General features: G+C 67.2%; 43 protein-coding genes and 1 pseudogene (1 of these 44 cut by a window edge). 16 read left to right on the forward strand and 28 right to left on the reverse strand.

Features of this window, described 5'->3' with window-relative positions:
- Both FEK34_RS26430 and FEK34_RS26435 read right to left on the reverse strand, forming a co-directional pair.
- A protein-coding gene (locus tag FEK34_RS26430) for an ABC transporter permease (RefSeq protein ID WP_138452124.1) crosses the window boundary here: on the reverse strand, positions 1 to 656 show its 5' portion. Its footprint begins 172 nt before the window's first position; the window shows 656 of its 828 coding nt (coding positions 1–656); its start codon is at positions 654 to 656; its stop codon lies beyond the left edge, outside the window.
- 87 nt (positions 657 to 743) lie between these two features.
- On the reverse strand, positions 744 to 1,676 hold the full coding sequence (locus tag FEK34_RS26435; RefSeq protein ID WP_432760990.1) for a LysR family transcriptional regulator: 933 nt from the start codon (positions 1,674 to 1,676) through the stop codon (positions 744 to 746).
- A 146-nt stretch (positions 1,677 to 1,822) separates the two neighbouring features.
- Between FEK34_RS26435 and mmsB the strand changes: the two genes are divergently transcribed.
- Entirely contained in the window at positions 1,823 to 2,716 is an 894-nt protein-coding gene (mmsB, locus tag FEK34_RS26440) for a 3-hydroxyisobutyrate dehydrogenase (protein ID WP_138452126.1), read from the forward strand.
- 26 nt (positions 2,717 to 2,742) lie between these two features.
- Complete coding sequence (locus FEK34_RS26445; protein WP_138452128.1) at positions 2,743 to 4,227, forward strand: CoA-acylating methylmalonate-semialdehyde dehydrogenase; 1,485 nt, start codon at positions 2,743 to 2,745, stop codon at positions 4,225 to 4,227.
- A gap of 83 nt (positions 4,228 to 4,310) precedes the next feature.
- Here FEK34_RS26445 and FEK34_RS26450 read toward each other — a convergent pair whose 3' ends face one another.
- From FEK34_RS26450 to FEK34_RS26500, 11 genes and pseudogenes are all read right to left on the reverse strand, one after another.
- Positions 4,311 to 4,808: an allene oxide cyclase barrel-like domain-containing protein gene (locus tag FEK34_RS26450; protein ID WP_138452130.1), complete on the reverse strand. Its 498-nt coding sequence runs from the start codon at positions 4,806 to 4,808 to the stop codon at positions 4,311 to 4,313.
- Positions 4,809 to 4,843: 35 nt separating this feature from the next.
- Positions 4,844 to 5,446: a DoxX family protein gene (locus tag FEK34_RS26455; RefSeq protein WP_138452132.1), complete on the reverse strand. Its 603-nt coding sequence runs from the start codon at positions 5,444 to 5,446 to the stop codon at positions 4,844 to 4,846.
- A gap of 6 nt (positions 5,447 to 5,452) precedes the next feature.
- Positions 5,453 to 6,364: an RNA polymerase sigma-70 factor gene (locus tag FEK34_RS26460; RefSeq protein WP_138452134.1), complete on the reverse strand. Its 912-nt coding sequence runs from the start codon at positions 6,362 to 6,364 to the stop codon at positions 5,453 to 5,455.
- A pseudogene (locus tag FEK34_RS26465) lies at positions 6,361 to 7,543 on the reverse strand (NAD(P)/FAD-dependent oxidoreductase). Before FEK34_RS26465 ends, FEK34_RS26460 begins: the two are co-directional and overlap by 4 nt.
- 606 nt (positions 7,544 to 8,149) lie before the next feature.
- Entirely contained in the window at positions 8,150 to 9,895 is a 1,746-nt protein-coding gene (locus FEK34_RS26470; RefSeq protein WP_138452136.1) for a UvrD-helicase domain-containing protein, read from the reverse strand.
- Entirely contained in the window at positions 9,892 to 11,769 is a 1,878-nt protein-coding gene (locus tag FEK34_RS26475; RefSeq protein WP_138452138.1) for an ATP-dependent nuclease, read from the reverse strand. Before FEK34_RS26475 ends, FEK34_RS26470 begins: the two co-directional genes overlap by 4 nt.
- A gap of 98 nt (positions 11,770 to 11,867) precedes the next feature.
- Positions 11,868 to 13,049: a helix-turn-helix domain-containing protein gene (locus FEK34_RS26480; RefSeq protein ID WP_138452140.1), complete on the reverse strand. Its 1,182-nt coding sequence runs from the start codon at positions 13,047 to 13,049 to the stop codon at positions 11,868 to 11,870.
- A complete protein-coding gene (locus FEK34_RS26485; RefSeq protein ID WP_138452142.1) occupies positions 13,036 to 13,893 on the reverse strand; it encodes a hypothetical protein in 858 nt (285 codons plus the stop codon). Before FEK34_RS26485 ends, FEK34_RS26480 begins: the two co-directional genes overlap by 14 nt.
- A 220-nt stretch (positions 13,894 to 14,113) precedes the next feature.
- On the reverse strand, positions 14,114 to 14,710 hold the full coding sequence (locus FEK34_RS26490) for a hypothetical protein (RefSeq protein ID WP_138452144.1): 597 nt from the start codon (positions 14,708 to 14,710) through the stop codon (positions 14,114 to 14,116).
- 896 nt (positions 14,711 to 15,606) lie between these two features.
- A complete protein-coding gene (locus FEK34_RS26495) occupies positions 15,607 to 16,587 on the reverse strand; it encodes a helix-turn-helix transcriptional regulator (protein ID WP_138452146.1) in 981 nt (326 codons plus the stop codon).
- 458 nt (positions 16,588 to 17,045) lie between these two features.
- Entirely contained in the window at positions 17,046 to 17,927 is an 882-nt protein-coding gene (locus tag FEK34_RS26500; RefSeq protein ID WP_171048412.1) for a helix-turn-helix domain-containing protein, read from the reverse strand.
- A 672-nt stretch (positions 17,928 to 18,599) separates the two neighbouring features.
- On the opposite strand from FEK34_RS26500, the gene FEK34_RS26505 reads away from it, so the two are divergent.
- The 12 genes from FEK34_RS26505 (at position 18,600) to FEK34_RS26560 (ending at position 33,794) form a co-directional block, all read left to right on the forward strand.
- On the forward strand, positions 18,600 to 19,433 hold the full coding sequence (locus tag FEK34_RS26505; protein ID WP_138452149.1) for a hypothetical protein: 834 nt from the start codon (positions 18,600 to 18,602) through the stop codon (positions 19,431 to 19,433).
- Positions 19,430 to 20,656 carry a cutinase family protein gene (locus FEK34_RS26510; RefSeq protein ID WP_138452151.1) on the forward strand — a complete coding sequence of 409 codons (1,227 nt, stop codon included), beginning with the start codon at positions 19,430 to 19,432 and terminating at the stop codon, positions 20,654 to 20,656. The genes FEK34_RS26505 and FEK34_RS26510 overlap by 4 nt, the downstream gene beginning before the upstream one ends.
- The gene (locus FEK34_RS26515) at positions 20,653 to 21,795 is read left to right on the forward strand and encodes a lipase family protein (protein WP_138452153.1); all 1,143 of its coding nucleotides are present in this window, start codon (positions 20,653 to 20,655) and stop codon (positions 21,793 to 21,795) included. Before FEK34_RS26510 ends, FEK34_RS26515 begins: the two co-directional genes overlap by 4 nt.
- A gap of 167 nt (positions 21,796 to 21,962) precedes the next feature.
- A complete protein-coding gene (locus FEK34_RS26520; RefSeq protein WP_138452155.1) occupies positions 21,963 to 22,679 on the forward strand; it encodes a hypothetical protein in 717 nt (238 codons plus the stop codon).
- Between the two features lie 294 nt (positions 22,680 to 22,973).
- The gene (locus FEK34_RS26525) at positions 22,974 to 24,083 is read left to right on the forward strand and encodes a hypothetical protein (protein WP_138452157.1); all 1,110 of its coding nucleotides are present in this window, start codon (positions 22,974 to 22,976) and stop codon (positions 24,081 to 24,083) included.
- Positions 24,080 to 24,934 carry an MBL fold metallo-hydrolase gene (locus FEK34_RS26530; protein WP_138452159.1) on the forward strand — a complete coding sequence of 285 codons (855 nt, stop codon included), beginning with the start codon at positions 24,080 to 24,082 and terminating at the stop codon, positions 24,932 to 24,934. Before FEK34_RS26525 ends, FEK34_RS26530 begins: the two co-directional genes overlap by 4 nt.
- 80 nt (positions 24,935 to 25,014) lie before the next feature.
- Positions 25,015 to 26,196 carry an acyl-CoA dehydrogenase family protein gene (locus tag FEK34_RS26535; protein WP_138452161.1) on the forward strand — a complete coding sequence of 394 codons (1,182 nt, stop codon included), beginning with the start codon at positions 25,015 to 25,017 and terminating at the stop codon, positions 26,194 to 26,196.
- Positions 26,197 to 26,307: 111 nt separating this feature from the next.
- The gene (locus FEK34_RS26540; protein ID WP_138452163.1) at positions 26,308 to 27,105 is read left to right on the forward strand and encodes a hypothetical protein; all 798 of its coding nucleotides are present in this window, start codon (positions 26,308 to 26,310) and stop codon (positions 27,103 to 27,105) included.
- Between the two features lie 148 nt (positions 27,106 to 27,253).
- Positions 27,254 to 29,032 carry an AfsR/SARP family transcriptional regulator gene (locus tag FEK34_RS26545; RefSeq protein WP_171048413.1) on the forward strand — a complete coding sequence of 593 codons (1,779 nt, stop codon included), beginning with the start codon at positions 27,254 to 27,256 and terminating at the stop codon, positions 29,030 to 29,032.
- Between the two features lie 827 nt (positions 29,033 to 29,859).
- The gene (locus FEK34_RS31215; RefSeq protein ID WP_138452166.1) at positions 29,860 to 31,020 is read left to right on the forward strand and encodes an AAA family ATPase; all 1,161 of its coding nucleotides are present in this window, start codon (positions 29,860 to 29,862) and stop codon (positions 31,018 to 31,020) included.
- Positions 31,021 to 31,050: 30 nt separating this feature from the next.
- Positions 31,051 to 32,805 (forward strand): vWA domain-containing protein, encoded by a 1,755-nt coding sequence (locus FEK34_RS26555; protein WP_138452168.1) that lies wholly within the window; start codon positions 31,051 to 31,053, stop codon positions 32,803 to 32,805.
- Between the two features lie 530 nt (positions 32,806 to 33,335).
- Positions 33,336 to 33,794: a DUF4314 domain-containing protein gene (locus FEK34_RS26560; RefSeq protein WP_138452170.1), complete on the forward strand. Its 459-nt coding sequence runs from the start codon at positions 33,336 to 33,338 to the stop codon at positions 33,792 to 33,794.
- 638 nt (positions 33,795 to 34,432) lie between these two features.
- Here FEK34_RS26560 and FEK34_RS26565 read toward each other — a convergent pair.
- From FEK34_RS26565 to FEK34_RS26635, 15 genes are all read right to left on the reverse strand, one after another.
- Positions 34,433 to 35,854 (reverse strand): cutinase family protein, encoded by a 1,422-nt coding sequence (locus FEK34_RS26565; protein ID WP_138452172.1) that lies wholly within the window; start codon positions 35,852 to 35,854, stop codon positions 34,433 to 34,435.
- A gap of 378 nt (positions 35,855 to 36,232) precedes the next feature.
- Positions 36,233 to 37,510 (reverse strand): MFS transporter, encoded by a 1,278-nt coding sequence (locus FEK34_RS26570; protein ID WP_138452174.1) that lies wholly within the window; start codon positions 37,508 to 37,510, stop codon positions 36,233 to 36,235.
- Complete coding sequence (locus FEK34_RS26575; RefSeq protein ID WP_138452176.1) at positions 37,507 to 38,133, reverse strand: shikimate kinase; 627 nt, start codon at positions 38,131 to 38,133, stop codon at positions 37,507 to 37,509. Before FEK34_RS26575 ends, FEK34_RS26570 begins: the two co-directional genes overlap by 4 nt.
- Positions 38,130 to 39,551: an MBL fold metallo-hydrolase gene (locus tag FEK34_RS26580; protein WP_171048414.1), complete on the reverse strand. Its 1,422-nt coding sequence runs from the start codon at positions 39,549 to 39,551 to the stop codon at positions 38,130 to 38,132. Before FEK34_RS26580 ends, FEK34_RS26575 begins: the two co-directional genes overlap by 4 nt.
- A 2-nt stretch (positions 39,552 to 39,553) precedes the next feature.
- A complete protein-coding gene (locus FEK34_RS26585; RefSeq protein WP_138452180.1) occupies positions 39,554 to 41,032 on the reverse strand; it encodes an MBL fold metallo-hydrolase in 1,479 nt (492 codons plus the stop codon).
- Between the two features lie 388 nt (positions 41,033 to 41,420).
- Positions 41,421 to 42,509 carry an IS630 family transposase gene (locus tag FEK34_RS26590; protein WP_138452182.1) on the reverse strand — a complete coding sequence of 363 codons (1,089 nt, stop codon included), beginning with the start codon at positions 42,507 to 42,509 and terminating at the stop codon, positions 41,421 to 41,423.
- A 705-nt stretch (positions 42,510 to 43,214) separates the two neighbouring features.
- A complete protein-coding gene (locus FEK34_RS26595; protein WP_138452184.1) occupies positions 43,215 to 43,514 on the reverse strand; it encodes a hypothetical protein in 300 nt (99 codons plus the stop codon).
- 176 nt (positions 43,515 to 43,690) lie between these two features.
- Positions 43,691 to 44,329, reverse strand: coding sequence for a hypothetical protein (locus tag FEK34_RS26600; protein ID WP_138452186.1), 639 nt, complete (start codon positions 44,327 to 44,329; stop codon positions 43,691 to 43,693).
- Between the two features lie 450 nt (positions 44,330 to 44,779).
- On the reverse strand, positions 44,780 to 45,796 hold the full coding sequence (locus FEK34_RS26605) for a C40 family peptidase (protein ID WP_138452188.1): 1,017 nt from the start codon (positions 45,794 to 45,796) through the stop codon (positions 44,780 to 44,782).
- A complete protein-coding gene (locus tag FEK34_RS26610) occupies positions 45,796 to 46,797 on the reverse strand; it encodes a replication-relaxation family protein (protein ID WP_138452191.1) in 1,002 nt (333 codons plus the stop codon). The genes FEK34_RS26605 and FEK34_RS26610 overlap by 1 nt, the downstream gene beginning before the upstream one ends.
- A gap of 34 nt (positions 46,798 to 46,831) precedes the next feature.
- Positions 46,832 to 49,324, reverse strand: a complete 2,493-nt coding sequence (locus FEK34_RS26615; protein WP_138452193.1) for a type IV secretory system conjugative DNA transfer family protein — start codon at positions 49,322 to 49,324, stop codon at positions 46,832 to 46,834.
- Positions 49,321 to 52,332: a PrgI family protein gene (locus FEK34_RS26620; RefSeq protein ID WP_138452195.1), complete on the reverse strand. Its 3,012-nt coding sequence runs from the start codon at positions 52,330 to 52,332 to the stop codon at positions 49,321 to 49,323. The genes FEK34_RS26615 and FEK34_RS26620 overlap by 4 nt, the downstream gene beginning before the upstream one ends.
- The gene (locus tag FEK34_RS26625) at positions 52,329 to 53,846 is read right to left on the reverse strand and encodes a hypothetical protein (protein WP_138452196.1); all 1,518 of its coding nucleotides are present in this window, start codon (positions 53,844 to 53,846) and stop codon (positions 52,329 to 52,331) included. The genes FEK34_RS26620 and FEK34_RS26625 overlap by 4 nt, the downstream gene beginning before the upstream one ends.
- A gap of 362 nt (positions 53,847 to 54,208) precedes the next feature.
- Entirely contained in the window at positions 54,209 to 54,550 is a 342-nt protein-coding gene (locus tag FEK34_RS26630) for a pilin (RefSeq protein WP_138452197.1), read from the reverse strand.
- Positions 54,551 to 54,588: 38 nt separating this feature from the next.
- A complete protein-coding gene (locus FEK34_RS26635; RefSeq protein WP_138452198.1) occupies positions 54,589 to 55,518 on the reverse strand; it encodes a hypothetical protein in 930 nt (309 codons plus the stop codon).
- Positions 55,519 to 55,941: 423 nt separating this feature from the next.
- On the opposite strand from FEK34_RS26635, the gene FEK34_RS26640 reads away from it, so the two are divergent.
- Together FEK34_RS26640 and FEK34_RS26645 are read left to right on the forward strand one after the other, a co-directional pair.
- Positions 55,942 to 56,634 (forward strand): hypothetical protein, encoded by a 693-nt coding sequence (locus FEK34_RS26640; protein ID WP_138452199.1) that lies wholly within the window; start codon positions 55,942 to 55,944, stop codon positions 56,632 to 56,634.
- Between the two features lie 55 nt (positions 56,635 to 56,689).
- Positions 56,690 to 57,667: a TRM11 family SAM-dependent methyltransferase gene (locus FEK34_RS26645; protein ID WP_138452200.1), complete on the forward strand. Its 978-nt coding sequence runs from the start codon at positions 56,690 to 56,692 to the stop codon at positions 57,665 to 57,667.
- The last annotated feature ends 4 nt before the right edge of the window (positions 57,668 to 57,671 follow it).

Below are 57,671 nucleotides of genomic sequence, written 5' to 3' on the forward strand. Positions count from 1 at the left end.
GTCGCGTTCGCGACGGTGCGCAGCCAGTCGGGAAACGTGTGGATCGGTACGGCCAGGCCGGCCAGGAACACCGCGCAGGTGCGGTACAGGATTTCGATTCCGCGCGTCTCCACCACCCAGAAACCGGTGGTGGCCACGGCGAACAAGCACAGGAACGACACCGCTACGGCCAGCACCACACTGATGGCTCCCAGGACATAGGGGCCGAACGTGGTGGGCATCGTCACTCCGAAGGTCAGCGCCCCGACCAGGACGCTCGGCACCCCGCGCGGTACCAGGGTGCAGGCGGCGCGACCCAGATCCGCTGCCAGATAACCGAGTTGCACGTCCACCGGGCGCAGGAAATCGATCGCGATATCGCCGTCGCGAATGCGATCACGCAATTCCGAACTCGGGCCCATGAATTGAACCGCGCCGAGCAGACCTTGCGATATCCACACGTAGGCGGCGATGCTCGCGGCGTCGTACTCGCCGAAACTGCCCGCCGCCCCGACCGCGGCCACCATCACCGCCGCGCGGACGAACCCGAAGACACAGTTGGTGAACAGGCCCGCGAACATGGCCAGTTTGTACTGCCATTGCCGCCGGAAACCGGCCACCGCCAGATACCAGTACACCGCAGATGACCTGCGCAGATCCAGCGCACTAGTGAGCACAGCGAACCCCCTCCCGATGCCGAGGCACAAGCGTATAACTCTACCTGCCGGGCGGGTTCGACGGAAGGAAACGGTAGGCCGGAGCGCTCAGCTGGGGAGTCCGTGCAACTCCGCCGACCGTGATTCGACCTCGCTGCGCAACGCGGCGAGCACCGCGCGAACTGCGTTGCTACGCAACGACTCCTCCCGCGCGACCGACCAATACGAAATCTCAGGATTGAATTCCTCCCGCAGCAGCCGGCGCAGCTGGGGTCGTTCGTCGGCCAGATATACCGGGAGGATGCCGATTCCTGCCCCCGCGACCGTGGCTTCGACATGGGCGAACACGCTGGTCGAACGCAAACTGGTGGCGGGCTGTGGCAGGAGTTTGGCGGCCAGATCCAATTCGTCGACCTGCAAAGCGGATTCGATGTAGTAGATCAGGCGGTGGTCGGCGAGATCGGCCAGTGCGGTCGGGCTGCCGTGGCGGGACAGATAGGTGTCACTGGCGTACAGGCCGAGGTAGTAGTTGGTCAGGAAACGGGCGATGGCGCGATGGACGTCGGGGCGGCCCGCCACGATCTCCAGATCCACGCCCGACCGGTTCTGGCGCACCCGCCGGGTGGCGCTGATCAACTCCACCGACAGTCGCGGATGATTTTCTTGCAGCCGCGCCAGGGCAGGCACGGCGAAGCGGACCGCGAAACCGTCCGAGGCCGCGATCCGCACCAGACCGCTCACCCCGTCGCGGGCGGCCTGTGCCGGCGTGGCCAACTGTTGCAAGGATCGCTCGATCTCCTCGGCCACGACCAGGGCGCCGCGACCCAACTCCGTGAGTTCCCACCCGCCCGATCCGCGCACGAGTACCCGTCCGCCCATGGCCTTCTCGAGTGCGGCGATGCGCCGCGACGCCGTGGTCGAGTTCACCCCGAGCGCATCGGCGGCCGCGGAGAATTTGCCGAGCCGCGCGACGGCCAGCATGACCAGCAGATCATCCGGGTTGGGCTGGCCCGCGGCCATGTTTCGTCGCTCTGCGGTCATACAGCGATCTCACCACGGCGACTGCAAATTTGCAGCACCTTGCTGCAAAAGTGGGTTGCGAACTGCATTGATATCCATGCGCCGGGTCCCATAGCGTGGCGTGCATCACTCATCTCATGCCAATCGACATCAGGATGGAGCTCGACATGGCAACTATCGCGTGGATCGGCCTCGGGCATATGGGCCACCCCATGACGGCGAATCTGGTGGCCAAGGGGCACACCGTCCACGGCTACGACCTGAACGCCGACGCGCTCTCCGCCGCGGCCGCGAAGGGCGTGAAGCCGTGTGCGTCGATCGCCGAGGCAGTGCGCGGCGTCGACGCCGTCTTCACCATGCTGCCCAAGGGTGAGAACGTCCGCGCGGTGTACGAGGGGCCCGACGGGGTGCTCGCCCGAGCGGATTCGTCGGCGCTGCTGGTCGACAGCTCCACCATCGACATCGACACCGCGGCCGCCCTGCACGAGATGGCGCGTGAGCGAGGCTTCCGCTTCGTCGACGCTCCCGTTTCCGGCGGTATCAGCGGCGCCGCCGCCGCAACGCTCACCTTCATGCTCGGCGGCGAACCCGACGCCGTGGACGCCGCCGCCGAACTCGTCGAACCGATGAGCCGCAACATCATTCGCACCGGCGGTGCCACCTCCGGTCAGGCCGCCAAGATCTGCAACAACATGATGCTGCTGATCAACCTCGCCGGCTGTGCCGAAGGTGCGGTGCTGGCCCAGCGGCTCGGGCTCGACCCGCAGGTGTTCTGGAATGTGGCCTCGGTGTCGTCGGCCGATTCGTGGGCGCTGCGCACCTGGTATCCGGTACCCGGGATCGTCGAAACCTCCGCAGCCAACAACGGTTTCGATCCGACCTTCGCCGCGAGCCTGGCCAACAAGGACATCGGCCTGGCGCTGCGCGCCGGCGAATCCACCGGCACCCCGCTGCCGACGGCGAGCATCGTGGCCGGCCAGCTCCAAGACCTCGTCGACAGCGGTCTCGGCGACCGCGATTGCACGCTGATCATCAAGCACATCGACGACACCATCGCCTGATCGTCCAACTCCGAAAGACACAGACCATGAACCGCATTCCGCACTACCTCAACGGCAAACGCATCGACACCGGCCTACGGACCGGCCCGGTCTTCGACCCCGCCACCGGTGCGCAGACCGCCGAGGTCGTCTTCGCCTCCGCGCCGGATGTCGCCGACGCCGTCCAGATCGCCAAGAACGCCCTGCCGGGTTGGCGCGCCACCAGCCTCATCAAGCGCTCCGATGTGTTCTTCCGGCTGCGCCATCTGATCGGCGAACGGCGCGAGGAACTGGCGAAGATCATCTCCGCCGAACACGGCAAGACCGTCGCCGACGCGGCGGGCGAGATCGCCCGTGGCGTGGAGAACGTCGAATTCGTCGCCGGGCTCACCCATCTGCTCAAGGGCGACTACTCCGAACAGGTTGCCGGCGGGGTCGACGTCCATCAGGTGAAGCAGCCGGTCGGCGTGGTCGCCTGCATCACCCCGTTCAACTTCCCCGCGATGGTGCCGCTGTGGATGGTGTCCTCGGCCATCGCCTGCGGCAATACCGTCATTCTCAAGCCGAGCGAGAAGGACCCGTCGGCGGCGGTGTTCATCGCCGAACTGTTCAGCGAGGCAGGGCTGCCGGACGGTGTGCTGAATGTGGTGCACGGCGACAAGGAGGCCGTCGACGCGCTCATCGACGACAGCGACGTCGCCGCGGTGAGTTTCGTCGGCTCCACGCCCATCGCCGAGACCATCTACCGCCGCGCCTCCGACAAGGGCAAGCGGGTGCAGGCCCTCGGCGGGGCGAAGAACCACATGGTGGTCATGCCCGACGCCGACCTCGACGCCGCCGCCGATGCGGCGGTCTCGGCCGCCTACGGATCCGCCGGTGAGCGGTGCATGGCGGTGTCGGTGCTGGTCGCGGTCGGCGAGGTCGCGGACCCGCTGATCGACAAGATCACCCACCGGGTGCGGGCACTGCGGATCGGGCCGGGTTCGGATCCGGCCTCGGAGATGGGTCCGCTGATCACCCGCGAAGCCAGGGACCGGGTCGCCGCTTATGTGGCAGGCGCGGCCGCCGAAGGCGCGAAGGTCGTGGTCGACGGCCGTCAGCAGGTATTCGACTCCGACGGATTCTTCATCGGCGTCAGCCTGATCGACGAGGTGCGCCCCGGGATGAAGGTCTACGACGACGAGATCTTCGGCCCGGTCCTCGCCGTCGTGCGGGTCGGCAACTATCAGGAAGCCGTCGACCTGGTCAACGCCAACTACTACGGCAACGGCGTCGCCATCTTCACCCGCGACGGCAAGTCCGCCCGCCAGTTCGAATTCGACGTCGAGGTCGGCATGGTCGGCGTCAACGTCCCGATCCCGGTCCCCATCGGCGCCTACTCCTTCGGCGGCTGGAAGAAGTCGCTGTTCGGCGACACCCACATCTACGGCCCGGAAAGCATCCACTTCTACACCCGCAGCAAGGTCGTCACCACGCGCTGGCCGGAACCCTCGGAAAGTCAGGTCAATCTGGGGTTCCCCACCAACTCCTGAATCCGACTGCCTGCCCGCCGGAATGAAGCGGCGGGCAGGCAGTCGGCCGGACACGTTGGTCCGTCAGGTGATTCACCGTCGGCTCACCGGATGACCTCGGCACGCACTCGTTCGTTCGGAGTGGCGATGTCCCAGAAGCGAACTGTGCCTCGCGCGTTGCGGTACTCGCCGGTGCCGCCGGTGATGGCCATGTCGAGTGGACTCGCTCCTCTGGTCCAGGTGGACTGCATTGTCACGGATCCGCGCTCGAGTTCCATGGTGATGACGCACTGCATCAACACGTGATCGCCCTCGACATGCAGGGTTTGGCACGACCCGCCACCCTGTCCTACTTGGCGCCCGTCGCGTATCGCGTTGCCGGAGTAGACGTCCATATCGCCGAGGCTCAGACCCGCTGGGCCGAGATCGAGAGCCGCGTACTGGGTGTTCTGAACCTGGAGTTCGATGACTTCGACCTGTTCCTCCGCCGGTTTCTGCGTCTCGTCGCCGCTCGTGCCGCAGCCGCAGGCGACGGCGGCGATGAGCGACACGGCACCGAGGCGCAGGAGGACTGAGGTAGTGCGTTTTTCGTTGAGGTGCATTCGGTCTTCCTGTGTGTGCGTTAGTGACAAGTTCTTCATGGCCGCTGTTCGTCGACCCAGCCGCGCTCGACCGCCCAGTCGCTCGTTATGTCGGCGGTGATGGGCAGCGTGAGCAACGAGACGGCGGAAAGTGCGACGAGGAGCCCGATCGACGCGGTCCATTCGCGAGGATGGGCTCGCGGCCGATCCGTGGCATGTCCGCCGGCTCGCCGCCCGGCCGGCCGCAGAGCCCACGACGCGACGGCGAACGCGACGAACATCAGCGGCGGCGCCCATGACACAGGCGCGTCGCCGAGTGCCAGATACGACACCGCGGCACCCGACCACATGAAACAGACCCCGGCGTAGGCCCACTCCTTGACCAGCCCGAAACCGGGGACCGCGATCGTGATGGCGGCAGCGACGTGGCATACCCCGAGGATGTAGGCGAAGTAGTCCGGGTATCCGAGATGGTCCAGCTGGTCTTCCATCCAGTCGATCGTGAAAAGGTCCCACGCCGCTCCGGCGAGCAGTTCCGCGAGAATCACGAAAGTGGTGACCCAATAGGCGATGAGCCGGATTCGGTTACTGCGGTTCGGTGCGACGGCGGCCGGTTTCTCGCCGGTCGCGGATCGTCGAGTGCCGGTCGGAGTTGGCATGTCGGTTCACCTTGCTTCCCGCTGCCGGCTGAGCCGGCGTGGCACTGTCACGGTGCGGAGCTTGTCCGGATTGCGGACGGCATAGATATTGGTGATCTGGTCGCCGGTGATCTCGAGCAGGAACACGCCCTCCAGCTGGTCTCCGCGGTAGGCGACCAGCGCGGGCGCGCCGTTGCACTGGACCGTCTCGATCCGCAGGCCAGGCAGTGCCCGTCCCTTGGGGAAGAGGCTCACCAGGCGTGCGGCCACCGACTCCGCGCCCACCACCGGACGGCGGGCCGCCGCGGCCTTGCCGCCGCCGTCGGCGATGAGGGTGACGTCCTTCGCCAGCAGCGACAGCAGTCCGTGCAGATCACCGGTCGCGGCCGCCACCATGAACTGCTCGGTGATCCGGGCGCTCGTCGCGGTGTCGGCGGGTTCGAACCGCCTGCGCCTGGCCTGCACGTGCTTGCGGGCCCGGTGAGCGGCCTGCCGCACCGTTGCAACGGATTTGCCTACCGCGGAGGCGATGTCGTCGTGCGAGAAGCCGAATACCTCACGCAGCACGAACACCACGCGTTCGTCCGGCGTGAGTGTCTCGAGCACCACGAGCATCGCCATGGACACCGACTCGGCGAGCACCACGTCGGCCGATGCGTCGTTCTCGGCGAGCAGCACAGGCTCGGGCAGCCAGGGACCGACGTAGTCCTCGCGCCGACGTGCGCTGGTCCGCAGCGTGTTCAGCGATTGACGGGTCACCAACCGCGCCAGGTAGGACTTGGTATCCCGCACTGTCGCCAGGTCTACTTCCGCCCACCGCAGGTAGCTGTCCTGCAAGACATCATCGGCCTCCGTCGCCGAGCCGAGTACCTCATAGGCGATGGTGAACAGCAGCGGCCGCAACAGGGTGAACCGCTCGGCGTGCTCGTCGGCGGTCATGGCGCGGTGACGTTCTGTGCTGCGGCCGACTGCCCGGGCCGGGTGCCGCCCTTCGGCCAGATCAGGGAACCGGGTTTGCGGGCCTCGCGGCGAATCTTCGACACGCCGAGCCTGCAGGTCAGTTCCTTGATCGCAGCCCCGGGCCTGCCGCCGATATAGGCCTTCACCGGGGTGTCATCCTTGCGTGCGAGTTGGCGGACACCGCTGCGCCGCCCAAGACTCACACACGCCCCCGAGAAAGCCACGCTGAGCGCCGCAGGCTCGGCGCCGGCGATGCGGCTCAGCACGGTGTCGACGGCCTGCGCGCCCAATGGCCCGGCGGCGTACGAACTCATCCGCAAGGGCAGACCCGAGGGCGCCGCCGCATCGCCCGCGGCGACGATCCTGTCGTCGTCGAGGCTGGTCAGCGTTTCGTCGGTGAGCAGCCGGCCGAGCGAGTCTGTGCGCAGCCCGCTGGCCCGGGCCAGATCGGGCACACCGAAACCGGCTGCCCAGATGGTGAGCGCACTCGTTCGCTCGACACCGCCGGCGAGGACGACCGCGTCCGGCCTTACCTCGGCCACCTCGTCGTCCTCGAGCACCGTGACACCGTGGCGGGACAACCAGGTGGCGATGGACCGGCGCCCTGGCGCACCGAACGTCGGTGCCAGGGTGCTGCCGCATATCAGCGTGACCGCTCGTCCTCGTTCGGCCAGTTCGGCAGCCGTCTCGATGCCGGTCAACCCGCCGCCGACGACGGTGATCGCAGCGTCGGGCGGCACCTCGTCGAGCCTGGCGCGCAGCCGCTGGGCGAACTCGAATTCGGCGATGGAGTAGGCGAATTCGGACGCGCCCGGCACGGATGGAGTCGAGCCGGTGCTCCCGACCGCGTAGATGATGTAGTCGTAGTCCAGCGTGCCCCCGGACGCCAGCTCCACTGTGCGTGCGGCGGTGTCGATGCGCGTGGCACTGTCGACGACCAACTCGACCTCGTCGGCGAGCAGCGTGCCGTAGTCGACCTCGGCCTCCCCGGTACCGGCAACGAACTGGTGCAGCCGGACCCGGTCGACGAACTTTGCGCGCGGATTGATCAGCATGATGTCCAAGCCGGCGCGCACCCGCAGCCGATTGGCCGCGAGCGCTCCCGGCATAGCCACCGCCGATCACGACAACCTTGTTCGGTGTGCTGTGTTCAGGCATGCCTCCAAGACACCGCAGACCCGTCGAACGTGACACTACGTGACGTGACGTGGCACACATCGCACGCGCAGGAGGAGACCACAGCCTCGGGAGGTCTCGGCAATGTTCGCGTGAAAGCGGTCGCCGGCCGACCCGGCAAGGCTCTCTCGCGGCACGTAGTCGGCGGGCAGAGCCGGGCGTGGAGTTGGATCGCGCCTCGCCCATCGGACGCCACGGTCCCGAGCGGCCGAGCGCCGAACGCTTCCGGAAAATCCCTAGGTGTTTGCGCCGGATCCGGTCTGGGTAATACCGCGGTGACCCACGCAACACGCAGGTCACCGCGGACTGGCGCCCCCGGCAGGGCGCGCCGAAGATGGGAACGCGGGTGACCTGGAGATCTGCCCTGGTCGACTGGTAGTCGAAGCGGATTTCGCTCTGGGCTGAGCGACGGTGCGGCGTCCAACGCGCGTGGCGATCGTCGGTGACTACTCCAGTTGGACGTTGCATCGCCTCGCCGGTCGCTTGCCGTCCCAACCTCCGCCAGCGGTGGGTGATCGCACGACTCGAACCCCCGAACCTGCGCTAAGGGTTCTGCGTTCGAGTGAGCGTCAAGACTGCCGCGGAACATCAGCGGCACATGTGTGTCGGCACCTGGTGGCGGTCCAGAAAGTCTTGAAGGGCGGCGATACTTTCTTCGCGTACGGCGAGGATAAGGAGCGTGCGTGCTCGGGTGACTGCGACGTAGAGGACACGGAGTTCTTCCTGTTCCGCAGCGGTCGCAACGTTGCCTGTACGCCATCGTGTGATCAGATCGTCGTCGGGCAGTAGCACGCACACGGCATCCGCTTCGTCTCCTTTCGCCTGGTGCACTGTGGTGAGCCGCGCCGTCGGGTGACGTGGTGCCCGTTGGCCGATTGAGGCGATCTTGCTTCGCAGCAGGCCCTTGCCGCCGGCCGGTGCTGCTCCGCTCGGACGCCACCACGCTTTGATGCGGGCGTTCACTTCGCCCGCCCATGTTGAGGAGGGCGTCGGAAGGCCCTTGAGGAAGGCGTAAGCGTGGCGCCGTAGCGCGGCAGGCGAGAGCCCGACGGTACGACAGATCCGCGTGACGCTGCCGGTCTGCTCTGGATACCAGTAGCCCAAGAGGATCTGCTCGGCTTGTTGGCATGCTTGATCGAGTTCGGCGGCTTGGGTTGTACCGGATTGCAGGCATTGATATGCGCGAGCGAGGCGAGTGATCGTGTTGCTGTCGGGCTCGGCGCGGCGATGGGCCGGTGGGAGTTGGGTGTGTTTGCGAGCCAGTACAAGCATCGAGGGACTCGTGATCTCCGACTCGTGGTGGCGGTCGGCCAACTCGACCGCCAGCTCGACGAGGTCCTGTCCTGTGCGGCTGTGTACCGCCTTGCCCGCATTGCCGAACGCGGTGGGAATGAGGTGGACAGCGGGTCCGGTGGTGCGGACCACGCTGGTGTCGGGAGGGCGGTTTCCGGTACGCAGGGTTGTGGCCAGCGCACAGATCGGAGGTGCGCTACGTCGGTTGCCCGTCAGGGTCGCTCGGCTGCCAAGCATGTTCCGCATGTTGAGCAGTCGGGTCGGATCGGCTTGATTCCAGCCGTAGATCGCTTGGTCGGGGTCGGCGACGAGGACCAGGGGGACACCGTGGGTGCGGAGTACCTCGAGGATGGCGAGGTCGGTGATCGAGCAGTCCTGCGCCTCGTCGACGATCACTTCGGTGAAGCGTGAGCGCAGCGGGACCGTAACGCTATGCGGGTCGGCGCGTAGGTAGCGCATCGCGTAGAGACGGGCTTCGTGGCCGGTGAAGTATCCGCGTTCGCGCCATTGGTCTCGATACTGATGCACGGCCTGCTTCCATCGTGTCCATGAGTACGGCGAGTCGGACACGGTTCTTCCCGCGCTGCTGTTCTTTCCGGGTTTGACAACATCTTCTCGGAGTGTGTCGGGATCAAGGGTGAAGGTGAAGGCGGACAGGGCGACGGCACGGGTTCCCAGCTTCACCTCGGCCCTGGCTAGCTGTGCCCACGATTCCAGCAGTTGTGGTGGCTGGGGCAGCTTGAGGAACGGGGATACGAGGAAATGCCAGATGAATCCGTCGAGAGTGCCAATGTAGTGCGGGAACTGGGCTAGTTCCGGGTGTCCCTCGGTGATGCACCGGGCCTTCATCTGGTCGCGGGCGGTGCGGGTGAACGACACCAGCGCTCGTCCACTACGAAGTGCACCTGCCGGACGTTGCAGATGGCGGGAGACGATCACATGCGTCTTGCCGGCGCCGGGACACGCCTGCACGAAGAGGGGTGCGTCGGCGTAGATCGCGTACTGCTGTTCGGCTTGGGCGTGTTCGATGGCGATGCTCACTGGATCGGAGCCTGTTCCTCAGCGGTCGTGATGTACTTGATCGCCTCTTGCAGGTAGCCGGGGATCGTGAAGGGACGCTCAGGTTGCCGAGTAAGGATATCGGCCAGTTCCTGCGCGAAGCGCGGTTTCGAAACCTTTGTGCCCTTCGCGGGCTTGTGCTCGTCATCGGGGTACTTGTCCGGATCGAACAAGCCCCAGAACGCTCGGGATGGATCGTCCGATCCCAGTATCGTGTCCCAGCGGTGTTGGGACTGAGGATGACAGGCGAGGAACGCGTCGCGGAGGACGCTCTCGTTGCTGGCCTGCCACAGTTGCGGTTCGAGTGATTGTTCACCTGCGAAGACACCGAGCCGCTCGCGGCCGTGCCGCTCTGATTCTGCGTCGTAGTTGACGATCCGCTGCGGATCGTCTTCTCCGGCTTCCCGGTCGGAGTCCGTGATCAAGGCGATGCGTTGGGCGATACGAGAACCCCCCACGGGGGTCAACAGTAACTTCAGGTAGGTCGCGAACCCGACGCCCTCGACCAGCAGCATGGTCGTGCCGTGGAAGCGTTCCCGCGCTTGACGGGCCGCGAAAACGTCCGCTGGCCCTGCATCGTCGGCTGAGGCCAGAATGCGCTCGGCGAAAGCTGGTAGCAAGAGAGCTTCTGACAGTCCCTCGACGAGGATCGCCCGCGGCGCATACAGCAGCGCGTTACGGGTCACGTCGAGAAGCCGGTCGAGATGGCGGATCTCTCTGTCCTTTAATCCCAGCGCACCGACGGCAACCGCTTGCCCTTGCCATCGTCGGGTTTCGGGGTCGCGTCGACGAGTCATCACGACGATGTCGCGGACGCTGACCGCTGCCGAGAGCACCGGGGAGTGAGTGGTCACCACCACCTGGAGATGCCCGGCAGGAGCTGTGGGGTCGACCAGCTGGCCACTTTCCTTGCTGGTCGCGAGTCGTCGTGAGTCCTGGGCTCGTCGTCGGAGGTGTCGCAGGAGGAGGGTCTGTAGTTGAGGGTGAAGGTGGGCTTCGGGTTCCTCGACCAGCAGTACCGTCAGGTCGGTGTCCTTCAACGCTCGCAGTTCGGCTAGGACGGTGGCAATATACAGAGCGTTCGCGTAGCCCAAGCCCGAGGAAGTGAGCGGTCCGAGGATGCCCGGTGCGTCGCCCAACATCATTTGGAGGGTGCGAGCGATCGAGGCGAGGCTGGGGTCGGTGATCTGAAATCCGGCTTGCTGCGGATGAGCGCCGGAGGTGAACTCCTTGAGTGGTGTGTTGATCTCTTCCTGCAACCGGGTGATGATGTCGTTGTCGATGATGCCGTTGAGCGCTTTCTGCGCCTGATCGAGAAACGTCGATGTGGCTTCTTGACCGCCGAGTAGCCCACTGAGGATCGTGCGGATCCGTCCGGCGGACGCACCACCCAGGTCGTGGACGGCGTCGCGAAGCGGCTTGAGGTAGACGTGCCGGATTCCGCTGCGCAGGGCTGGATCTGCGCAGGGGATGTCCGCGCCCCGGAACCAGCCGGTGGTACCCCGCCGCCGATCGTCGGTAGACCGCTGGTATTCGAGACCCCAGCGGGCCAGGAACATGTCGGGTGAGTCCGGCTCCGGCACCCGACCCTCGATGTAGGTGCCCGACTGTCCGCTGGCGATGTCGGCGAGGGTGACGTCGAGGCGAGTGGTGAACTCGCCGGCGGTGACCTCGGCATCGGTGGGCCATGGGACTCTGCCGTTGTCCAACGGTTCGGTCAGTACTCGTAAGGCATCGATCACGGTGCTCTTGCCGGCGTTGTTTTCTCCGGCCAGTACTGTGAGGTCCGGTCGGAACGTAACGGTCACTTCGCGGCATGATCGATAGTTGCTCGTGTGAACCTGCGAGATGTGCATGTCCCGCCTTCATTGCAGGTGAGTTGTTTGAGATGTGCATCCGAGTAGCTCGTCCGATCGTTACCCGACTTCGGGTAAGGGCGAGCGCCGATGTCCTGCTAGGGCACCAGTCGAAGCTCCGGGCGATCGGATCGCAGACCCAGAAGCTCCTGGACCCGTTCGACTGGCCAGGCGAGCTCGGAGGCGAGACCGGTGAGGCTTGCCCCGTGCTTTGTCGCCAGTTCGAAGGCTTGTGCCAACAGCACGGGCTTCTCGCCGGGATAGCGTGCGATCGGCTCGTCGACGAACAGGTTCTGGGCTTTCAGCTGGTTGAGGCGTTGGTAGGCGCGACTGGCCGTCGGAGCGGAGAACAAGCCCAGTTCGCGGCAGCGGTAGAGCAATGATTTCACCGACACCCCCCATGCGGTTTGCAGGCGTGCCAACGCGGTGAAGTCCACCCGGTTCGGAAGCTCTGGCCTGATGCTGGCTTGCGGGGTGAGGAACTCCGCGGCGAAGGCGTCGGCTTCCCGCTCGTGCTGCTGATCACCGGGCGCGGTGTCGCCGTGCAGAACCAGGTGGCCCAGCTCGTGCGCCGCGCTGAACCGGTACCAGTAGACGTCATCCGCGCGATCGGGGGTCAACACGACTAACGGTCGAGGGAGTCGGGATGTGGAGAACGCCGCGATCCGTGCCGCTTCGGCGCGCTCGAACGGCAGCATCGCCACCACAATGCCGCGCGACTCCATCAGCCGGACCAGGTGGGCAATCGGCCTCTGCCCAAGCCCCCAGTACGCTCGCAGTTGCTGGGCCGCCCGAACCGGATCGGGTGCGGGGCCGTCTGTCGACATGATCTCGCCGCCCGCGAAACCAGGCAGGTCGACGATGGGGAGTTGGACCCACCGCTCCAGCGCATGGGTCAACTCCCACACCTGAGAGGCGAATGCGACCGCCTTGTCCCGCTGGAACATTCGCGTCGACCGCAGGCTGCGGAAGTGCGTGCCGGAGGCGTCCAGTTGCGCGTTGGGTCGGCCGGCGGCGAAGAACGTCACCGGCACGTCCAGCACCTCGGCAAGGCGCAGGAGCACGTCCGGGCGAGGACGTACCACTCCCGCCTCGTACTGGCCGACGGCGGCCGGGGTGACCCGCAAGTCGTCGGCGACATCCTTTTTGGTGAGCCCCTTGAGCTGCCGGGCCTGGGTCAGCCGGGCAGGGTCGAATGCACTCGCGACGTCGGCCGGAGTCGGTGGCGATGACCTGCCCGGCTGGAGCAGGAAGAGCTGTGGCTGATCAGTTTTGGTCATTGTCCCGGGTGTGGGCCTCGTCGGTGCGGCGCTCGGTCAGGGGGGGCACGTCCAGCTTCCTGTCGCCGGAGGGGCGCGGTCCGAGGGGCAGTCCGGGTTCCTCGGCGGCGTCGAACCGCGGCACGTCGCTGCCCTGGCCAGCCGTGTTCAACCCGTCGCTATCCTTCGCGATACCGGGCAGTCCTGCGGGGACCAGCGGCAGCGGTGTGTGCTCACCCCAGAGCAATTCACCACCACCGACATGCTTGGCCCGGCCCCACTCGATGTTCATGACGCCAGCCTCCAGGTTGCAGGCATAGGCGATCACGATCAGCTCCGTGCCGTCCCCGAGTTGAGGGAACACCTCGTAGTCCTCGGGCAGGTCGTAGTCGGCCCACGACTCGTCCAGGTACGGGTGCGGTCGTTCCACCTCGGTCGCGTGCGCGCCGAACAGCCGCTGCCGCTGCCCGGACACCGGCACGGGAAGACGGGCGTTCTTCACAGGAACGCCGGACCGGTCCGCGTACCTCAGCGGGAACAACACCCTGTCCGCCACAACGGGAAGCTCGTAGCCGCCGAACTTCGCCACCTTTGCCCCGTCGATCGACATTACCGCCGCTACTAGTTCCTCGTGCTGGCACTCCCACAGCGTGGTTCCGTACACCCGGAGTTTTGTCGACCGCGCGGCATCATGACCGGCCCGTGCTCGCGTGTGCGCGACCGCAAGCGCGGCTGGGATACGCTCACGCAGCACTTCGACGTGCTCGCCGAAGGCGTCGGCCTCCCAATCGGACCCCCGTACAGATCTCATGTCGCCGCTCCAGTCCTTGAATTGTGTCGACGCTTCAGTTCGCGGCGACTTCATGCATGTCAGACTTTAGTTGATCGCTCAGAACTTTCACAGTCTGTAACGGTGGCGTGTCACGGTTGCTCCCCCGCTTGTGCGGCAGGGGACAAGTCGACCTGGCACCTTCGTTGCGGCAGGCTGCCGGCCGATAAATTGCCGTCACTCGAACGGGTGTGGTGGCGACGTTCTGTGATGATGTACCTCTGGTGCAGACCATAGGGGCGCCGCGCGACCCTGCTCATCTACCCGTTCGCGGGGGAGAACCGAAATCTTCCCGCCGCAACAGTCGGCTAGGGACAGCATCTGATTCGTCAAGAGCTGATCCGATTTGGCGAGCGACGTCCGCCAGATCGGGATGCTGCTTCGTGGAGAGAGTTCTCAGGGAGGCCCCATCGGCAGGATCGTCGATACGCATGTCAGTTGCCGTGTATACGAGGTCGCCGGGCTCGGCGCTCTTCCAGTCGCGGTCCATTACCTCGGAGCGTTCAAAGGTGGCGGCGTAGATGGCGCCAAGCTTGGAAGACCGCAGAATGCGCTTATCGTTTCGTAGGACGACGACGCGTGCTTGAGCTGCTGCCGGAGCAACGGCAAACGCTTCCTTCACGGTGGCAATGATGGTCGACGCGATAGCCGCCTTGTAAAATGTGGCCTTCTCTTCCGGAGTGCGAGGGCGGAGCACCTTCGACTGCGGATCGCGGACGTACCCGTTGGCGATCGAGGGCCCAGGGTATGTGACGACCAACGTCACATAGCGCGTGCCGTCCTCAGTGCCGGCGTCGATGCACGTTGAGGCAGATGCGTTGTCGGCGAAGGCTTCGTCGACAGCCTGGATCACTGTGTGTGGGTCGTGAGCGTTGAGAAGGGCCCACTCGCGGTCTGCGTGCTCCTGTAGCTCAGCCGCCTCCAGACGAGCTTGGGCAGTGACTCTCCAGAGGCCTTGCCACCGCGTGCGAGCAGGTTGGACAACCCGTCGCGCTGCCGGTGGGAACTGTTCCCGGTGGAGGTGCAGCAACGCTTGCTCGGCCTGCTGGGTCTTGGTGAACTGCCGCTTGGCTCGTCGCTCGCCGCTCTTGTCCACAGCAGACGACAACATCACCAGCAACGAAACCGCGCCAAGTGCCGCGTCCGTCGTGCTTGCCCCGCCCGTGCTATGGCGACCGCGTCCACGGGCGCCGGCCGTGCTTGCGGTGAATGGACCGAATCCTGAGCTGATGGTAGAACGGCCAGCGCCGACATGAACCCGCGCAGCCCGAGGTCCCACACTGGTACGCACACCCCGGCCGGACGCACGTACCGATACTCCCGGTGCGATTCTGACTCTGGCAGATATTCCCATCAGCGGCATCCTTGTCAACAACCGGCTAAGTTCCTGGATGGTACCGGTGATTCGGCCGAGTGGAGTCAAGGTTACGAAGCCGACTGAACCGTTCTGCGTCGCGGCGCGTCTAAGAATGAGAAGGTGAGATGACGTGGGCATGCCGCAGTCGCAGACATGGTCAGGCGGCAGTTCCGTCAGGCGTATTGGCACATGATCTCAGCCAGCACGCCGCCGCTTGATGCGGCTAGCCGATTCACGAGATGCCAGCCATCACTGTCCGGTCTGTAGTGACGCGGCGAGTTGGCCGACCGGTATATAACCGCGACCCCGCCGTCCAGCACCGGGCGGAAGCGCCATCAACGGCGAGGCAGTCGTAGATGAACTACGCCGTTGATCTTCACTCCTGGAGGAGCTCAGTGCTGTTGTGGTCGTTCGTTCCGAGTGGCCTCCCGGCTCGTGCCGTTGGCACGGATGTGGCTCGGCGGAACACCGTACCGAGCGCGAAATGCCTTATTGAATGCGGGGATGGAGAGAAAGCCGCTCATGGTCGCGATCTCGTGAATGGTTTCGTGGTTGCGCTGGTCGATCAGGAGCCTGTGTGCGTGGTCGAGGCGGGTGTCGCGGATGAGCTTGCCGGGTGTGGTGCCCGCAGCGTTCAGTGCGCGTTCGAGAGTGCGTTTTGAGCAGCCGAGATGATGGGCGACCGCGTCCGGGGTGAGCCAATGGTGGCCTGCGTTGTTGGTGATGTAGGTGTGTGCATCGGCGGCGAGACGGTGTATGCGGGTGTCGTGTTTCTCGTGGAGGGTTTCGGCGAGGAGGTCGGTCAGGCGGGTGGTGATGGCGAGGAATTCGGTGCTGGTGACCGATTCTCGATGGGCGGCCAGTGTCGAGGTCAGGGCGGAGACGGCGGCGAGGGCGGTACGGCCTTGGTGGCCGGCGATCGGTGCCGTCCGCTCCAGGGTGTGGTTGATTTCGTCGTGGGGGAAGGTGAGCATCCGGATGCGGGCGTGGTTGGTGTGGGTCAGCATGAGCGGCCTGGCCATCGAGATGACCCCCAGTTGCCCTGGCGCGAGGGCGATCTGGGTGTCGGTTTGCTCGAGCAGGGCGGTGCCGGTGACCGGGATGATGAGGGATACGCGGTTGCCGAAGTCGCCGTCGCGGAGGTGGCGTGGTGTGCGTCGGTAGCGCGCGGTGTGGGAGGTGAATTCGACGAGCTTGACATCCGCGGCGTGGGCGGTCGTGCTGGCTCCGATGAAGTCGTGGCTGGCTCGGGAGAAGTTGCAGGATAATGCGCCGTGGTGTCCGGTGACGTAGTCCGTCCAGCTGTCGAGTCGGTCGGCTTTCGGGTGCTCGGTGGTATTGAGTTGGTCGAGGTGGTAAGTCGGATCGCTCATTCGAGCCCCCCTTCATGATGACGCAAATCGAGCATTCGTGACGCATATCGAGCAGCCTGTCGGCTTGCGTACACAGAGCATATTGCATCAAGGGCCCATCGGCAGGGGGTGAAGGTCGCTACGATGGCTGGCCGTTGTCTCCAAGTCGCCTCTGCAACAATGCATGTCGTCTGATTAGCGGCAGGTCGAGATCAATCCGAGTCTGGCGTTCGAGGAAATTGCATTCACGCTGAATTCAATGTCAGCTGACTTGCCCTCGTGTGTGAGTCGTTTCATCGTTCTGTTGAATGCAGAGGTATGCACTCCACAGTGAACGAGTCGCTGATTCTTCCCAACCGTCAGGGCGGTTGGGCACGACCTGTTTCCGACGTATCGGTGTCAAGCGAAGGACGTAGCTCGCTCGATGTTTGCTGGAGGACTGTGTTGATGGCGCGGCGAGGTTGCCTGTCGCGAATTGATCATCGGCCCCGATCGTGCGAGGGCGACGGCTGTTCCGTCCCGTTACCGGCGTGTCGTCTCGGCGTGTCGAGGATTGTTTTGTGGTCTGGGGGACCGGAATACGGTTGTGGGGTGGCGATGAGTAGTTGGATGTTGTAGGGCTGGCCTTGTTCGGCGATGACGAGGTGCAGCGAGGTGACTTCATCGGTGTTGGGGTCTCGGATGTGGAGGAGATCGGTGACGGGGCGGCCGTAGATGATCTCGACATTGGGTGTCCAGAAACGTTGGAAGTCTTTGTTGGGGGCGAGGCGGCGCATGATGTCGCGGACCTGGATCGAGTCGCGGTAGCGGGCGAGAACGGGTTTGGTGGTGGCGATGGCGCGTGCGGTTTCGGCCTCCCACTCGACGAGGACCTCCCGGGCCGCGGGGGTGAACAGCCAGGTAGGGATGCAATCGGTGGCCTCGATCCCGGGCAGGGCCGCGCGGAAGCCGTCGTTGCAGGCCAGGATGTTCCACAGCGGGTCGACGTAGGCGGCGAGGATGCAGCGGTCGGTGAGACTGTCCAGTTGAGCCATCAGGGCCGTGTCACCGGCGACGAGTTGCCGCAATTTGTCGGGCGGATCCAGATCGACCGCAGGTACCCGCAGCTCACGCAGATAACGTGCCTGGTGAGGGTCGCAACGGTAGCCGGCGATGAGCTGCTCGAGCACCTCCAGTGAGGGCATGACGCGACCGTTTTCGATGTCGGCGAGGTAGGTCGTGCTCACGCCGTGGCGCAGGTAGGCGGTGGCACGGGATATGCCGAGCGCGGTGCGGATCTGCAGACATGCGGTGCCGAGTGTCGGGATGTGCGGGCGCTCGTGGACGGTCGGGCGGGGTCGGCGTGCGGGGTTCCGGGACATGGCCGGAAGTCCCCCCTTTCTGAGGTCTTCCATCGAAGGGTGGGGCACAGATATGCTGAAAAGTTCCCCCGAGCAGATGTTTCGGTTCTACCAGAGCGGGTATGGACCGGCAAGGCATGTCGCGAATCAACCACTCGGGAAGATTGCTGAGCCTCTGCTTGCGCTGGCGAATGAGTCGCTGCTGGTGGTGAATGTGGCGGGAACCCGGTTTTACTCTGGCAGTGGTAAATCGGTTGAAACGCGCTGGTCAGCGGCCCGAGGCGGTTGACCACTGGAGTGTTTACAACAATCCTGGTCAGTCGAAACCCTAGCGCAGCGGGACTTTTCGCGGTTTGGATGGGAATGCAAGCCCACACCGACCGATGAAAGGAGAACCTGACGATGGATCCTCTGGTGATTCTCGACTACATCAACCTCGGCCTATCGCTGCTGAACAACGGACTCGCCGTAGCGGGTCACGTACTGACGCTGGTCGCACCGTTCCTGTGACACACATCCAGTGAGCTAGCGCCTCCCAGAACACCATTCGCGACTGGGAGGCGCCCACCAATCTCCGCGCGACGCCGCGCATTCCATTCTTCTGAATTCCCATTCCTCGTTGTGACGAAGGGTGTATTTGTCATGCCCAAATCTGGGTACATTCACAGCCGCCCGTCATGCGGCGGCCACCGCATGAGGCGTCTGTTGCTGGCCGGCGCGGCGCCGGCGGTGATCGTGGCCGCTGCCACCGACGCCGCAGCACTGACCGACGGCGGCGCGTCCGTCGCCGACCAGCCGGGCGTCACCGCCCCGTCCCAACCGGGCACCAGCACCCCGCCCGCACCACCACCGCCACCGCCTCCGCCCCCCGAGCCCGGGCCTGTGCCGGAGCCGCCGGTGTATTACGTGCAACCGCCGGAGATTCGCAATGAAGCGCCCTCGCGTCCGATGCCGCCGCCGGAGGCGCCGGTGGAACCGGTGCGGATCGAGCAGCTGCATCTGCCAGAGCCGGTGCCGCCGGTCGCGCCGATCGAAGCCCCCGAGCACACCATCAGGATCGGGCAGTGGCAGGCCCCGCGCCCGGACTGGGTACCGCCGCATGTCGCCGACACCATCAACAACGTCGCCGCCGGCGCCGAGGCGCAGGTCGCGACCGCGCTGGACTCGGTCGGCATACCCGCGGGCCGCTCCGACCGTGTCAGCGGCGCAACCCTCGCTGGTGCCGGGATCGGCGGGGCAGCGGGCGCGGTCGTGGCTGGCGGCCCCGTCGCGGCGATTGGTGCGGCTGTCGGTGGAGCGATCGGCGGCACGATCGGCGGCATCGCCGGCGCGGCCCTGGGCACGGTGGTCCCGGTCCCGGTGATCGGCACCGTCACCTCCGGCGTCGCGGGCACCGCGATCGGCACGGCCGCCGGCGCCGCCGCGGGCGCAGCGGTCGTCGGGATCCCAGCGGCGGTGGTAGGCGCGGTCGTGGCCGGGACTGTTGGTGCTGGGTTCGGCGCCGGCGTCGGGGTGGGGCAGCCATGAAGCCGGCCTCTCTCGCCGCCGCTGCTCTGGTGACAGCTGTTGGTGCGCTCACGCTCATTGCGAGCCCGACGCCGGCGGTGCCGATCGGATCGCCGTGCCCGGCGCTCGCGGTGCTCGGGATTCAGGGCACCGGGCAATCCTCTCCGGCGGCGGATCCGCTGGCCGACACCGGTCTCGTCGGCGCACTCATCGGGCCGGTCGTTGCGGCGGTGCCGCACCTGGTGCAGCGCGCCTACATCAGCTACCCGGCCGGTTTCGGCGGCGCGGTCCCCGGCGGCGGCGCCGATCCCTACGCGGCCTCGGTGGCCGAAGCGCGCCGCGGACTGGACGCCGCGGTCACCGACCTCACCACGCGCTGCCCCGGCACCATGATCGCTGGCGTCGGCTATTCCCAAGGCGCCCAAGCGCTGTCGAGCTTCGCGCACGACGTCGGTACCGGTGCCGGGCCGGTGGGCGCGGACCGTGTCGCGGCGATCGTGCTGTACTCCAACCCCGACCGCGCCCCCGGCGAACCCACCTTTCCGGGGCGTCCGGGGCAAACGGTGCCGGACCCGGTGCCCGGCACGAACGGCACCTCGGTCGCCGGTGTGGCGCTGCCGCAGCCACCGGCGGCCGGTGGCGGGATCGCCGGCGGCGATTCCGGCTACGGGGCGTTGGTAGGGCGGGTCGCCGATATCTGCGTCGACGGCGACCTGGCCTGCTCGGCCCCCGACCATGCCGCCCTGCTGCGCGTCGGCGCGCAACTCGCTGCCCAAGCCAACCTGCGCGACCCGCTCGCCGCGCTGACATCCATGCAGTCTCTATTCAGTGCCGCGCTCGGTGACGCATGGACAACCGTGCTGCTCAACGACTTCCACATCGGGCCCGGCACCGTCGACTACCGGCCCCAGCAGAGCCTCGCCGCCCGATTGATCGCCGCCGCCGACCCCCGCACACCAGCACCGACACCCGACCAAGCGGCGGCTGCGGCCGCCCGCTGGAACGAGATCACCGCCACCGCCCTGGCAAACCCGCTCGTGGTGCTGCCGACATTGGCCGGCCAGTTGAGCGCGGCGTGGGGCCAGCTGCTGGCCGACAACGCCGACCTGGTCAACGCCGGGGTGTGGGTCCGCTACGGCGACACCGTCGCCCGCCACAACGGCTACGCCGCCACCGGCCACCTCGGCCCCGCCATCGCCTGGCTCATCGCCGCCGCCCACGACATCGCAGGAAGCCCACGATGACCCGACAACTTCCCACCATCATCACCACCACCCACGACCCCTTCTACGCCAGCCCCACCGTGGGTTTCGACACCGCACCAGGCGAGATCCTGCGCCGACGCACCGTGGCCACTCGGCAGCTGCGAGGTGCCGCCCGTGCCTGGCAACTGCTCTACGCCTCGCGCACCGATTTCGGGTCACCGATCGCCGCGTCAGGCATCGTGCTCACTCCCGACACCGGCAACGACCCCTCCACTGCGCTGCCTGTGGTGGTGTTCGTGGCGATGTTCCACGGTCTCGGCGGCACCTGCGCGCCCTCGCAGCTGCTCGCCGGCGCCGGACCAGAACCGGAGGCCAGCCTCATCGGGTCCCTGCTCAAACAAGGGTGGGTCGTCGCGGTGCCCGACGGTCACGGCCTCGGGGTCACCGGGATCGGGCCGGCCCGTTTCCTGGCCGGCAAGGCCGCCGCCCACGCCGTCCTGGATCTCGCACGCGCGGTCGCCGGGCTACCGGAACTGGGTGCACGCGAGCCCGCGGTGACGGTCTGGGGATACGCCGACGGCGGTCGCGCGGCCGTGTGGGCGGCCGAGCAGCAGCCCAGCTACGCGCCCGAGGTGGACCTGCGCGGGGTCGTCGCGGGCGCGGTGGCCGCCGACCCGGCCAGCCTGATCCCGCTCACCGACGGCGGAGCGTGGGCGGGACTGGCGGTGGCCGGGCTCATCGGGCTGGCGCGCGCCTACGCCCACCTACCGGTCGCGCACACCCTCACCGAATCCGGCTACCAGATGGCCGAAAGAGCCGCCGGTATGGACGTGGCCCAGTTGCTGGTGGCCTTCCGTCATCAACCGTTGGGGCGATGGTGCGAGCGCCCTGATCCGTGGCACGACCCGATGTGGCGGCACCTGCTTGGCGCCGAAATCACCGGACGCGGAACGCCGCAGGTGCCGGTGCACCTCTACCACGGCGCCACCGACGCCCTCATCCCCATCGGGCCGGCGTTCGCCGTCCACGAAAGCTACCGCGACCGCGGCGTGGAGGTGAGCTGGGACGAGTATCTCACCGGCCACGCCGCCACCATCGCCGCCGGCGCCGACGACGCCATCGACCGCCTCGCCACACTGCTGCCGCATCCCCGCACGACTCGCCGCCACCTCGGATAACCCGGCGCGGTCAGTGCGCCCACGGTGTCGGCGCCCGAGACCCCTTCGCCGGGGCGAGATCGAGTCCGCTGACGTACCCGACAGCTTGTCCGCGAACTCTCCTCGGCACTCGCCCCGCGAAGGGCCCAACCCACGACACACCCCAGACAGAGGAGGTGACAACACCGATGAACAACACCGACCACACCAGCAGCGACGACAGCTGGCTCTGGCTCGACAACCCCGAAACCCACTCGCCGCAACCTGGCACCGGGCCCACCCGCCTCCCGCCACGCGAATCCGCAGTGGCATCCGGCAGCAGCGCCGTGGAAGGACCGTGGCCAGGCACCTCACTCACCCGCAACCACCGTGTCATCGGACAAACGCGCAGACGAGTCGTCCTGGGCTTGGGCCTGGCGGCGGCGGTGAGCGCCGCGCTGATCGGCGCCGGCATCGCCGACATCGCTGGGGACACCACCACCGAGGTCGCCGCACCGACCCTGACCGCAGCCCGACCGCCGGACACGTCGCGGGCGCCGGCGGCGTGCATGGGATTATCCGGAACCACGATCACCAGCGATGCCGGCGACGACGCTAGCCTGACCGGGGTGATCGCCGCCTTCGAGCACGCCTACTACGTGCGCCGCGACCCAGCCGCCGCCATGGGCGTCCTGGCTCCCGACACCGGGATCACCGCCGAAGCCCTCGCCGCGGGAATCGCCTCCATCCCCACCGGCACCACCCATTGCGTGGCGATCACCCCGATCGCCGACACCGCCGCCGAAATCCACCTCGTCCAGCTCCACCCGGACCGCTCCCGGGTCGACTACCTCCAACTCGTCAACGTCTCACCCCGCGCCGACCACCCACACGAGGTGTGGATCACCAACATCCAGAAACGGTGACCACCCGTGACCCACCGACCCAACAACCGCCCGACCCGGACGATCGAACAACGACGATGGTGCCCGCCGTAGGCACCGACCTCACACCACGTTCCCACCCGCCTCGCTTCTTTCGCCCACTGTGGCAACGGCATAGGTATCACGATTCACCCTGAGCGCTTCACACTCCGCCCATGTCGGCGTGCTGGTCACGGGTACTGGCCACGCCCGCCGAACCCTAATCGCCGGGGACATTCCAGTGCCGCACCGAGTTTCACCGTCGCGGCGAACGCCCTTCATATACCGGAGGCGACAATGTCCACCACCACAACAACGACAGTTTCCACGGCCGAGCTCGCCACGACCGACGCCGCGCTCCGCCGCGACTTCACCCGGTTCCACAACCTGCGCACTATCGCGCCACACGCGGACACCCCCGCACAAGCCCGCACACTCTTAGCCCAGGCCGCCAAATTGGCCGACCGCTGGACCAACGGCCCCGACCCCGACGCCCGCGCCTTGTGGCACGAGCTCGAATCCGCCGTCGCAGTATGGAATGCCCGACCGGAAACTACAGCGAGAGCCTTCCGGCGACTATCCCAGGCCCACAACGCCGGAGACATCCCGATCGAGGACCGGACGTGGCAGACCCTCAACCAGGCCGCCGAACTCACCGGTCACCTCACCACCACAATCGCCGGCTCGAACCAAGACAGCGCCCGCTGGACCCCGACACAACCCGCAGCCAAGCCCAGCAATTGCGGCGGCAGCTTGCTGGACCGAGCCCTCGGTGGCCATGCAGCCGAGCCTGTCGGCTTGGACGAGGTCGCCGCGGTGATCGCCGAAACCGATCGCCTCCTCGCCATCGAAGAACTGTGCGGCGATCGCGATACCGGCGCCGACGACCACACCTACCTGCTTCCGCCACCGCTGCACCCCACACCGACGACTGCCACCGGCGACGCCGAATCCCGCCGAACCAATGCGCTGATCACGCTGCAAAACCTGACCGCCGAACACACGCGCCTGGCGGGGGAGTGGGACGGTCCACTCGAGGAGGTCGACACCCTCGTCGCGCGCTTGGAGTCGCTGCTGTGCGCAATTCGCGACGCTCGCCGTGCCGCTGCGACGGCCGGAGTTCCCGTCGCCGATATCGAGGCCACGTACCGGGCCGGCAGTGGTGGCCAGTACTGGCATCCGCCAGTGCCTCCGAAACGCCCTGATTCCGGACGAGATTCCGACGGCGGCCTCGACGAGATCACCCCGGCTCACCTCGAAACCCCGCATCACACGAACGCGGCAGGAGACGAGGGTGCGTGCAGCGGCCCTGCCTTCACACGCGCCGACGACTGGACGGATGATCGCTTCCCGGTCCTCGGCGGCCGAGATGAGCATCGAGTCGATGTGGAGGCCGCTCGATCATGACGCTCTCTCTGGATCATTACATCCGTCCCGCCGCCCTGCACCACCGTCAGATCGGTGACTATCGGCTCACCTCGCTCCCCGACGGTGCCGCCTACCTTGATCCCCGCACGTGGTATCCCGCCTCCACCGACGAAACATGGTCCGAGCACGCCCATCTCGTCAACGGCGACGGCTGGCTCGTCGCGAGCATCGGCGCTCTGCTGATCGAACACGGCAACCGGTGCGTACTTATCGACGCCGGATTCGGCCCGATGGCAACCCCGACACCACCGTTCGGGTTGATGCGCGGCGGCCAGCTCCTGCACAGCCTCACCCAAGCAGGCAAGACACCTGCCGATATCGACGCCATCGCCCTGACTCACCTCCACCTGGACCACATAGGCTGGCTCTGGCACCCATCCACACCGTTCGCCGACACACCCATCCTGATCGGCGACACCGAATGGAAGCACCGCGACGAAGCGGCCACCGACGGCGTCGCCCCCGACACGCTCGCCGCCTTCAGCGGACGTGTCCGCACGATCGAACCCGGGACCGCCGTCTTGCCGGGCGTTCACGCCACCGCGACACCTGGGCACAGCTTCGGCCACCTCGCCTACACCCTCACCACCGACACGAGGCGGCTCGTGTGCTTCGGCGACGCCCTGCAATCCCCGATCCAGATCCGCCACCCCGACCTCACCGCCGCCATCGACGACGACCCCACCACCGCGCGCACCACCGCCCACGCCCTCGTCGACGACCTCACCACCCCCATCACCGAAGGCTTCGGAATGCACTTCGCCGACGCCCAATTCGGACGCGTCACCACCGCAACCGACGGCACCCGAACCTGGCAACCCACCACGTGAACAGCCCCACCACAAGGTCCAAAGCCCGTCATCCATCAACCACACAACTCTCCATCGATCTACGAAGTCAGGAAACACCCATGACCCTCATCACCAGCCTCCACGCATCCGCCGGCACCGACCTGATCGACCGAGTCGAGAGAATCGGTGAGCTGATCACTAGTTCCCAGCCGGAAGCGCTGCGGCTGCGCCGCGCCACCGACACCGTCGTCGAGGCCCTCGAATCCAACGGGCTGACCCGAATGAGCTGGCCGCGCGCAGGCGGTGGAGCGCACCTGAGCATGCTCGAACAACACCAGGTACTCACCGCTCTGGCCCGTTACGACGGCTCCACCGCCTGGATCACCGCGATCTGGACCGCCACACCCCACATGATCAGGCTATTCGGCCCCGACGTGTTCGACGAATTCCTCGACAGCGACAACACACTCGCCGCCGGGGTCTTCTCCGTCACCGGCACCGCCACCAAAGTCCCTGGCGGCTACACCGTCAGCGGCGCCTGGCCGTTCTGCTCCGGACAACACCACTCCGGCTGGGTTGTCGTGCCCGCCCACTCCGACCACGACGACCAGCCCCTGGCACTGCTGGTGCCCCGCAGCGCGTTCGACATCGCCGGACCCTGGGACATGACCGGCCTCGTCGGCACCGGATCCCATCCACTACGCCTCGAAAACGCCTTCGTCCCCGACCGCCACGCGATCGGCTTCCAGAACGTCCTCGACGCCACCAGCCGCGACACCCGCACCAATGATGACCCGTACTACGGTCAACCCCTCGTCCCGATCATCTGCGCGCTCTCGGCCGGCCCCGCCATCGGCATCGCCACCGCCGCCTACCACTACTTCAGCAACCGCATCCACCACCGGGGGATCTCCTACTCTCCGCATCAGATACAGGCCCAGGCGCCCATCACTCCGTTCCAGATCGCCGAAATCCAAGCTTTGATCGACACCGCCGACCACTTCGGCACACGTCTCGCCCGCACCGTCGACCACCACACCGCCACCGGCGAGCCTTGGACAATCGCCGAACGAGTGCGCGCCCGTTTCGACGCCGCCCGAGCGGTCCGCCTCTGCCGACAAGCCTGCGACATCATCGACACCGCCGCCGGCGCCACCGCCCACAACGAACACAACCCCCTCACCATCCTGTTACGGGACATGCAAGCCCTCTCGGTTCATGGCTTCCTTAGTCACGACAGCGCCGCCGAGCAGTATGGCCGCGTCCAGGCCGGACTTGAACCCACCTACCCCATCTACTAACCCGGTCGTGGCCGAGCTAGCTGCAGTGGCGCCGCCGGTGAAGTTGGAGGCGGTCGCACTGAACGCGTCAACTGCCGAGCAGGGAACCGCCGTGGCGATGCGGCAGGTCGCGTGGACGCGGTGCTGGCTGCCTGGGGATTTGGCCCTGGGGTGGTGACGATGACCGGGCTAGACGAGGAAGCGCCACCTAGAAGCGACTGGCATGGTGCGGGCAATGAATCGGGTAGTGGCACCGTCACATTCGCGGAGTGGTTGGTCGCGGCGTCCGCGACCTCTCATGGCACGGCCTCCGATCACGAATCGGTGGACGGGCATGAGATTCCGGTTCGTGATGACGCGCTTCGCGGTGCGTTGACAGCGGTGGTCGTGTTGGTCGTCTTCATCGCGACCTTCGTCGGGGCGATTCGGCTTGGCGGGGAGGATCGTGTCGGGTTCGCGGATCGGACGCAGCCGGTATCGATCGCTCCGCCGGGCGGAGACAGGGAGCCTGCTGTGGGTGGTGGGGCGGTGCTGGTGACCGGCACAGCGGCAATCTGCGGCGAAGAGACGGTATCCGCAGTTGCTGCGCTCGACGAACGTGGACGGATCCGGTCGGGGGAGCGAGCGATCGCGGCGTTCGTGGCGGCGTACTATCACGCCCGCAGCGGCGTCCTGGCCCAGCGAATGGTGGCGCCGGAGGCGATGGTGGCAGACGCGGCTTTGCTTCAGGCGCAGATCGATTCCGTGCCGCCTGGAACGGCCTATTGCGCGTGGATCGAAGCGGTTTCGCCGGGTTGGCATCACCTCGAGCTGGTCGAGTACCGCCCCAATCAGCCCACGCTCGTGCGGCGGCAGCGGATCGCCACGACCGCGACCGAAGGCCAAGTGTTGATCACCGCGATCATCGACCGCGACGGGCCACGTCGATGAGGGAAATACCCTTCCGCCCAATGGATTCAACCGCCAATCGCGTGTGGTTGTGATGTTGGTAGCGGTCGTGGGTGTTGGGCGGGGCGTCGGTGTGACGACTACGACTGTCGCGTTGGCGGCGGCGTGGCTGCGAGACGAGGATGTAGTGGTGATCGAGGCCGATCCGGCTGGAGGCCGACTCGCCGGGCTCGGTGGCGACGACCGGCGTGGCCTGGGCAGCCTGAGCGAGGAGGTCGCCCGGAACGGCGTGCCGGCGGGCCTGAGTGAGCACCTCCAGACGATTCCGGCGGGCGTGGTGGTGTTGGCGGCGCCCCATGATGCCATCGACGCGCAGGCTGCGCTGACAGCGCGGGTTCCGCAGTTGTCGCCTGCGCTGCGTGACCGTCTGCGAGAAGACACTAGCCAGGCGGTGTTCCTCGCCAACTGTGGTCGGGCCGAGGCGAATTCGGTGGCAGGTCCGATCATGACCGGCGCCGACGCGACTGTGCTGGTGCTGGGTCACCCGTGCGGCGACGAGGACGTTCGGGCTGTACGCGAGATCCGCCGGCGGTGTTCGAACCTCGCCGGTGTGGTGCTGATCGGTGCCAGCCGTCGGCGGCTCCAGTCCGTGGCCGGTGTGCCGGTACTCGGGATGCTCCCGCGCGACGACCATGCCGCAATCGCGCTGCTGGAAACTCCCGGCACCGAAGCCGTTCGGCTGATCATCGCCGCGCGCCCTGTCGCAACGGCCGTACGCGAATACCTGCACCGCCGATCACATAGGCCGGTCCGCGGCGAAGGCTGGCAACGCGGGCGACGATCGCTCCTTGCCGTACTGCGGCACCGCCACGACGCCCCGACGGTCTACGGGGTGCACGAGCCGCCATACGCAGTGCCGGCGGCGCCTGCTGGGCCACGCGACAGGCCTATACCTGATCGCACATCTGGTCCGACGCGTGCTTTCATGCGTAATTCGATCACGGATGCGAGCACTGCGGTCAGTGCCGCCATCGACGCGGAACACGCTGTCGCCCAGCCGGTTGCTGATCATCCCGGCGATGAGGCCGCTCCGGCATCGCCGGCGGTCGCGCGGGAATCCGCCATGCATGAGCCGTTAGTGGCGATCGAGCTGTTCGGGCCGCTGCGCGTACGCTGGGGCCCAGGAATCGGCTCGCCAAAACCGGCTGGGGACATCACCGCCTCGCTGCAGCCGCGGAGCCGGGAAGTGCTGGCGCTGCTTGCCACCCATCCCGACGGCATGAGTCGCGACGAACTGATCGCCGCGCTGTGGCACGACCGCAGTCCCCGTCGCCCCGCCAATGCGCTCAGCATGTCGCTGCATCGCCTGCGCGAGACGATCACCGCGGCCACCGGAGGCCGCGTCGGGGACATCCTCGCTGAGGATGCTCTGCGCTACCGGCTTGACCCCGCGCGAGTCAGCGTCGACTACTGGGAATTCACCGATGCCGTGCGTCGCCGCCGCGTCAGCGACTCGGACTCCGATCGTGCGGCCGCCGCGCGCCGGGTGCTCGACCTCACCTGGCGCGGCCTCCTCGCCGCGGACGTGGCCGGCGAGTGGGTCTTGCCGCTGCGCGAGGCCGTGCGCCGCGATGCCGCGATCGCCCTGGGCTCGCTGGCGGGCACGCTCGTCGACCATCATCCCCGCGAAACGCTCGACCTGCTCGAAAAGGCGATCGAGGCCGATCCCTACAACGAACAGATCTACCAAGACATTCTGCGGCTCCATGCGCGAATGGGTGAAACCAGCGCCATCGACGCGACAGTGGAACTCCTGACACGGCGCCTCGCCGAAATCGGAGAACACCCCAGCCGCGAGACCCGCGAACTCGCACACCGACTCAAGCACCGCCCCGAGATAGAAAAGACGATCGCAGAGGAGAAGGAAAGCGGTGCCCAGCCCGATCCCGGAGGTGGAAGTGAAATCTGAACACCCTCGTGCTCCGCCTCGAAATAGAAGGCGACGACCGCACTCCGCGTAAGTAGGCCGAGTAATTCCGTCGCCGTGGATATGTTGCGGTGATTCCGCTATAGTGGCACACGGCGTTGCGCTTCGAAATTGATAATTTCGCTGTCTTTCACAGTGTCGAATTTGCCGCCATTCAAATCTCTGAAATGTGGTGGCGATTCGCGGGATCCGATCTCTTGCGATTTATCTAATCGGTCCCCGAATGCTGACTCTCGATCGGGTTGGTGGACGGTGACTCTTCGGTGGGGCGTTCGGTGGGGTCTTCGGTGGCGTGGTCGGTGGAGCCATTAAGACGCCCCACGTGTGTCGACGATAAGCCCAGTTCACGGGCCATTTTCTGGCGTAACCGTCTCCCAGGCTCCCCGTACGGGGACAAAGAAACACATGGTCGGCGGGGGTGGCGCGGCCCCGACACCGCCGCCACTCGGCAGGCGTCGCTGACCCCGCTGATACCTCAACCGGTCACCCCTGCGGCCATCGTCTTGCCCAGCTTCATTGCTATTCAATTCCGTCCTCATGCAATTGCTGATCGAATGCAGCGCCGGCTCCCGGTTTATTCTTGCCTCGTCCCGTTGCTTGCGCGAGTACACCCTGACCTGCGGAAATTCGCCGGAATTCATGGCTGAATTCGGTTGAGACGTGTGGCGAGTCGAGATAGCGTCGACGTATTCCCGGGGAAATCAACGAATCCGAATTCGATTAGGGCGACCGGCGACCCGTGTGCGACGATGCGCCGTCGGTGGTGTCCCGAAATCGAATCAATCGCCAGTATGAGGAGACGAAACAACATGACCACCCCCGCCGCCCCGACCCCCGCCACCACCACCCGGCTGCGCAATGGCGAATTGCGCCGCATGGTCGCCCAGGTGCTCGCCGACAATCCCGCAACCGAATACGGACCGCGCGAAATCGCCCACTTGCTGGGCCGTTCATCCGGCGCGGTCGGCAACGCCCTGGAAGCGTTGACCACCGCCGGACACGCCGAACGCACCAACGACAAACCGCGCCGCTACCGCGCCACCGCCACCGCCCCCACCGCAGCTGCCGGAGCACCCACACCCACCCCGGCCCCCGCGCGGCCCGCCAGCAGCCCCCGCAAGCGGCCCGCCGCCCCGACCCCACCCCGACCCGCCAGCGCGCCCACCCCGGCCGCCACCGGGCCGGTGACGCGCCCGAACGGGCAGCTCTACCATCCGCGCACGCTGGCGGGCCGCGCCGATGTGGACGTGTTGCGCACCATGCGCGACAACGAGGTCCCCGTGCTCCTGTACGGGCCGCCCGGCACCGGAAAGACCTCGCTGATCGAGGGCGCGTTCGGTGACCTGCTGACCGTGCAGGGCGACGGCGACACCACGGTCGCCGATTTCGTGGGCGAATACACCCAAGCCCCGGACGGCACTTTCGTTTTCGTGCACGGGCCACTGGTCCGCGCGATGCGCGAGGGCCGGGTGCTGTTCGTCGATGACGCCACCCTGATCCCGCCGACCGTGCTCTCGTGCGTCTACCCCGCGATGGACGGCCGCCGCGAGATCGTCATCAAAGCCAACGGCGGCGAGGTCGTGAAAGCCGCGCCAGGGTTTTTCGTCGTCGCCGGACACAACCCCGGCGTGCACGGGGCGATCCTGTCCGATGCGCTCGCGTCGCGGTTCGCGTTCCAGGTGCGCGTCGGCAGCGACTACGACCTGGCAACGTCGCTGGGGGTGAACCCGAAAGCGGTTCGCGTGGCGCGGAATCTGGCCACCCGCCAAACCCGGGGCGAGATCGGGTGGGCACCCCAACTGCGGGAGTTGTTGGCGTTCCAGAAAATCGCCGACGCCACCGACCCGCACACCGCCGCCGCCAACCTCATCGGCACCGCCCCCGAGGACGACCGCGCCATCGTCGCCGACGTCGTCAAAACCGTGTTCGGCACCACTCTCGAGCCTCTCGCCCTCGGCACCCGCCGCTAACCCCCCGCACACCCGAAAGGACCACCCGCCATGACCAGCCCCGTGATCGCCGACCCCGCTACCGTCCCGGCCGCGCCGCCCACTACGACCAGCCACGTGATCGCCGACCCCGCCGCCACACCGGCCGCACCGCCCGCTACGACGGCCTGGGAAACGCTGTCGGCCGCCCTCACCGAGGAGGCCCCGCCGATCGCCGACCGTGACGACCTGGTCGTCACCATCGCCCCCGGCGCGGCCCACGGCCACCCCGCCGTGTTCATGCCGCACAGCGCCGCCATCGAAATCGACGGCACCCGCCTCGGTATCGACCCCGCCACCGCGCGCCCGGACCGTCACAGCGACCGCGCCCGCTACGCGGCCACCTGGGGCGCGTTCACCCACGAATGCGCCCACGCCCAGCACTCCCGCTGGGAACCACCGGCACTGGCGCACCCGGGCGTGGTGGAGGCCGCCATGCTGTTGGAAGAATCACGGATCGAGGCCGCCCACATCCGCCGCCGCCCCGACGACCGGCACTGGCTGCGCGCCAGCGCGACCGAGATCGTGATCGGCGACAACGGCGGCGCGGATGCCATCGCCGCGCTCCCGGCCACCGGCTACGCCGCCGCCCAATCCGCCGCACTCATCCTGGGCCGGGTCGATGGCGGGATCCTCGAACCCGCCGAATGCGCGCCCGCCGCCGCCGCGATCGAAACCATCCTCGGCACCGACAAACTCGCCGCACTGCGCGCGATCTGGCAGCACGCGCACACCGTCGCCGACGACGACGGCGCGACCATGCTCGAACTCGGGCAGCGCTGGCTCGACATCATCGGCCCCGACCCACACGCCGACCCCGACCCCGCCTCGCCGCTGTCGGCCGCGATCGGGAAGACCATCGGCAACGTCGCCAAAGCCGTTGCCGCTGCCCCGGTCCCGGTCGACCCGGCCGAGGCCGCCGCTACTGCCGCCGCCACCGAACGCCGCCGCGCCGCGATCGCTGAACGCACCGCCCGCAAAGTGTTCGGCGACCCCTCCGGCGACCGCACCGCCACGGCCACCACCCGCCGCACCCGCGCCCCGCACGACGGGGAGCGGGCCGCCGCGCGGGTGCTGGCCCGGGCGTTGTCGGCGGCCAGCCAGCGCGAACGCGCAGTCGTCAAAACCGGGTCGGTGCTGCCGCCCGGGCGGGTGCGGATGCGGGGCGCGCTCACCCGCCAGGCCCAACGTGCCGCTGGTGCCATCCCGACCGCTGAGATGTTCACCCGCACGGAACGCAAAACGGTCCCGACCCCGCCGCTGCGGGTCGGGATCGCTTGCGACATCTCGGGATCGATGACCGACTACGCCGAACCCGTCGCGTCGGCCGCGTGGATCATCGCCCAGGCCGCCGCCCTGGCCACCATGCCCGCCGACACCGCCACCGTCACCTTCGGCCACAAAGTTGCCCCCGTCACCTACCCCGGCACCGCGCCCACCCAGGTGACCGAATTCTCCTCCAATGACATGTGGGAGGCCATCGACCAGGCCATCGACGCCCTCGACGGCGCGCTCGGCCTGTCCCGCCCGGAAACCACGCGCCTTCTCGTCATCATCTCCGACGGCCAATTCCGCACCGACCCCCGCCGCATCGCCCAAAAACGCCTCGACCGCCTGCGCGCCAGCGGCTGCGCCGTGCTGTGGCTGGCCCCCAACCTCCGCTACAGCGAACCGCTGACCGGTGCCACCGTCCAGGAAATCGCCGACCCCGCCGCCACCGTCCGCGCCATCGCGCGCGCCGTCACCACTGCCGTGCGCACGGCATAACCGACCAGCCCCGGGGCGGGCCGCACCCGGCCCGCCTCCGGGCGGAAGCAACCCGCCCGCAATCGAACCCGCGACGAAGGAGACCCACATTGCGCACGCCCGGCTCACGTGACCGCATCCGCACCACCCCCACAGCAGCGGTTACGCCCGGTCCGCAGCCACCCACCGAATCCGACAGCGAGACCTTGATCGGCTCGACCACCCGGCCGATCTGGTTCCACGGCATACAGCTACCGACCGGAACCTTGGTCCGCATTGTCCGATTCCGCCGCGACGGCACCGCCGAGATCATGCGAACCGACGTGTTCGGCCAATCCAAGCGTGTCGCAACTGATGCCCTCGAATGCCCATAGCGCACCAACCGAACGGCTGATTTCGCCCCGCCCCGCCGCAACTCTCAACAACGCCTCGACAGCCTGCGCGCCAGCGGCTGCGCCACTACCACCGCCCGCACCGCATAACGACCAGCCCCGGTGGCGGGCTGTACCGGCCCACCACCGGGGACGACAGCAAACCCGAAGGAGAACACAATGCGCACGCCCCGCCCTGGTGACCGCATCCTCATCACCGGCATCATGGCCGACGACCCCGCCCCCCTGCCGATCGGTGCCACCGGCACCGTTACCGGCACCGGCCCTGGCCAAATCTACGTCGACTGGGACAACGGCCGGAGCCTGATCCTGCTCAACACCGACCCCTACCGGATCATCCCGACGACGCAGGCGGACGACAACGCCCACCGCGCCACTGTGCCCGCGCACGCGTTACGCGGTGGCCAACGCCTCGACACCGGCAAATACGTCCACACGGTATCGGCCAGCGTCGGCGGCCTCGTGGACATCACCTTCAGCGACGGCACCGCATGGTGCTCGGTCCCTGAGGACCACCCGATCACCCTGTGGCACGGAGGGCCCAGCAGACGGGCCTACCCGTTCGCCGCCCTGCCCGCCGACGAACACCTGCGCCACTGCCCCAAGCAGCAGCATTAGACCACGAACGAGCTGCCCCAGCGTTGCCGCTGCATGCGGTAGCCAGCGCTACCTGGTTGCCCCGGGCGTGAATTCGCGTCGGGGCAACGGGTTCAGTTCGCAAAGTGTTACCGCGTGTCCGCGTGACCTCGACCGGCCCGATCTCAACGTCCCCGCACACGCGGGCACCAATGAGTCGGCTACACCCTGGACTGCCTATTCGGCCATTCGAGAGCCTGCTGGCGGGTCCGCGCGGCACAGAGCTCGTTCGATCTTGCCGCCATCACGTCGAGCGCACGGCGACTATCACGCAGACGCTGGCGGTTCCCAGTCGATGTCGAGCCACTCAGCTCGCGGGTCGTCCTCGCTCGTCTTCGCGAAGTACGACGGGTGATGCAGCTGGTGTGGGCACTCGTCGTTCCGTCGGGCGTCCAACAGCCGCCCGTACTCGTCTTCTAAGTCGGTCCGAGTCGCGAGCCTAGACGGCCAGAACAGCGATTCTCGCTCGTTGGGCGGACAAACCTTGCATGGAAGATACAGATTCTGCGGCTGCCACCGCACCCAGCGTGCCATGGGTCGCATCGTACTGCCCTCCGAAAAGCCTGCTGCGACTTGACGAAACCGATAGGAAGGCCGGCGCGGCGGCTGACTTCGGACGCTCATCGGACGGAGTCGATGCGGGTCGTGATCCAGTCGAGGACGCGGCTGACAGCGTTGTCGTAGCCGAGCTGGTGGACGCCGGAGGAGTAGAACTCGGCGGCAGCGGTCGACTCATGGGCCCGGCCGGCGAGATCCTTACCGGTCGTGGGGCCTGGAGCGGGGGTGATTTGGGTTGCCAGATCGCTGATGCGGTTGGCACCGGTGCCAGTGAGTGCCGAGGCCGCGGCCGTAGCGAGGTCGGCGGCGACGGGTGCGAGCCCGGTGAGTTCGATACCGGCGTTGATCGGGTCGCCGGTGGCGAGTTTCTGGGCGGCGCGCCAGGCGATGTCCTGGGCGGCGCCGACCGCGCGTGCGAGTCGTGTGATGTCGAGGCGGGCGAGGACGTCCACGATCTGGGCGGCGATGCTGGTCCAGCCGCTGGGGTCGATCGGCGCGGCCATGGACAGGGCGCGAGCCGCCAGGTGCAGGTCGACCTGGTCGGCCATGCGGATCAGCGGGTGGAAGGCGTTGTTCAGCTCGCCGCTGATGCGGTGGGCGCCGGGGATATCGCCGGCGACGAGTCGCTGCGGCAACTGGATGAGGCCGTCGACGATGGCGGGTATGTTCGCGGCGAATTCGGCGAGGCCACTGAGGACGATGAACACCTGCCGGGTCACCGAGGCCGGATCGAGGCCACCGCGGGTTTCGGTCGCGAAGGTGTCGATGATGCCTCGCAGGGCAGGGTTTCCGGTGAAAGCGCGACCGAGGGCGGCAAAGGTCGGCGTGTCGGTGGGCGAGGTCGCGCAGTACAGGTCGCCGGTCGCGCACACGGTGCGGACCCGGTCGGCGAGGGCGCCGAAGTCCTCGCGGGGGCCTGCGACGCCTTGCCCGGTGACCGGGTCTCCTAGTTGCGGGGTGTCGGGGTCGCGGCGGGGGTCGGCGATCAGTCCGACGGCGAGGACTCGGGATGCGGGTAGCGGGCCCCGGCCCTGGCCGATGGAGGCGGTGACGGTGCCGACGATGTCGGCGCCTTGGGAGTATCCGGCCATGACGACCTGGGTGCTGTCGCACAGGTCGGTGAGTGCCTGGGTCAGGGCGGTCGCACCGCCGGCCGCGGAGACCGGGTAGGGCACCGCGAGCGCGGGATAGGGCAGGTAGCGGATGTCGATGTCAGCGCCGTAGCGGGCGCGCAATCCCTCGCCGATGGGACTCAGCAGCCCGGCGGACCGGGCGGGGTCGGCGAGGGGGTTGGTCTCGCCGGTGCCGGGTGCCAGCACGGCGGTGAACGGCGGGCACGGCGCGGTAGGTGCGGCGGCGGCGGTCCCGCTGGTGGCGATCGTCGCCGCGGTGACGGCGGTGGCAACGGTCAGCGTCCCCGCCATCAATCGCGCGAGCAGCGCGTGGTGACTCACCCATGTTCGGGCGCGGGATCCATTGAGCATTGGCGCTCCTGTCGCAGATCGAGTCCCAGGTGCGAGGTTGCACCTGCACAAAGGGGACTCCAGATAACGGCGCGCTTTTCAACGATTGGACGTGTTGGACACACGAATACGGATTCCTGATCGCGACATCGATACCACCAAGACGGTGCCGACCTTGCTGCATGCCTGGGCGAAGTGCAGCGTCGGCCCGCCGATCGCTTGGTCGGATCTACACCGCTGTCCGCCGGCTATGGCTGAGTCGGCCGACGACGATCACCCGCGGTGCAAAAGAGTCCGCACGCATCGTTGACATCCGCTGGGGAAGAGTTGTGGGTGTCGGGCCCTCGCCAGGTAATGCGCGGCGGCACTGTCAACTCCTTGACGCCGCGATCCTTGGTGCTATCGGTCTTTGTCGCGGAATGCCTCGCGAGATTCGTCATCTGACTCCGGGCTTGTCGAGTCGTTGATCGCCGGTGTGTGCCGTGGGTCGGCCAGTCTCGCGACACCGCGTACCGGAAGCACTGCCGCAATCGAGACCACCAAGATCACCGCCGCGACCCAAGCCACAGGTTCGGGCCCCATCAATGGAATTGTGGCTGCGGCCAAGAGCAAGCCGACCGGGCTGAGTGCAGAATTCGCCAACGCGTCGATGGACAGCACACGGCCCAGCAGATCGGGGGGTGTGCCCGTCTGCAGCGCGGAAATCCACAGCACGCCAAACAGGGACAGCCCGATTCCCGCGACCGCACTGGCTGGAATGATCGCCCAGGCGGGGGCGACCATCGCGACCGCGGCGACCTGGGGAAGTTGGGCAGACAGCGCGAGCATTCCCCACAGGCCGGGTCGTGTGGTCTGGACCGCGCCGCCCCACGCTGAACCTACGAAAGCGCCCAATGCTTCGGCGGCAACGATCATGCCGACCAGCCGGCCGTCCCATTCCTCGGCGTAGAGCATGGGTATGAGCACCGAGAGCGGACCCATAACTAATGCGATCTGCACAGCGCCTTGCAGCAGGATGGCGAGCTGCCAGCGCTGCGTCAGCACATACCGTGCTCCGCCGATAGCCTCGTCGAGGAACGACGATTCGTCGTCGGTCCGTGCGGGGGCGGAATCAGCGACACCGAGCAGTGTGAGGACGCTGACGGTGAAGGCGGCGACGTTCGCGACGAGGGCGAGTTCGGCGCCGGCCGAGGCGACCGCGATGCCGCCGACCGCGGCGCCGACGATTGCCGCGAGCCGGTTCGACATCGACCGCAGGGCGTTCGCCGGACGCACTTGATCTGCGGGCACCAGGGAGGGGATGAGGGCTCCGTACGCGGGCCGGTAGATGCCGCCGCCGATACCCATGCACAGAGACAGAGCGGCCAGTACCACCAGCGGCGCGTCGACTCCCAACGTCAGAATCGAGATGACCGCGATTGCCCGGATGAGGTCGGAGACGATGATCACCCGGGTGCGTCGGAATTTGTCGATCAGGCCACTGCCGATCAGCAGCGAGACCACACCGCCAGTCGCGACGCACGCAAGTACGATGCCAATCGCCTGTACCCCGTCCTCGCGCCGGGCCAGGAACAGCGTAATGACCACGGCGAACATTGCGTCGCCGACCATGTTGACCAGTTGGCCTGCCCACACGCGCCGGAAAACGGGGAACCGCAGAACCTCCAGGACGCTCACGCGCTCTCACCACCCTTTGTTGAACAGCTCGCATGTCGGCGGAGGATTCGCTCACCCAGCGATCCGGCAAGCGAATCGGTGTCAGCACCATCGGCCATGACGACCCTGTGTGTGTCGCCGTGCGTGATCAAGGCCCCCGCGTCCTCCAATCGCGACAACAGATTCCGGCCGCCGCGATTGGTCCACTCTTCCACATGCGGATCGTCAGTCCGATTCCGCAGCCGCCGCACTAGCGCGTCCACGACCGCGTCCCGCTTGTCGTTCGCTGCCGTGGCGATCACGACAGAATCGATCCTTGCGAGCGCCTGGTTCAGTCGCGTCCGATACTCGTCGGTGTGCTGGAGGGCGAGCCCACCACTGCAGTCGATGACACCTTGGGACAGGTGTTCGAGGACTTCCTCGAGCACGAACAGCTCGAACTTGCTGTCATAGCGATGTAGTGCTTCAGCTCCGGATTCGTCGAAGATCCGATCTGCTCGCGCCGTTGAGTAGCCCCACCTTCGGCCGCGATCCTGACGGATCTCGTCGAGGCAGACGAGGCGCATCGAGAGGTGGCGTGCCAGGCTCCAGGCGAGAGTGCTCTTGCCGGAGCCTGGCGCACCCAGAATCGCGACGACAGTCATGACACCGGCGCAGCGAGCGCCTTCCGGTACATTTGCTCGGCAAGGTCGGGTCGGACCTGTTCGCTATAGAGCGAATACAGGAAGGCGACGGGGCTTTCCAACCTTGACGTCAGATACCACTGTCGCAGGCGGCTCGTAGCCAGCTCCCACACATGAATTCGACCACGGAGGACTGCCACCAGGTCTGACGCATGGCAGTCGATTCCAGCGGGGATCGCCATCAAGGCAGAGCGAACGTCTCCATCGACGGGGACGAACTGTGCGCGGTTGAAGTCGAGCCCAAGTATCTGGCAGTCGTTGTCGTCGAAGCCCCGCAGACAGACCGCGAAGCGGACGCTGCCGACCTGTTCGCCGAGGTAACTGTTGGTATTGATCAGCGCCTTGCCAAGAGGTGACAACATCAACAACGGCGCCATGAGACTGAGCTCGCGCATGATCAGTTCACGGTCAGAGGAGTCCACCGGCTCAGCGAAAATCGGAGCCGGTTCGATGTTGAGATCGATCTCGCCGGCTCCGTGCAGATCGGGGTCTGGTTCTGTGTCGGGTAATGGTGTAACCCAACGAGCGCGGCTGGTGGTCGATGTGCCGGCAATGAAGCTGGCAGTCTGACCTGGTGTCAGGCCGACCATTCGAGTGTCGATCGACAGCCGGTTCGCGACCGCTTCGAGTTGGCCGAGGTCGGACCACAGGAACTTGCCGTGCTTGCGCGGGCTTTGCAGGTATCCAGTTCCGCTCAGCAGGATGTACTGAACCTGCGGGAACAACGTCAGTGGCTGGTTGAGTACCGACTGCAGGATGTCGACACCGACGGTGTTCCGCCCCGTTTCCGACTCGACAGGCAGCATATTGTCGAACGCGCCCAGTTGCCCTGGTGGGCAGATCTGCGCGTTGTGGGTCGAGATGTAGACCGCCGGATCGCACTGCTGGAGCGAATGATCCATCTCGATCTCGGTGTCAGATTGTACGAAGATCCCGCGGCCCGAATCAGCAGGTCCGAAATAGAGGCTGGTTACACGGCTCTCCCACGACGGCGCGTCCGGGCTGCCTTGGAACAGCTGAACGACCGTGTCCGCGATGGCGTATGGCTCGCCATGTGCCAGCAGAACGGGCCGCAGGCCAATCATCTCGATGGCGTCGATGCACACCTGAGGAAGGACTGACGGCACAAGAACGGTGGTCTCTGGCGGCAACATTCGCAGCGACGGTACATGGAAGTGATCGAGGTGCTCGTTGGTTACCACAACCGCGTCGACCGCGGGCAGGTCATCGATCTCGACGCGGCGTGGCGGCCAAATCTCGAAGCGCAGCTCGTCGCTGTTGCCGAACGATGCCGTGAGGACGGGATCGACGAGCACCCGAACCGTCCCGACAGTGAGCATCCAGGACTGCTGACCGATGTATGTCGTGGTGAGTTCCATGATCACTCGACCCCTTCACTGATGATCTGCAACTGCTTGGTGTAGACGCGGCACGAGATATCGGGGCGGATTTGCTCCCCGTACAGGTTGAACATCAGCGCCACTAGGGAGTCAGTCGAGTTTCCGGTGTACCACGACCGCATCGCGATACCAACGACGTCCCAAATCTGCAACTCGCCGGTGAAGACAGCTGCCAGGTCCGAGGCATGGGTTACCAAGCCGAATGGAAACTCCGTGAGGGCATCCTCCAGTGGCACATCAGGGATTTGATCGAAGATCCCGGTGCGGACGTTCCACGCGTACGATCGGGCCGGTGCATGATGGGTTAGTAGCTTGATGATCAGCCGGTGGGTACCGAGGTTGGTCTGTTCCCGACCGGCCCCCACGAGCCGACGGCCCAGGTCGGAGACCAGTATTCCCCGGCTCAGATAGTCGAGACCAGCTTCGACGGCATTGATATCCGTATTCTCGTTATCGGTGTCGAGCGGTATGCGGATGGGCCTGAGGCTGATGCGCCCGTTCTCGCGAAGAAACTGCGCGCGACGTTCTTTCAGCTCGGCGAACCGCGAAGCGTCCACGCGCAGCCAGCCAAGCTCGCCGACGTTTCGGATCCCATCCGGTCCACATTCGATCAGTTCGCCGGGCTCGGGACCATAGACGTCCACGTTCCGCACGAGCAGCGACAAGCACTCGGCAAGTTCTCGCTGCTCGGAGAAGGGGAATGGGCCCATTTCCTCATAGTCTTTGAGGAATCCGCCACCGCACACGAGGAAATGGCAATCTCGCAGCTGGGGAGCGTCCGCGTATTGCACGAGAAGCTGATGTCCGATATCAAGTCCAGCGAAAGCCGTGAGCTGACCGGAGCCCTCGGACAGCTCGCTGGACTTCAGATTGTCCAGCGAGCCGAAAACGCCAGGCGGGGTGATTTGGGCATTATTGCTGAGCGCCAGGACGGCAGGAGGCGGAACCCTCCCGTTGTCGATATCTGCCAGGAATTCCTCGGATACCAATGCATCGATGCTGAGATAGATTCCCGCTACGTCAGGGTCGGCGGCGTCGCGCACATACACTTGGCTGACCCTGCTCTCCCAGAGCACGGTTTCCGGATGCGGGGGGTACAGCGTAATGACGGTCGACCCGACCTCGATATCCTCGCCGAATTGTGCGCGCTGGACAGTGAAACCCAGCTCTTCGATGTGTTCGGTCACCGAGTCGATCATCAGGGGTCCAACAATCACTGGTGTTGCCCGGCTCAGCTTGTTCAATGATGGGAGATGGAAATGGTCGGAATGTTCGTGGCTGATAACTACAGCCGCCGGGTCCGGTAGCCCATCTATACGGATCTTTCGTGGCGGATAAATCTCCACCGGACTCGATGTGTATTCCTCGCCATAGCGGGGCAGCAGGATGGGGTCGAGTAGAACTGGGTGCTCCTGCGTCCCGCAGGCGAATCCGTTATGGCCGAGAAAGCCCATCAGCATTGTTGACCTCCAGTGTCATAAGGCCAGCAGCCGCCGGGGCTGCAAGCCCCGGCGACTGCGGACGATCATCGGACGTAGTACGAAGGAGTAACCCCACGCTTGATCGGCGAGTTGCTGGACGCCGATGTCTTCACAGAAGCCAGCCCCTTCTTCAGTTTGGCAATGTCCGACGCGGTGAACTTCGACATGCTGATATTCCCTTTCTTCCCTTGAATAGAGGCCGCGCTTCGGCCCCCATCATCGAGCCAACCCGGCTCGAAGATCATTGACGCGATGGGCCTGATGCAGATATCGCAGGTCTGCTGTGCTGCCAGCGAAAAGTTGTAATGCGAGTCCCCTCCCCGAAATTTCTGGCATCCCGAGACGATCGGCTGCTACGCCGTGCGGTCTAGTGTCCTGAGTCGGTAATTCGTTGGCAGTATGCGGCGAGGGTTTCGAGGATCTCGTCGGCGGTTTTGGTCCAGACGAGTGGTTTCGGGTCGGCGTTCCAGGTGGTGATCCAGGCTTGGATGTCGGCTTTGAGTTCGAGGACCGATCGGTGGGCTGAGCGGCGGAGTTTGCGGCTGGTCAGTTCGGCGAACCAGCGTTCGACGAGGTTGAGCCAGGACGCCGAGGTGGGGGTGAAGTGCAGGTGGAATCGCGGGTGGCGCAGCAGCCATTTCTGCACTTCGGGGGTCTTGTGGGTGGCGTAGTTGTCCAGGACCAGGTGCAGGTCGAACTCGGCCGGTACCGCGGTGTCCACGGCTTTGAGGAAACGCAGGAACTCCTGGTGGCGGTGGCGCGGATACATTTCGGCGATCACCGACCCGGAGGCGAGATCGAGCGCGGCGAAGAGGTTGGTGGTGCCGTGGCGCACGTAGTCGTGGGTCATCCGCGCGGGGGTCGTCGGCATGATCGGTAGCGTCGGCGCGGTCCGGTCCAGGGCTTGGACCTGGGATTTCTCATCGACACACAACACGAGCGCGTTCTCGGGCGGGTTCATATACAACCCGACCACGTCGCGGACCTTGTCCACGAACAGTGGATCGGTCGACAGCTTCCAGGTCTGCACGACATGCGGTTTGAGCCCGAACGCCCGCCAGATCCGCGAGATCGAGGACTGCGACAAACCCACCTCGGTGGCCATCGACCGCGTCGACCAGTGCGAATCCTTGTTTGCTGGTGGAGACTTCAGCGTCTTGGCGATCACCTCCTTCACCTGATCATCGCTGATCCGGCGCGGCGCGCCGGCCCGCGGACGATCCGACAGACCCTCGACCCGGTCGGCGAGGAATCGAGTTCTCCACTTACGCACCGTTTCTCGAGAAACCCCCACCCTGCCGGCTACCGCGCTGTTGGACCCACCCTCGGCGCAGGCCAGCACGATCTGAGCGCGAATCACCAACGCTTGAGCCATTTTTCGGCGCCGTACCCACCCCTGCAGCACCTCACGCTCGGCATCGGACAACACCACGGGCTCAACCTTCGGCGACGGCACACCCAAAGTCTAGACTGCGAATAAACTTTCGACTCAGGACACTAGATGGATGCACCCCCACTGTGATGGAGCACGCTACCGCATCACGTCATAATGTCAAGCCTTGCAATGATTTACAGCTCCTGACGGTTCTGTGGGATCGGATGTTCCCATAGGTGATACTGCGAACCTCCGACTGGTGTTCGTCGTGGACCGGACTGTCATATTGGACATGCGAATACATGGATCGGGGGTCGCCCCAATCCTGGCAATCCGGCGCAACGGCAGCTCGTCGTATCCGGGAGCTGTCTTTGCCCCTGTATCAATTGTTTTCAGCTCGATTCACCAAGGTTGGACGAGCTGGATGCCGAAACGGTTCCATCGTGTGATGGGCATCACATGGTGTGGGGTGGCTTACCCCCCAGTGCTGCCTGGCACCAGGGAGCCCAGGCGCCGGGCTGTGTCGGTCGGCATGCGACATCCGAAGCCGGGCCGCGCGGTAGAGAGCTGGACTCGCTTGGTGTGGGCGTGTGAGTGAACGCCAGGCTCGCATCGCGGTGCGGGAAAGATTGCAGGGGCACACCAGTCCGGTAGCCCTAACTAGGTGCGGCAAACGCTGCCGTCCTGGGGCGGGCTGCGGGACCTGATGCCTCGATTCGCGGGTACGCGAAACGTACCCGGCGCCGGATTGCCGGTCGCCGGGTACGTTTGGCGCGGGTTCGGCTATTAGATGGCGGGCGTGGCCTGGTTCGCAGGCGCACCATTCCACGCCGCGTAGAAGTCGGCGACCATGGTGTCGGCGGCGTCGGTGGCCGAGGGGAATTCGGTACCGATGGGCAGTTCGCTGGCCTTGTCGAGCCAGCGCCACCGTTTACCGTCCTCGGAGCGGACTGCGCCGACGCGGATCCGTTCCCCGGCGGTGGTGATGGCGTAGACGGTCAGTAGCAGGTCGTCCCAGTAGGGCACGGGTTCGGTGATGACGCGGTATGGGTGCGTAGCGGTCTCCGCGATCTCGCACGCTGCCATCGCATTATCGAACATGGTCAAACCCTCTCGCGAATGTCGTGAATTTCCGTTGTGCTGCCCGGCCCGTATTCCTAAGAGCCGGGGGGAGTGCAGATGGGTTGTCTTGATCGGATCGGGAAGAATCACTGTGGTCCTTCCCGATCCGGTCGTTGGCTCGTCGCCCCGGTGTTCCGCCGCTACTCGAGCGCGAACTTCTTGGGGGCGTCGTTGGTTTGGACGGCGACGCCGTTGGCGGCGAGCTTGACCAGGGCGTTGTGTACCGCGCCGGAGGAGCGTTCGAGCGCTTTGCCGATCTGGTGCGGGGTGAACGATTCCCCGGGATGATCACGCAGATAGTCCTCGACCTGCCCGCGCAGTCCGCCCGGCGGCAACTTGTCCGGCTTGCCGTCTCCGTCCTCAGCGACCGTCGGCTCCGCTTCGTCGGGTTTTGGCTCCGTTTGCTCGGGTTCCTGTGCGGCACCGTCGGTCTCGTCAGCAGCCTCGTCAGTGCCGGTGCCGCCGGTGTCGCTCTGTTCCGCGAGCTCGGAGGCGGGTTCGGGCTGAGCGGCGTCGACATCGTCGGTTGGGCTGGGGGTGGCCGACCATGTGTCGGCGCTGCGAGGGTCGGGGCTGGATTCACGGCGGACGTGATGGTCGGCGGCCCAGCGCGCCAGCGTTTTCCGGGCGGTCGACCCGCCGATTCCGGCGGCTTTCGCCAGTTCGGCGGCGGTTTGGCCAGGGTTGGTGGTCAGCGCATTCCAGAGCGCTGTCTCGGTGTCGGTGCGCAGTTCGGGCGGCGCGGTGGTGGTTGTGGTGTCGATCGTGGGTGTGGACATGACGGCTCCTCAGCCATTCGAGTGGTTTGGGTGGTCATGTCCCGGCCGGGACGGTTACCCCGTGATTCCGGCGGGTGCCGGTCAGTGGGTTCCCTTATTCATGGACGCTCGATACGGCGTGGAATGTCAAGCTGAATGGGAAGAATCCCGCGGCGCAGCTGGGAATGGGCTGGTCAGCGCTGAGAAATTGGTGAACGCCCACGCCGGCTGTCATTCTCTGGATGTATTCGTGCACAGTGGATTTTGTTCTATCAAGACAACGTGGGTGTCGGTCGGGTTGCTGGCTCGTCGTTGTCAGCTCCGGGTGCTGGCGTGCTTCATTTCTTCGGAAATCTGTCCGATGAAGAAATGCTCACCTGGTCAACGCAGAGTCGGGGTTCACGTTCTGCTGTGTGCCATGGGGCCGCAGCGACCGTGTCTGGTGCTCGCGGCGTTGCAGGGGGTGGCGGGCTACAGGTGCTGGTTCTCGTTGGGTGTCGTCGGGGCGAGGAGAGGTCTTGTGGCGCCGTAGTACTGGTCGCCTTCCCGGCGGTAGTCGGCGATCTGGACGGGTTGTCCGAAGGTGGGTGCGTTGATCATTTTTCCGGCGCCGAGGTAGATGCCGACGTGGTGAAGGTTGCCCGCGGTGCCGTAGAAGACGAGGTCGCCGGGTTGGAGTTGGTCGTCGGGGATGGGGGTGGTGGCGTGGTATTGGTCGTGGGCGACGCGGGGGAGGCTGATTCCGGCGACTGCGTAGGCGGCTTTGGTGAGGCCCGAGCAGTCCCAGCCGCCGTCGACGGGCCCGTTGCCGCCCCACACGTACGGCATGCCGAGTTGGTCGCAGGCGAAACGGAGAACCGTCGCGGCGGTGGGCGCGGCATGGATAGTGGCGCAGTCGCCGGCGCCGGGATGCTGTTTCGGGGGTGCGGGTGTGGCGTAGCGGCGGGCTTGGTCGAGGACTTGGCGGACGTACCAGTCAGCGTTGTTGTAAGCCCAGATCGCGCGGTACATGTCGGCGGGTGCGCCGGAGTCGCACAGGTAGTAGGCGGCGGCGTGGACCGCGTCGCTGGGGTTGTACCGCGAGGGCGGGCTCGCGCCACCGGGCGGCATCGCATGACGGGTTACGACCTGCTCGAAAGTTAGCGCGAGGAACTGCATCGGCCCGCCGGCCCCGGCGAAGTTCTCCCCGGAGGCGACGCCGGGGAGCTGGGCGCGGCCGTGGTCTGTTTCGATCTTGCCGATCGAGGCGAGCACCGACCAGTCCAGGCCGGGACAGACGTCGGCGGCTCGTTGGTAGAGCACCAGCATCTCGGGAGGGATGTCGGAGACGGCGTCGGGACTTGGAGCACTCGTGGAACCACTTCCCGCGGTGGGCGGGGCGAGGGGACCGCTGTTGTGGTCGAATACGACGACGGTGGCGACGACCGAGGCGATGACGACCACCGCGAACCCGACCGCGGAGCACCCCGCGGCAAGGACTTTCAGCATCACAGCGACTCGCCGCGCGGCGGTAGCGGCGGGGGAGCGGGCAGCGGACGGTGTCCGGCGGGTGTCGGAGTCTCGCCGGTGTCCTGTGGTGACGCGCTGGTGGTGAGGTGGGGCCAGACGGTGGCCAGTTGGTGTGGCCGCAGCCTCGTGGTCCCGGCGGATTCGAGTGGCAGCCAGACGCGGTCGGCGGGATTGGTGGGCGGGCTTATGGGGTGGAGGAGGTCGGCGGCCGCGGTGGCGACCGGGACGGTGTCTGGCTCGGGGAGGTCGCGGTGGGTAGTTGTGAAGGCCTGGCGGAGGTGGGCTTCCCGCTCGGTCGTCGGGGTCCAGATGAGTAGTGGTGTGGTGATGCCGGTGGTGCGGGCGAGTTCGGCGTAGCCGTGGAGTTTGCGGGTGACTTGGCTGGTGTTCTCGCTGCCGAGGTCATATTCGAGGAAGAAGTCGAGGGTGTGGCCGCGGTGGGTGTAGCGGCCGTAGCCGTCGGGGCGGGCGAGGTCGCCCCAGAGGCGCTGGCAGCGGGTTTCCGACCACCAGATAGTGAGTCGGCTGTCGTGGTGGTGGTTGGCGGCGAGGCTGGTGAACCAGTCGTTGACGCCGACGGTGTGGGCCAAGTGGAGGCTGTGAGCGATGGCGACGGCGCGCTCGGAACGATAGGCGAGATCGCGGACGTCGACGCCGATCTCGGCGGCCAGCACGGCGGCTCCGGCCGGGGCCAGCACCCAGTGCGCGGGCGCGCTTCCGGCCGCGCGGAAGGGTCGGAATCGGTCGACGACGCCGGCGTGGTGCAGCAGGAGCAGGCGGCGGCGGGCGATCTTGAGGGTCGGGAACGCAAGGATGGCCAGTTGCGGGGTGGTCAGGACGCGGTGCTCGTGCAGCATCCGCAGGATCCACCGGTCCCGGTGGGTGAGCCGCGTGGCCAGCGCGGCGTGTTCGGCGGCCGGGATGGTGCCGGATCGGCGGGCCGGGCGCATGCTTGTCTGACGGGCGGGGCGGTTGATCATGGAGGCGGTTCTCCCTTCCACACGCGAGTGGGTATCACCGCTGGCGCGGATCGCTGCGCCGCTGCCTCGCTGGCTGTGGCGCAGCGGTTTTGGTGGTCGCCGTGGCGGCTTGGTGGCGGTTGCGTTGGGTGCTGCGGATGGTGCGGGCGTTGCCGGGTACCGGGTCGGACAGGGGACGGGTGGTGAGGGTGAAGGGTGGGGTTTGTTGGCCGTGGACGAGGAGGCGGGCGGCGGCGTGGAAGGCGTCGAGGTTGGCCAGGTCGTGGCTGGACAGCCAGGGTTCGGTGTGACGTGCCAGGTCGCGGGCGTCGTCGGGGGCGGCTGAGAAGATGATCTTGTTGCGGGCGTTGGCTGAAATGCCCTCCCGCAGTTCGCGGGAGAGTTGTCCGAGGTTTTGGTGGGCCAGGGTGAGGGATAGGCGCAGGCCGCGGGCCTCGGCGAGCATGTCCTCGACCGGGGTGGAGAGGTTGAGGAAGTTGTGCGCCTCGTCCAGGATCAGGCTTGCGTCCGCGCGTGCGGTGCCGGGGTGGCGGGTGCGGGCGGTGGTGGCTTGCCAGGTGCGTGCGACGAGCAGGGACCCGACCAGGCGCGCGGTTTCCTCGCCGAGAGATCCTTTGGGGAGTCGGGCCAGGCAGATGCCGCCGTGGTCGAGGACGTGGGCGAGGTCGACTGTGGAGGGGCCGGCGGCGATCGCGGCTTTGACGAAGGGCCGCAGCAGGAAAGCTCTGAGTTTGTTGAGTAGTGGGGCGATGGTTTGGGCGCGGGTGGCCTCACCCATCTCGTCGTAGCTGGTCCAGAACCCTTGCAGGACGGGGTCTTTGATGGTGCGGGTGAGGCGGGCGCGGGTGGGTTCTTCAAGCAGCAGTCGGGGCAGGTCGGCGAGGGTGGCGACGCCGGGTTGGGCGCACAGGGTGAGCAGGCTCGCGCGCAGGACGTCGTCGGTGCGTGGGCCCCAGTGCTGGGAGTAGATGCGGTGAAAGATCGTGACCAGGTTGTCCACGGCGAGATCGATGTCGGCGTCGCGGGTGTCGAGCGGGTTCAAACACGGTGGCCGGGTGCGGGAGTCGGCGTCGAAGAGCACCACGCGGTCGGCGTGGCGAGCGGGGAGCCGGTCGAGGATGTCGGTGATCAGATCGCCCTTGGGGTCGACGACCACCAGCCCGCGCTCACGCTCGGCGTCGTCGAGGATCAGCTGCGCGAGCAGGGTGGACTTGCCGACACCGGTGGCGCCGAGGACGTGCAGGTGATGACGGGCGTCCGCGACCCGAACCGCGACTGGTCGCCCGGTGCCGGTGTCGGCGACACCGAGCGGTTTGGTGTGCGAACCGGCAGTGGCGATCTCCGCGACCGGCGCCACCGCGCGCGCTCCGGCGCGTTGTAGGCCGGGGATTCCGGAACCGTGCGGCAGGTGCGCGATCCCGGCCAATTCCGGGACCGACAGCAGGTCCCCGCGCCGCAGCCAGCGTCGGTCGAGAACGGTGGCGAGGTGGGGTCGGCGGTGGCGGCGGTAGTAGTTGTGATCGGTGGCCGACCCGAACACCGCCGCCACCGCGTGCGCCCGACCGCGCACGACCGCGCGCTCGTGGGTGAGAGTGGCGCGGTCGGCGTCGGCGGGGACCATGGCGGCGACGGCGTAGCGGACGACGGTGTCCCAGTGCGAGCCGCGCGCCTTGTTCGCCGCCGCCCGGGTCCGGGCACTCACCTCCAGCGCGGCCTGCTTATCCGCGGCCGGACTCGACGAAGGGGCGCGGCGCGGGGCTCGCCGGGTCGGTCCTGGGGTGAGCAGGTCCAGCAACTCGACCAGCACCCTGGTCGTGGTCCCGCCGCCCGTCGCGGTGAGGCGGCGGACGCGACGGCCGGCGATCGGGCGCGCGAGGATCTGCACGCAGGCGGCGTGGCCGGGATCGAGGTCGCCGGCAGCGGCGATGAGGTCGCGCACCGGGTCACCCCCGGCGTAATCGATGCGGATGGGCAACGATTCGGGGCGGGCCAGCCGCAACTCGCCACCGGCCAGTACACGCCGGTGCCCGGCATCGGGGCCTGGTAGCGGCGGTCGGGCGGGAACGGTGCGGGTCCGCGCGCCCGGCCAGGCCGATTCCACCGCCCGCTCCACCAGCCCCGGCGGGATCGTGCCGGGCACCCAGAGAAGAATTCGCACGCCCACGTCTGGGGTGATGGTGTATTCGATCCCCAGATGGGGCTGCCCGAGCACGCGTCGACGCCAGCGCGGCCGCAGCAGGCCGACCAGGTGCGACCACAACGCCACCGCCCCCGCCGGATCGACCGTCGGCGGAGCCAGCACCACCACTTCCCGCGCGTTGCGAGACAGCCGCGCCAATCGCAGGCGATCGACCAACTGGATCACCGCGAGCACGGCCACCGCCACACCCGCGAGCCCGATCAGCGCGCCCGGTTCCACAAGCGCACGCAGCAGCGCACCCGGTTCGGTGAGCACACCGAGCGCGGTGCCCGGGTCGGTCAGCAGCCGAGACAGCCAGCCCTGCGACGGGTTCTCTGCGGCGCTCATCGGTTCTCGTCCTGCAGCTCGATGAACCCGGCCCCGGCGTCACCGGCCCTGGTCGTCTCGAGGTAGACCTCGGTGTTCTGGCCGGTGTTTGCGGGTGTGTGCGCGGCGATTTCGCTGGGGTCGCTGGTGATGAGGTCGTGTTCGAGGGGACAGGCGAGGGTTGCGAAGACGCTGCGGTGGGTGCCGGTGGCGAGCAGTCCGTGCCCGCGTGCGGCGGTGAGCAGGAATTGGCGTTCGCCGTCGGAGAGGGAGAACGCGGCCGTGATGTCGTCGATGGCTTGCGGGGCTTGGCGCAGCAGGATCTGGGTGGCGGCGTTGGAGACGATCGCCTTGCCGAGGTCGCTGCTGAGGATGTCGTCGATGTCCTGGGTGGCGATGGTGAGCCCGGCCCAGTATTTGCGGAACGACTTCGCCGCGCGCAGCAGGAATTCCGCGCCGGCGGGCTGGCGCATCAGCCACCACGCCTCGTCGACGGTCACCAGTCGAGGTCGCCGCGTTGCCGGGTTCGACACCTGCCGCCAGGTGAGATCTAGGGCCAGCAGGGTGCCGATCGTCTTCAACTCATCGGGCAGCTCGCGCAGCGAGAACACCACCATCGCCCCGTCGGGGGAGGTCGTGGTGGGGCCGTCGATCAGCCCGGCGAACGCCCCACCCTCGACATACGGCGACAACGCCGCGGCGAGGTCGTCCCCGGCGGCCGACCCGCCGGCGACCAGCTGCTCACGCACCGTGGTCAAGGTCGGTGCGGGCTGGGTCCAGGTGGTGGGGTCGTCGGTGATGCCGGTCGCGGCGTAGGCGGCGGTCAACGCGGTGTCGAGCACCGCTCGTTGCGCCGGCTTCTGTTCGCCGAGCAGGACGCGAAAGAGTGTGTGGGCGAACAGCTTGCGGCGTACGAGGGCGTCGGTGGGTGCGGTGCGGCGGCCATCTGTAAGGGTGTGGATGTCGAGGTCGAACGGGTTGATCCGGACACCGGGGGCGCCGAGGGGCAGGTAGGTAGCGTCCACGGCCTCGGCCAGGGGCCGGTATTCGTCTTCGGGGTCGATGGCGATGACCTCGATCCCCCGATACAAAGACCGCAGGATCTCCGCTTTCACCAGATAGGACTTGCCTGCCCCGGATCGCGCGAGCACAACCGCGTTGTGGTTGTGCGGCTCGGGGCCGAACCGATCCCAGAACAGCAAGCCGCTGGCGGCGTCGCGGCCGTAGAGGACACCGGTCGGGGTGGCGGCGGCGACCGGGTCGTCGACGGGCAGCTGCGGGGAGTTGAACGGAAACCCGGCGGCGAGGGCGTCGGTGTCGAAGGTACGGGTCAACCTTATCGGGTCGACACCGATCGGCAGCGTGGCCGTCCAGCCGGGCACAGCGCGGTAGGTGAGCGGACAGGTATCGATGAGCAGGCTCGCCGCCAACGCCCGCACGGCGGCGATCTCGTCGGCGAGTTCGGCTTCGGAGCCCGCGTGCACGGTCAGGTAGATGCCGACGCTGTAGAGGCGGCCCTCGCCGCGCGCGACCCGCGCGGACAGATCAGCGGCGTCCTCGACGGCGACGTCGACCTGCGGGTCGGCGAGGCGGCCGTGCCCGGCGTCGTGCAGCCGCGCCGATTCCAGGCGTCCGAGCTGGCGGCGAAGACGGGCGGCGGCGGTCGCCGGATCCACCGGGGTGATGTGCACGGCGATGTCGATGCGGCCGGGATGGGTCAGCAGCGGTGACACCCAGCCCGGCGCGACCTCGCGCGGATACCCGGTGACGGCCAGGGTCGCGAGGTAATCGGAGCCGACCTCGAGATGCCGCGCCCCGATCGTCAACGACCCCGGCGCGAACCGCGATCCGGCGGCGCGGCGGAAACCCCGTCCCCGCAACCCGAACCAGCCACCACGAGTGGAGTCCACCGCATCGACAACGGGGTCGGTGTCCGACGGTGCGAACACTTCCGCCACTTTCGCGCCGGTGTCGTCTCCTCGGGTGATGACGGCATCGGGTGGCGCGGTGTCGGCGGAGGCCGCGAGGAGGGAGCCAGGGTTGCAGGCGCCGGCGAGGACCGCGCTCGCTTGGAGTTCGTCGAGTGTGGTGACAGCGATCCCCAGCGGTGCCAGCAGCTCTCTGGCTTCGGTGACTCGCCGCAGCAGCCGGGCCTCGGCGGCGCGACGCGCCGCCGAGGTCACCGTCTGATGGGGGCGGTGGCGGGAGAACCACCAGCCGAGCATTGTCGCCGGCGATGGTCCGCCGAGCCCGGCGGCGGGCATGGTGTCGAGGTCGAGGGGTTCGCGCCAGACCAGCAGAACCTGGTGGCGCAACAGGTCTTCAGTGGCAGCGAGATGGGCTAGGTGGTCGGCGTGGGCGTGCGCGGTGACCGCGAGCTGGTCCGACATGTCCTCGGAGGCGTGGCGAAGTCCAGTTATGTGACCGGACAGGTCCAGGCGTGTCGAGCGGATCAGGATCTGCACCGGCTGGGCCACCGAGTGCAGCCAGCCACCGAGCTGGCCGACGAGCGCTTCCTGCTCCTCGGCGGTGCACAGTGACAGATTGACCGTCCCCGCCGCGGCCACCACGGCCAGGCCGTCGTTACCGAGATTGACCACACCGACCTCCGCGCCAGCGCCAGACGCGGTGACCGACTCCGGCAGTCGCGCATCACGGTCCGACAGCACTCGCGCGACAGGCGCTCTCGGTCGCCGCGCTGCGTTGACGGTCAGCCACTGCGGCGGCGCGCCGACAGCGGGCGTCGCGATGAGGTGGCGGGGGCGCAGCCGGTATCGGATTCCGGCCAGCAGCAGTCGGTCGGCGGTGAGCCCGTCACGGGTGGTGAGCACCAGCATCGCGACGAGGGTGCCGATCGGAGCCGTGGCCGCGACGAACACCAGCGGGCCGAACAGATGCCGTGTGGCGGTCCATGCGAGGTAGCCCAGCGTCGCGGTGGCGGCGAGGATGGCGAGTTGGCGGGCAGTGAACGGGCCGACGACGCGGTCGCGTCGGTCGACATCGGCCGGGATACGAATCGGGGTGGTCATCGAGGCCCTCCTCCGGGTGTGCGCCGGTGACGGCGGGGAACAGGCAGATTCGGCAACGGCAGATGCAGCTGCCGCCCGCGCGGCGGACCAACTGGCGGCGGCACCGGCGGTGGGGTGGGGCGTGCTGTGCGCGGCACGCGTTGCACCGGGATCGGCAGCTGGTACTGGCCATCGCGGCCCACCCGCACCCGCGCGTAGGGGTCGGGCGGGTCGAAATCGAAGGCCAGCTGGCGGCCCCGCGGACCACGCCGCCTAGCCGACGACACAGGTTCCGCCGCGGGCTGGGCGGCGGCGCGTGGCACCCGTTGCACGGGAATCGGCAGCTGGTACTGGCCATCACGGCGCACCCGCGTCCCCGTGTACGGATCGGGAGGGCTGAAATCGAACGCCAACTGCCGACCGGCCGGAGCACGCCGCCGCGCCGCCGGCGCCGGTGACTGCTGCTGGGATGGCGGTTGCGGTGCTGTGCTGCGTCGTACTCGGTGGACTCCGTCCAACGGCAACATCAGCTGCCCATCGCGGGTCGCGCGCACCCGCGCATACGGATCCGACGAGGTGAGCCCGCGAGCGGCACGACCGGCTGGACGCGCGAGCGCGGGCCCGCGAGGACGCTGCGGTGCCGGCGCCCGCAGCGCGGAGCCCACCGCTTTCTCTCCCGATCGCAGCAGCCCGAAGGTTTTGTAGGCGAGGTAGCTCTTGACGATGGTCGCGGTGAACGAGCGCCCGGAGTTGAGTTTGAGCGAGGACAGCAGCCAGAACGGCACCTTGATCAACAGCACCATCAACGCCAATGCGACCAGCAGACTCACCGCGCCGTCGCGGTTGCCGCCGAAGAACCCGAAACCGCCGGGCGTCAACAACACCCGCACCATCGTGACGAGCACCAGTGACTGCGCGACCTGGATGGCCAGGCACGCCGCGAACGCCCGCCACCACCACCGCGCGACACCGTCCAGACCGGGCAGCGCGTGGCACATGAGGGCGAGCGGCGCCGCGACGATCAGCACCACGGTGATCGTGACTCGGATCACGTACACGATCAGCAGCACGGTCACCACGACCACGAGCACGGTGCGCAGCAGAAGGTTGAACAACCCCATCGCCGCGCCGCCGCCGACCGAGGCGAGTTCACGCAACGCGACCCCCGCCGAATCCGGCTCCACACCCTCACCTGCCAGCGCCATGGCCAGGCCGTTGGCGAAGCGGATCGCCATGCTCGCGATGGTCATGCTCATCGCGCCCGCGATGAACCCGACCATGATGCGGGGCACCAGCTCTCGCACACCCCACCGGGTCTGGGCGACCTCATACAGCATCAGCAAGACACCGCCGGCCATCACCAGCAGCCCATACATCACCAGCACCAGCTGCCACGACTGCGACCACAACTCACCGATGCGCGGATACTCCTCCGGCTCCGGGGTGGTCAGCAGCGTCCCCGACAACAACTCCAACAGCGGATTGAGCGCGGAATCCACCATCCGCTCGAAGAACCCATCGATCGCCCGCTGCACACACCCGCCGATATCGCGAACACCGCAATCGGGCTCACCGGAGTCGAACGAACCATCCGGTGATATCGGGGACGTGGGTGCGATCGGAAAGCGGGGAGCTGTCGGGGATTGGGGAGTCGTCGGGACCGTGGTGCCGGGCAGCGGAGTTACCGGCGGTGGGGTAGCAGGCACGGGTGACGGTGGAGCGGTCGTCGACGTCGGTGGGGGAGTCGGCACCGGGGCGGGCGGTGCCTCGTTTGGTTGGGCGCCGGCGATCGCGGTCCCGCACAACACGATCACGATGGCAGCGAGGGCTACCGACAGGAAACGCTGCCGCCTGAGGTGGTGCGGTGGTGAGGGCCCGAACGGTCTGAGCGCCATGGTCAAGCACCCACGATCGACTTCAGGACCTCGACGACCACCGGTGCCAGCATCGCCAGCGCGTATCCGATGCACGCTCCCCGCAGCGCGGTCTTGGCCTTCTCCACCTCGCTGGGGTCACCGGAGGCGATCAGGTAGCGCGCGCCACCGATAGTGAGGCACACCGTCGCGATCAACGCCAAGATCCCCACCAGCCAATCGCGGAGATTGTTGAGGACCTCCTCGAACGAATCCGCCACCGCCAGCACCGCCACCGGTTGCGCACCAGCAGACCCCGCGACCACCACCCCCACCACACACGCCGGCCCCGCTAACGCCAGGACACCGGCGCTTCGGCGCAGCATCCGATGGGACCGAGCCGATAACTCCAACGACGAACGTGTTACGCGCATCGGCGATTCACCTCCATATCAGCCGGTTGCGCGGGGCCCGCCGAAGGACGCCCGCACTCCGAGACACGGAAAGGCGGGTGCGTGTTCAACACCGACACCCGGTCACGGCCACCGCGTTCACGCCGAGCGGCGGCGTGGTGCGGAGGCGGGGAGACGAGCTCGCTCCTGTCGTGGGCGCGATCGGTGAGCCAGGTGGCGAGTTTGCGTTCGGCGCGGCGGCGCACCTGCTGCAGCGCCTTGTAGGAGGCGCCGCGCTCGGCGGCGACCATGGTCAGTGACCGCCGCTCCAACCGGGTCGCCGCGATCAGCTCCGCCGCCTTCGGAGTGATGACGCCCTCGGCGACAGCGTCGGCGAGAACCAGCTCCGGATGCCCGGCCGGCGCGGCCCCGATATGCCGTCCGGCCGGGTGGTGTTCGCCTGCGCCGGTCAGGTCGGCGTCCGGACGAGGCGCGGCCTGATCGGCGAGTGCCCAAGCGCGCGCGCATCGGTAGGTCGCCCACCCGATGCGGTGCAGCACGAACGGCCGACCCAGATCCACCCGCGCCAACTCGGCCACGAACCCTGCCACCACCGTCGCTTCGACTTCCTCGCGCGAGCGCATCCAGGACTTCGCGACTCGCCGCGTGAGACCGGCCAGCATCGGCAGTGCGACGCCCACACACGCCACCACCGCCGCCCCACCATCACGGCGCGACCGCTCGATCAACCGCACCCAAATCGCGTCAACCGCCTCGATCGGCACGCTCGGATCCAGCAGCAACTCCCGCAGCTCACCCCACGACACCGCCCGCCCGACCCTCGCCACCCCGGGCGGGACCGGTTCGTCGGCCACCCGGCCGAACGCCGCCCGCATCACCCCCAACGGCGACTCCGCCCGGTCCTCCCAGCGGTTGGGCGATCTCCGATACGACGCATCCATCTCGGCTCCCTAGATCGGCGAGAAACAACATCTGGCCGAACCAGGTCACACAACCCACGCCACCGAAACGCCACTGAACAACCACGGGCCGTCCACCGCGCAACCGGACATCAACCAGCAGTGGCCACACCCCAATCCGGCGGCGCATCACTGGCGCACGTGCCCGCTACCTGCACTTGTGTCGATCCGGTGGCGCCACGGTGGCGATCGGTGGCATCCCGGCTCGCCCGACAACGCACCGGAATTGGAACGCGGAACCAGCGTGTGACTCGGGCCGCCGAACTCGTTGTCCGCCTCGCCGGCCTCCCACTAGGAGGGAGCCGCTGTGCCCACCCGGCTCACCACCCACAGGGTGTTGAAAACCGTCGTTTGCGTCGGAGTCGAAGGGATGCACCCGCTTTCCTCGATGCCAGGAGCGTTCTCATGCCCTCATCCGCACAGGCTCGGTCACCGCGCCACAGCACAACTACTGGCGCGCGGCGCAGGCAGCCGGTCCCGTCGACCATCTGGGCTGCTGGACCCGACCCCATCGACCGCACCGACCGATGGCCCGCGCCGATCGTGAGGCGCGCGGCCACCGAGTTCAGCCGAGCCGGCGACCGGATCCTGCTCGCCACCCCGATCAACGCAGACCACCGACCGCGAACACACAACCGAGCCCCGGCGGCGAACGCCGGCCCCTACAGCGCCCTCGAAACACTCGGCCGCCAGCCCGCGATCCTGCCGATCTTCACCGAGTGCGACACCCCTCCGGTGGCACACGAACCGACCGCGGACGCCGACCTCATCCTCGCCAGCCTCCTTCCCGCACACCCCGGCGATCAGGTCGTCGACCACCTGGCCGCCCTCGCCGCGCAGCGGCTCCGCGCCGACGGCGTCCTCACCGTGCTCACCCGCAGCGCCCACGCCAGCGACGGCACCCTCCTCGACCCCACCGGCCACGTCGTGCACGCCGCCCAAACCTGCGACCTGCTCTATCTCTCCCACATCGTCGCCACCCCCATCCACAACGACACCATCACCCCCGACCCCACCCCGCCACCGCCCGATGCCCGCCCCGCGCCTCGGCATCAGGTCGTGCACACCGACGTCCTGGTCTTCCTCCAAGCCCGCTGAACCGAAGGATCAACGACGCGGAGACGAGTGACAACCGTCGCCAGAAAGGCCCGCCATGACCACCAACCCCGCACCCGCTGACGCCACCCGCAACACCCAGCCTGTGTCGGTCTGGACCACCGCCCAAACCTCCCCAGCGGCCCAACGCCGCGGCCGTTATCACCCCGACAGCTCCGCCCACCCCGCCAAAATGCTGCCCGCCGTCGCAGCCCACGCCATCACCCACTACACCCGCCCCGGCGACCTCGTCCTCGACCCCATGTGCGGTATCGGCACCACCCTGGTCGAAGCCGTCCACGCGGGTCGCCGCGCAATCGGTGTCGAATACGAAACCCGCTGGGGCGACATCGCCCGCACCAACCTCGAACTCGCCCGTGACAACGGAATCGACCACCACGCCACCGTCTACACCGGCGACGCCCGCAAACTCTCCACCCTGATCCCCGACCACTACCGCGACAGCGTCGGCCTCGTCATCACCTCACCTCCCTACGGCGACTCCACCCACGGCCAAGTCCGAGTCAAAGCCGGAGAAGGCGTGCACAAGTACAACCACCGCTACGGCGCCGTCCTCGACCGCGGCAACCTCGCCAACCTCGGCCTCGGCCGACTCCTGTCCGGCTTCACTCGGATCCTTACCGGCCTCACCCCGTATCTGCGACCCGGCGGCCACGTCGTCATCACCGCCCGCCCCTGGCGCCAACACGCCGAACTCGTCGACCTCCCCGCCCACCTCATCACCTGCGCCACCCTCGCCGGCCTCACCCCCGTCGAACGCTGCGTCGCCCTACTCGGCCGCCTCACCGACAACGACCTCATCGCCCGCAGCAGCTTCTTCCAACGCGATTTCATCACCAAACAACGCACCTCCGGGCTACCTCTACACCTCATAGCCCACGAAGACGTCATCGTCCTACAACGCGCACACACCGCCCGACCTGCGACAGAGGCCAGCCAGGTACAACTGAGTGGCCGTGTCGAATCCGCCCCGGCTCGAGACATTGCCTCCGGGGCCGGAGAGGCGGCAGCGTGACCTA

Source organism: Nocardia cyriacigeorgica, assembly GCF_005863245.1.
GTDB lineage: Bacteria > Actinomycetota > Actinomycetes > Mycobacteriales > Mycobacteriaceae > Nocardia > Nocardia cyriacigeorgica_C.

Coding starts and splice junctions, on each gene's coding strand:
- FEK34_RS26435 (WP_432760990.1), bottom strand. CDS start 1,676: ATGACCGCAGAGCGACGAAACATGGCCGCGGGCCAGCCCAACCCGGAT.
- mmsB (WP_138452126.1), top strand. CDS start 1,823: ATGGCAACTATCGCGTGGATCGGCCTCGGGCATATGGGCCACCCCATG.
- FEK34_RS26445 (WP_138452128.1), top strand. CDS start 2,743: ATGAACCGCATTCCGCACTACCTCAACGGCAAACGCATCGACACCGGC.
- FEK34_RS26450 (WP_138452130.1), bottom strand. CDS start 4,808: ATGCACCTCAACGAAAAACGCACTACCTCAGTCCTCCTGCGCCTCGGT.
- FEK34_RS26455 (WP_138452132.1), bottom strand. CDS start 5,446: ATGCCAACTCCGACCGGCACTCGACGATCCGCGACCGGCGAGAAACCG.
- FEK34_RS26460 (WP_138452134.1), bottom strand. CDS start 6,364: ATGACCGCCGACGAGCACGCCGAGCGGTTCACCCTGTTGCGGCCGCTG.
- FEK34_RS26475 (WP_138452138.1), bottom strand. CDS start 11,769: ATGCACATCTCGCAGGTTCACACGAGCAACTATCGATCATGCCGCGAA.
- FEK34_RS26480 (WP_138452140.1), bottom strand. CDS start 13,049: ATGACCAAAACTGATCAGCCACAGCTCTTCCTGCTCCAGCCGGGCAGG.
- FEK34_RS26485 (WP_138452142.1), bottom strand. CDS start 13,893: ATGAAGTCGCCGCGAACTGAAGCGTCGACACAATTCAAGGACTGGAGC.
- FEK34_RS26495 (WP_138452146.1), bottom strand. CDS start 16,587: ATGAGCGATCCGACTTACCACCTCGACCAACTCAATACCACCGAGCAC.
- FEK34_RS26500 (WP_171048412.1), bottom strand. CDS start 17,927: ATGTCCCGGAACCCCGCACGCCGACCCCGCCCGACCGTCCACGAGCGC.
- FEK34_RS26505 (WP_138452149.1), top strand. CDS start 18,600: ATGAGGCGTCTGTTGCTGGCCGGCGCGGCGCCGGCGGTGATCGTGGCC.
- FEK34_RS26510 (WP_138452151.1), top strand. CDS start 19,430: ATGAAGCCGGCCTCTCTCGCCGCCGCTGCTCTGGTGACAGCTGTTGGT.
- FEK34_RS26515 (WP_138452153.1), top strand. CDS start 20,653: ATGACCCGACAACTTCCCACCATCATCACCACCACCCACGACCCCTTC.
- FEK34_RS26520 (WP_138452155.1), top strand. CDS start 21,963: ATGAACAACACCGACCACACCAGCAGCGACGACAGCTGGCTCTGGCTC.
- FEK34_RS26525 (WP_138452157.1), top strand. CDS start 22,974: ATGTCCACCACCACAACAACGACAGTTTCCACGGCCGAGCTCGCCACG.
- FEK34_RS26530 (WP_138452159.1), top strand. CDS start 24,080: ATGACGCTCTCTCTGGATCATTACATCCGTCCCGCCGCCCTGCACCAC.
- FEK34_RS26535 (WP_138452161.1), top strand. CDS start 25,015: ATGACCCTCATCACCAGCCTCCACGCATCCGCCGGCACCGACCTGATC.
- FEK34_RS31215 (WP_138452166.1), top strand. CDS start 29,860: ATGACCACCCCCGCCGCCCCGACCCCCGCCACCACCACCCGGCTGCGC.
- FEK34_RS26555 (WP_138452168.1), top strand. CDS start 31,051: ATGACCAGCCCCGTGATCGCCGACCCCGCTACCGTCCCGGCCGCGCCG.
- FEK34_RS26560 (WP_138452170.1), top strand. CDS start 33,336: ATGCGCACGCCCCGCCCTGGTGACCGCATCCTCATCACCGGCATCATG.
- FEK34_RS26565 (WP_138452172.1), bottom strand. CDS start 35,854: ATGCTCAATGGATCCCGCGCCCGAACATGGGTGAGTCACCACGCGCTG.
- FEK34_RS26575 (WP_138452176.1), bottom strand. CDS start 38,133: ATGACTGTCGTCGCGATTCTGGGTGCGCCAGGCTCCGGCAAGAGCACT.
- FEK34_RS26580 (WP_171048414.1), bottom strand. CDS start 39,551: ATGGAACTCACCACGACATACATCGGTCAGCAGTCCTGGATGCTCACT.
- FEK34_RS26585 (WP_138452180.1), bottom strand. CDS start 41,032: ATGCTGATGGGCTTTCTCGGCCATAACGGATTCGCCTGCGGGACGCAG.
- FEK34_RS26595 (WP_138452184.1), bottom strand. CDS start 43,514: ATGGCAGCGTGCGAGATCGCGGAGACCGCTACGCACCCATACCGCGTC.
- FEK34_RS26600 (WP_138452186.1), bottom strand. CDS start 44,329: ATGTCCACACCCACGATCGACACCACAACCACCACCGCGCCGCCCGAA.
- FEK34_RS26605 (WP_138452188.1), bottom strand. CDS start 45,796: ATGCTGAAAGTCCTTGCCGCGGGGTGCTCCGCGGTCGGGTTCGCGGTG.
- FEK34_RS26610 (WP_138452191.1), bottom strand. CDS start 46,797: ATGATCAACCGCCCCGCCCGTCAGACAAGCATGCGCCCGGCCCGCCGA.
- FEK34_RS26615 (WP_138452193.1), bottom strand. CDS start 49,324: ATGAGCGCCGCAGAGAACCCGTCGCAGGGCTGGCTGTCTCGGCTGCTG.
- FEK34_RS26620 (WP_138452195.1), bottom strand. CDS start 52,332: ATGACCACCCCGATTCGTATCCCGGCCGATGTCGACCGACGCGACCGC.
- FEK34_RS26630 (WP_138452197.1), bottom strand. CDS start 54,550: ATGCTGCGCCGAAGCGCCGGTGTCCTGGCGTTAGCGGGGCCGGCGTGT.
- FEK34_RS26635 (WP_138452198.1), bottom strand. CDS start 55,518: ATGGATGCGTCGTATCGGAGATCGCCCAACCGCTGGGAGGACCGGGCG.
- FEK34_RS26640 (WP_138452199.1), top strand. CDS start 55,942: ATGCCCTCATCCGCACAGGCTCGGTCACCGCGCCACAGCACAACTACT.
- FEK34_RS26645 (WP_138452200.1), top strand. CDS start 56,690: ATGACCACCAACCCCGCACCCGCTGACGCCACCCGCAACACCCAGCCT.